Consider the following 49,416-nt stretch of genomic DNA (forward strand, 5'->3'; position numbering starts at 1 on the left):
CACGCGGGGACTACTTGGTTACTATGTAGACTATGACCCATCTCCAAGGATCACCCCCGCCCACGCGGGGACTACTTGGTTACTATGTAGACTATGACCCATCTCCAAGGATCACCCCCGCCCACGCGGGGACTACTTTAATTCCGTCAAAGACTGATGTCGCAGTTGAGGATCACCCCCGCCCACGCGGGGACTACCAAATTCAGGTCTTTTTTCCCCTACCCCAATTAGGATCACCCCCGCCCACGCGGGGACTACCTATACTAAGCGTCCATCTTCCATTTCCTAAGAGGATCACCCCCGCCCACGCGGGGACTACTGTGGAATGGAATTAAAACGACATTACAAACTAGGATCACCCCCGCCCACGCGGGGACTACACTTTAACACTAATGTCATCGCCATCTGGGTCAGGATCACCCCCGCCCACGCGGGGACTACATTTTACTAGGGCTGCTATTGGAAATGGAAAGAGGATCACCCCCGCCCACGCGGGGACTACGTCTCCATGGCAACCTATACTTACAGGAACTTAGGATCACCCCCGCCCACGCGGGGACTACTTAGGCTTGTCAGTAAGTTCTATCAGTGTTGCAGGATCACCCCCGCCCACGCGGGGACTACTTTGGCACTTGTCTAACCTTTTTATTTTCAGGAGGATCACCCCCGCCCACGCGGGGACTACCTGCAGCAGGTGCCCAAGGTGGAATTGAGACTGGGATCACCCCCGCCCACGCGGGGACTACTAGGTCATCAGCAAGGATTTTTGCTTGTCTTTGGGATCACCCCCGCCCACGCGGGGACTACAGAAATGAAGGAAAGGTTTAGCAAGGCTGGAGAGGATCACCCCCGCCCACGCGGGGACTACTGCTTTTATGGGCTTAAAAAAAGCTTATGGGATGGATCACCCCCGCCCACGCGGGGACTACTAGTTGACCTTGTCCCCTAGGGCTTGGAGTTCAGGATCACCCCCGCCCACGCGGGGACTACTAGTTGACCTTGTCCCCTAGGGCTTGGAGTTCAGGATCACCCCCGCCCACGCGGGGACTACATTTAGCTGGTATTGGGAGAACTAATCAGACTGGGATCACCCCCGCCCACGCGGGGACTACAGAGTATATAGTCATCTGTTTTAAATTTAATAAGGATCACCCCCGCCCACGCGGGGACTACCAGGTGCAGAAGTGTTTTTAGGAACGCAAAATAGGATCACCCCCGCCCACGCGGGGACTACTTTGTAGTTTAAGAGAGGAAAGTGAATTTATGAGGATCACCCCCGCCCACGCGGGGACTACAAGAGCTTATCCAGATGATGGTCAAAAAGGCGAGGATCACCCCCGCCCACGCGGGGACTACTCATTAAGTTAAATGGTGCTACTATTAGAACTAGGATCACCCCCGCCCACGCGGGGACTACTTGCTCCAGATAAAGCTGTCTACGGGAAAAATAGGATCACCCCCGCCCACGCGGGGACTACACTTAAAAGATCCCATAATTTTGCCTTTTTTATTTTAAAGTGTCTATTAATTTTTTCACTTTTAAAATTAATTTTTCTTCCAATCTTGAGTCTTCCAATGCTCTATGAGGTACTTCTTCCTCAATTCCATAGGTTTTCAAAACTGTGTTAAGTTTATAATTTTTAAGAAATAAGTTTTCTTTTTTTACATATTGCATGATGTCATAAACTTTATTTTTTATTTTTGGCAAATTTTCTCTATCCAAGGCTTCGTTTAAAAATTGTATGTCGAAGTTTACGTTATATCCCACAAGGTTATTATCGCCAATAAATTCAGAAAATTCTTTTAAGGCTTTTCCTAAAGGTACTCCTTCTATTTCTAGCATTTCATCATCTATAGTAGTGAGCCTTACTATTTCTTCTGGCAATTTTTCTTGAATTTTTATCAATCTGTGAAATTCTTCTCTGTTTTTTCCTACTTTCACTGCACCTATTTCAATAATTTTATTATTATTTATGTCTAGCCCGTCTGTTTCTATGTCTATTACTACATATTCTTTTGCTCTTTCTTTCTCTACTTCTTTTTTTAATTTGCTATGCTCTATATTTTTTATTTTTTTAAATTGAGCTGCTTTTGAAAATCCTTCTTTTAAGGTATTTTCTCTTTCTTTTTCATCTTTTTTTACAAGAACCAGTGGAATACCCTCCGAATCTATTACTTCTCTAATTCCATTTATGGTTTCAAAGTTATAGCCAATTTCATTCCTGTGGTAATAAGATATTGTCGCCTCACCATCTTTTAAGTTATCTTTTACTCTCTCCCAAAGTTTTTCTCTTACTTTGGTGTTGAGATTTCCAACATATACTCCAGTAGCAACTTCTTGCAGCCATTTGCTCAAATCTCCTCTAAGGGAATTGGGAACTTTTGATAGTGTTATTACTGTGAAAGGCATTAGTTATCACCTTCTGTGTAATTCACTCCATATTTTACTAATTTTCCCTTGTCATCCCAAAGACTTATGGTGTCTAAATTTACTAAATCATCTGGATTTATTTCCATTAAATACTGCAAATCTTCCACAATTTTTTTCATTAACTTTCCATCCACACACTTGTCTCGAAGCATTTGTCTAGCCATTCTTCCTATGTCGTCGTCTTCTGATGCTTCTTCTGCTATTTTAAAGGAAAGGGGTATTGTGTATTGTGCCTTGTATAGGTCTGCTACATCATAGACAAAGGATTTATCGTGACCTGTGTGGACAAAACCAAGTCCTGGCGACATTCCTAAGGCAACTATTACACTGTGACAAACTCCATATAGTGCTACATTGGCAGCTGATAGCGCCTTGTTCACTATTGTGCCCTCTTCATAATTGTCTGGATCGTAATCTCTTTTTGTCCATTCAACTCCGTGCAGTTTGGCTTCTTTTCTGTATAAGTTTCTTATTCTAGCTCCTTCTCTTCCTCGAAGCTGCTGCATGGTGAGTTTCATGACATCTTCATCTGGAAATCGCATTTGATACATTTTTCTTGCCACTAATAATCTAGTATTCCTGTTTGAAAATAATACTGCTTGTTTTTCAAGGAATTTTGTCGAATGTGCCAAGGGTCTTCCGTTAGCGTAAAGTCTTACTCCTCTTTCTCCAGCCCAAATTATAGACGTGCCTGTGTCAGCTAATAATTCAACTGCTCTATGGCTTATTTCTGTTCCTGGTCCTAGCATCAATATCCCAATTATGGCAGCTGGTATTTTTATTATTCCCCTGCTGTCAACAACTGTCAGTGCTCCGTCTTGTCTATTTATCTTTGCGTGCTCAAGATATATGAAGCTAACTCTATCTTCGATTCGAGGTAATTCTGTAAGTTCGGGCTTTTTCCCACCAGCAATTTCATTCATTTTACATCACCGGTATAACAGTCATCATTCCAAATCCATAAGCTTTTTCTCTTCCTATGCCCTCTTTAAGTGTCTTTATAAATTTTTCTCTGTCTTTTATTTTAAGCTTACCTTCATAGACAACTTTATTTAGTTTTACATGTTTCATGCCTCTTTTCTTGAGAAGAGGATGTGCTCTTTCAACTATTTGAAAATCTTCGTCTTTTAATTCAAATCCATTTTTTAAGGATCTGTCTAATAAAAATTTTCTTTGGTCTTCGATGTTGTAGCAGGGATATATTTTTCCTCTGCCTTTAGTGTTTTCATCCATTTTTGATATTACAGGGTTTAAGGCTACTCTAAATCTAAGTGTCTGACCTTCTTTTAGTTTTTCTAAAAATATTTCATAATCCTTTGTCTTTGCAGTATTAACTACTCCATATTTTTCCAAGGTTTTTAAATCTGGCTTTACTTCTGAGACTATTAAAAGAAAAGTTCTATCGCCTATTCTATCAATTCTCCATAGTTTCCTGCTGCGCTCATTTTCATTAATTTCCTCTGGAAAACTCATCTCAACCCAATTGTGGTAAGCTCCAAGATGAGTGAGGTCTCTAATTTTTCTTCTGTTGTTAAGGTCGATTTCAACTTGTGATATATACATATTAACCTCCTATTGCTCCAAAGGCATCGTGCTCAGTTTCGCCCACATTTCTATCTACTTCGATGTATAAGAATGATTCGCCCCTATAGTCAAACTTTCTCTCCTTTTGTGAAAAAGAGATTGCCTTGTCCTTTCTAAGTTTTTCCCTGGAACTTTTTATAAATTTTGAATCGCCACAAATTTTTAGTCTATTGCTCTTAGTCAATCTATTAAATTTACTTGCTTGCCAATCTGTCTTTTTTAACAGTTCAATTGCTTCTTCTTCATAAATTCCCATGATAAAATCATAAGTAACTGGGCAAGATCTTTTTCCTAAGAATGTTTGGAAGTAAGGCTTTTTTAAGCTTTCATAAATCTCTTTTATAAAATTATCGTCATTGTGACTTAAAGCTACTAAAAATATAGCATCGGAAAGGTAATATCTATTTGTTACATAATTTCTATCAAGAGTGCCATTAGATTTTAATTTTTGCGCAATATGATAGTCTCTTAATAGAACTCCTGCTTGGTCGATTCTCACTCCAAAGTCTAATTCATTTAATTTTTTTAATTTTTCTTCTTCATCTCGCCTGTATCCAAGAGACGCTGCAAGGATACCTAAAACTCCACTCTTTGATGGATAGTCGTCAGTATGCCTAGTTTCAAAATTTGAGCCCGTGCCCCAAGCTTGCAAAGGTCCCTGAAATTTTAATAAAATGCTTTTCAATTTACTCACCCAATTCGTCAGGTATTATTTCTCCAAGTTTTTCTTCTAAATCTTTTAATAGAGCTTTAAAATTATCTTCAACTTTTATTCCATCAATGCTATTAAATTCATTTAGTGATAGGCAAAAAGTTGCAAGAGGTTCTTCAACAAATTTTTCTGATTTTTTGTATTCTTTCAAAAGTTTTTCTACTGATTCTTCAACAAAGCCTTCATTTTTGTAAGCTTTTACTGGGTTTTCAAAGGCACTTACAAGGTTTACTGGTCTATCCTCTCTCAAAGTAACCATAATAAATGAAGGTATAGTTGTGTTTGCAAAGGTGTTTACTTTTCCTGTAGGAAGTGATTTTGCAAAAGCTTCTACAAAAAGTTTTAAGGCGTTAATTGTCTCTTCCTTATCGGATAGTTGTCTCACAAATTCGTGAACAGCAACATTGGTGTATCTATATAGGGTTGAGGAATTGTATTCAATTGTGCCCAACATTCCTGCTCCTGCATTTGTTTCTTCTTGCAAGTCATCAACGGCTGTGAAAAAATCAAATTCTGTTTCTACTGAGTGAGTTGATATTGCGTGAGCAACTTGACAAGATGCATCCTCATTAAGCGATGGATCGTCTGCAACCATTCGTCCAAAAAGTGCCAAGTCAACAGCTGGATCATCTTTTAACATTTCCTTTAATAAGTTTTTATCCTTAACTCCATCTACTGCAGCTCTTGCTAATTTTTCTGCTTGAGAATTTCCCAAGAAAAACAAGGCTGTAGTTTTAAAGTTTTTAGTTTTTACTCCAGCATCTTTTAAGATTTCATCAGCCATCTTTAGTGCTTCTTCATCATTTTTGCTTGAATCAATTTTCTTTATTTTTGATGCGATGTAATCAGGAATTTTATAACTTCTCACTCCAACATTGCCATCTTCAGAATTTTCCAAAAAATAACTTCTTATTGCTCTCTTCCAACTTTGAGAACTAACTCTAGCTCTCCTAACTCCACCATATTGAGCAGTCTTAGGGCTACCAGTGTCATCTCTATTTATATTTGATGGTGGCAAAGTTTGTATTGCATTAACATCCATAAATAAATTCTTAGTTTTCATTTCCTTCTACTCCTTCTTCTTTTTCATTTTTTACAAAATAGTATCTGCTTGCCCATGAGAATTTTACTTCTTCTCCATATCCAGTTAAAAATTTATATAAATCTCCTGAAAGTTTTGTATAATTAACTTTCGCATCAGTCTTTGACTTTAAAAGTTTTATCATTTGTCTCATGTGATGTGACAATTCTTCAAAGGTTGATGAAGTAATCATAGTGTTAAATCTTCTGTCTGCTGCTAAAGAATCTTCTCCCTTTCTGAGAAAACTTAGTGAATAACCAAAATTTTTCCACTTTTCTGCATCTTTACTTAATAAAACACTTTCTGATTCAGCTTGTTGATGTAGTGCATAAAGCTGGATTGTTGTCACTATTGCTTTTTCTTCTTGAGATAATTTTCCATCAGAACTTAAAAAATCTTCTGGTAAATATCTAAAAAGCAAAGGCAAAAGATCAATAGATTCAGTTAGTGGTCTATTAATAGAATTTCTAATATTAGCTAAATTTGCCCTGCCATTACTAGGGTTAATTTCAGATTCAAGCTCATTTAATATATTTCTTGTGACCGATTCAACTCTAAAGGTCTTGCTCTTTTCTTTAACCATTTTATCCTCCTATCCTATAGTTTTATTTAAAATATTTATAAATTTATTGTAACAAGTTGCAATATTCATAACCTTTCCATCTTTTTCGACGCCCCTATAATCTCTTGAACTTGCCTCAAAAATAATAGTTTTTGCTTCATTTTTTACAAGAGATTTTAATTCATCTTTCCACTCTCTAGTCTTTTTATTTTTGTCATCATTTTTCTCTATGCTTGCAAGCCATTCCTTAAAAGGATCATTGAGTTTGTAATAAAGTTCCTCAATTTTTTGATTTTTAAAAGTTTTACTCTTGTCATTTCTAACTGTCATTAGGTCAGAAATAAAATATCCAAAAATTCCAGATACAACTTTTTTGGTAAGCTCAACCTCATCATTTATTCTAGGCACCCAACCATTTTTATAGGTATCACTAAGTACCATTTCCTTTATCGCCATGTCGTCATAAATTTCATCTACGGGTACCCAAGAAGTTGCATTGCCATCATCTTTCATACTTATGGATTTTATGACAATTTCATATTCGCCAATGGTTTCCTTTAAATTATTGTTAAACTTAATTATTCCAGGTACTTTTGTCTTTGATTCACTTGTTTCATCTAGGTTTGAAATTAATCCAAAGGACCTCCAAAGCGATTCACCAAAAGTATGTTTTCTTGGTTTGAATTTATCTTTATCTGGTCCACTGGCATCAATTTTCCAAAGTGTCATTGCTTCTAAAAATGCATCCAGATGATTTATCTCTGGTATCTTAACGATGTCAAAATAAAAAGCTTCATTAAAATCTTTTTTAGGATCAACATAGATTGCTCTTGACCAATTTGTGTATAGTTCTGACAAATTATCTGGGTTTTTATTAGATAAGTAGTTTCTAATAATTTCTGAGCTATCATATTCCCAACAGGGTCTTTCTATTTTTCCAATAAAGTTTTCATCTGGATTTGGCAAAATTAAATTCAAAAGAAGTGTGTCAAATAAATTTTTGCCAGATAAATAAATTCCACCAATGTCAAATAGCCAGCCCTTTGAATTTGGAACATCATATTTATCTTTACCAAAAATTACTTTATCAGAAAGTCCAGAGTAGCCTTGGAAGGTCAAAAGCCATCTTAGCGCTTCATCTTCTTTTAATATCTCCTTGTTTGAATTTGCATCAGACTTAGGAGAAAAGAGTGCAACCTTATTTCCACTTTCAGAAATCATTCTATTTATGTTTTTCCCACTAATTGAACTTGGATTTTTCTTGTTAATATTTTTCTCGCCAATATCTTCCTTCCTCACTTGGTAAAAAGGATACTTATCATCTAAAAAATAAAAGTGATCCTTCCACACATTTAAGTAATCTGAAACTATTTTTGGAAATTTTTTACTTTCCCATAAATTTTCCCAAGTTTCTTTTAAACTATCTGTGTATTCATCAATATAATCTTCATCTACATCATGAACTTGCCTAAATTTCTCATCAAGTTCAATTCCTATGTGAGGGTTTCCCTGGTAGTCAAAGCGAGAGAATACAGTTTGCAAAACAGCTAATAAAAGTCTAGTTATTGCAAAATCTTGAGTCTTAGTATCTGTTGCAAGGTCTGTATATTTTTCTGCATTCTCAAAAATTTCAATAAGTGAAACTTTTTTACTCTCCGAGTTCTTCGCCTCAATAACTGGAATCCAACTTTCTTCCAATAAATTATATCGTCCCAAATTTTCACACCCTTTCATAAAATAAACCAAATTTTTTATCGTAAATTAATTTATAACCATTTAATATAAAGCTATTATCTTCATCAAAAATAATTCCAAGAGATCCCTTGAGCCAAGTTTTACTTTGCCAGCTTGCAAGATTCTTTTTGTTATATGCTTCAAGCTCTTTTATTGTATTTTCAAAAGCCTTGGGAAACTTACTTAGGACTAGAGGTAGTCTTAATGTTTCTCTGGCAATAATTTTTGCAGTTTCTGGATTATCAATATCCATAGAAAGATCCACGCCATCCCTAAAAGTTCCATAGCCCTTAGAAACTTTTTTCATAGCTATAACTTCTATTGTGTCGTCAATGTCTCTTACCCTGGCATATCCAATTTCTTCTGTGTCAAGTGGTACTGGAGTCTCCAAAAGACCGATAAGAGTTTTTTTACCAGTGCTATCCGGTTTCCCAAGTTTATAAGTCTTTGCCCGCTCTTCCTTATTGTTAATATTAACTTTTCTTTTAAGAGCTCTATCCTCCATTATTTTTAACAAATCATCTGCTAAGTCAACTTCTCCGCCTTCATAAACTTTATCAACTAAGATAGAAATATCTTCTGGAATTTTTATAACTTCAGGCAAAAAGTAATCACTCATCATTAAAATATATTCGTCATAAATAGCCTTGGTCTTTTCCTCATATTCAAAAGTTTCACTTGTGCCAAGGACATAAAGTATTGGGACTTTGTAAAATTGGCTCCTATCTATATCGTGTCTTTGCAGTCTTCCAACTCTTTGTATAAGTAAATCTATTGGGCAGAGGTCGCTTATCATTACATCAAAATCTAAATCAAGACTTTGTTCAATAACTTGAGTTCCTATTATAATTTTTCTCTTTGGTCTCTTTGCATTTTTTGAAACTAAGCTGAGTAATAAATTTTCTCTTTCAACCCTATGCCTTGCAATGTAATTGGAGTGCAAGAGTTCAACAGAATCACTTCCAAATAATCTTTCACACTCTCTTGCAAGTTCCTGCGCATCCTTTACAGTATTTAAAATTACTCCAATTACGCCTTCCTTTTCATAAAGCTGTTTCAATAAATTTAATAAATTTTCCTTGTCTTCTCTTATGACTTTTATCTCTTTATTTGCTATTTTTCTAAAATTATTTTGAAATTTTATCTCGTCCCCATCAGTATATGTAATCAATGGATATGCTGTAGATAAAACTTCTTTAGGTTTTTTCACTTCCTTCCACTTGAGACCGCCACCTCTCATATAGTTTTCCACAAGTTCAAGTCTCCTTTTTTTAGGAAGAGTTGCCGATAAAATTATTACAGGAACTTTATAGGCGCCCATCCACCTAAGAGCTTCCTTTAAATACTGCATCATGTAGGTATCATAGGCATGGACCTCATCTATAACTACAACTTTTTTCGTAAAACCGAGATGCCTAAGTGCCAAGTGTTTTTGTTTTAGTGCAAGAAGTAAAAACTGGTCCACAGTACCAATAATAAAATCGTCTAAAGCAGTTTGCTTCCTTCCAGAAAACCACTCATTAATAATTACGCTGCCTTCTTCATTTTCGGGATCCACATTTTTTGCAAGACTGGTATAATTATCGTTTAATGATGCCTTGCTGTGGGCAAGCCTAATACTTGCATTTGACTCAAGGTCTCTTGACAAACTTTCAAGCCAATCTTCCACTCTTGTAAACATTCCATTTGAAGTAGCTTGAGTTGGCAGTCCAAAGAAAAGCCCACTCCTATTGGTTTTGTAAATTAATTCTTCTACAGCAACAAGAGATGCCTCTGTCTTTCCAATGCCCATTGGCGCTTCCAAAATTATAAGTCCTGGCTCCTTGGCACCCGAAATTGCATCTACAAATTTTTCTTGAATTTCATTAGGCGAGTCAAAGCCAAACCTATTTTTAAAGATTTCTCTTGTTTCAGAAAAATTATTAATAATTATTGGGTCGTTTTTATACCACTTGCTCCAGCCTTCTATAAAACGCTGGTAACTATCCTCTGGCTCAAAACTATCTATATCAAAAAGCGGAAAATAATGTTCATTACTGCTGATCCAGTCTGCCATAATTAGAAGACCAGAAAGAAGAAAGGCTCCTTCTTGAGAAATTTTTGGAATATCTTCTATACTTTTAAACTCAGCTTCATCCATGGCATATTTAAAATTTTTTCTCTGCTCTTCGTCCCATTTTTTATGTACTTCATTTTCCTCATCTTCGTATTGGAAATAATTTGAAGCATAAGAAGATTTTTGAATGTCAATTATTCTCTTGCTGTCAATTGGCTTGCCATGGTGAGCACCAACTATGGATGCCACATCATCGCCCACTCCATACCAAGAAAGGAGACACTCTGAACCGAGAGCGTGATGACTTTTATTAGCTGATGCTCTGTCAAAAATTTTTAAGTCATAAAATCCATTTGATTCCAATCTCTCTATTAAATAATCATCTAAATCCCTTGAATTATTGTAGCCTGGCATAGTTTGAAAGGCTGGGGAGCACTTATGTAAATCATGCGTCAAAGCCAAAAAAATAGAGAGGTTTTTTGCAATTTCCTCTCCACTAAGATCTACTGAATTAAAGCTCAAGGAATTTATGATGAAATTTTTTTGACCAAGGCTTAAATAATGCTCCCAAAGACAACAAATTACATTTTTTGTATCTTCGAGATGCTGTTTGAGAGGCAGCCATTTAAAAAGTCCACCCTTTTCTTCTTTCTTCGCCCAAAAAAATTTATTTATCATAATATTCTCCTGATAATTTTAAAATTTTTCTCTTGCTAATATAAAAAATATATTCTCTTTAATAAAATTTTACCACTTTAACATCTTATTTCAATTGAAATAAGAAATATATTTTAATTTTTATATTAAAATTTAAAATAAAAAAACTCCCTACTTTTTAAGTAAGGAGATCATCTTCTAAATAATATTAAAATTCGCAAATTATTATTTTGCCAAGGCCTTCTATGTTAATCTTTTCTTTTTCAAGATATACTGCTGAGAATTTTTCAAATTCTTTTCCCTCTACTTTTAAGTCAGCGTCGTAATTAAAAATCACTGCGCGAGATTTTGCAAAGTATTCAAAGTTATTGATGTTAAGGGCGTACATCATTGCGTCAAGTCCCTTTTTGTAAATCAAATTGAAGTCTCTAACATCGCCAGATGATTTTGTCTCGTCATCGCCATTAAAAAATAAAACTTCATAGGGAGCCAAGACAAATTTTTCGCCAGCTGTTTCTATATTCATGACATTATTTATTGGGGCGATGTATCTGTTAAATCCCTTGTAAGGTGTGTAGTTTGAAACTTTTTCATTGCAAGTTGCAGTGGAAATTCTAAAATCAAAGTTTTTTTCGCCAACACTTGCGCCTTCTGGATAAATAAAGACTTCTGTTGTTACTCCTGCTGACCATTTTGAATCTTTAAAGTCATCTTTTTTTATAAATTTCATTTAATCACCTAATAAATCCTTTAATTTTCCAGTGACTTTGTAGTCAACTTTTTTAAGTTCTTCTATATTTTTGACACCTGAAAGCATCATTAGCATCTTAGTCTTTTCGATTAGTCCTTCAATGTATTTTAATGTGTATTCATAACCGCCGTGAACAATGTAAGATAAGATTTCGCCGCTAATTGCTGTCATTGATGCTCCTGCTGCTAGGCTCTTAACTATGTCCATGGAATTTTTTACGCCCCCAGCAGAAATTATATAGAGGTCTTTTAGCTTTAGTCTATCTGCTTCAATTAAGGATAGGGCAGTTGGTATTCCCCAAGAAAATAAATCTGATATATCTGAATTTGGATCTCTAAGATTTTCTATTTCAAAAAAGTTTGTGCCACCGTAGCCTGATATGTCAACATATCTAACGCCAATGTCGTATAGTTTTTTTACTGTTTTTGGTGACATGCCAAAGCCAACTTCTTTTACTATAACTGGCACTTCAGATTTTTTTACTATTTCTTCTACATTTTTAAGTATGCCACAGAAGTTTCTCTCGCCTTCAACTTGCACAAGTTCTTGAGCAGGATTTAGGTGGATTTGAATTGCATCGGCAGACAAAAATTCTACAGCTTTTTTCGCATCTTCAACTGTAGAAAATCCATTTAAGTTTGAAATTACAATGCCATCTTTAATTATTTCCCTTACAATTTCAAAGGATTTTCTTGAATCTTCATCTTCAAGAGCAATTGCCTGTGAGCCAACAGCCATAGGCAAATCAAATTCCTTTGCCACATTGGCAAGATCTCTATTTATTTCCTCTGAAAGATCGCTGCCACCAGTCATGGCATTAATCATAAGTGGGAAGTTTACTTTTTTATTTAAAAAATTTACGCTTGTATCAATTTCGTCGTAATCTATTTCTGGAATAGAGTCATTATACAAAAAGATATCAGAAAAAAGTGTATCGCCAACATAAGTTGTGCGAAGAAAATTTTCTATATGCTCTGTCTTTCTATATTTCCTCATTGCATCCTCCTTTAACAAGTAAATCATATCATTTTATAAATTTTTTTACAATAAGGCTTCTTTAAAAATACTTGCTCCAATTTTATCGCCGTCATGCCTGATGAAGCCATCCTTTATGTCGATAAATTCGCCCTCTGTAAGCTTTACTTTTTTCTCCTTAAAATAAGCTCTGTCTTCATGACTTACAAAAATTGGAAGGGACTCATCCTTATTGTAATAATTTTCATAAACCTCATGGCTTGCCCTAAAATCGTTGGCAATGACTTCGTCTATAAATTCATAATCTGTGTGTTTTAAAATTGCATCAAAGTGGTCCCGAAGGGAATAATTTTTTGTCTCCCCCTTTTGGGTCATGGCATTGGCAATGTAGATGACATGTGCCCTTGTGTCTCTTAGGGCTTCATTTATTCCTGCTATTAAAAAATTTGGAATAATAGAAGTGTAAAGGGAGCCTGGACCAATTATAACTATGTCGGCATCTAAGATTGCCTTTAATGCATCATCATTTGCCCTTGGATAATGAGGAATCATGCTCATTTTTTCAATTCTTGTATTTAACCTATAACACATTTTGGGAATGTAGGACTCGCCAACCACCTTGTCCTTGGAGGCAAATTCTGCAACGAGATGGGTTTCGTCTAAGGTTACTGGTATGATTTTTCCTGTGACATTAAAGACGCTGCTCATTTCTATTAAAGCCCTGTCAAAAGACCCAAAAATATCTGTTAAGGCAGCGATTAAAATATTCCCCACATTTTGATTTTTTAAGGTCCCTGAATTAAATCTGTAGTTCAAAAGTTCCTTTAGGGTTTCATCAGTATTGGATAGGGCAATTAAACATCTCCTCACATCACCTGGTGGGAGAATATTTAATTCCTTTCTGAGGATGCCGCTGCCGCCACCGTCATCGGACATGGAGACCACAGCAGAAATGTCCTTTGTGTAATTTTTTAGCCCACGCAAAATAGTGGAGATTCCCGTACCTCCACCAAGGACTGCTATCTTTTTTTCCATAAATTTTTCTCCATATCTCTGTGAGTGACATAAGTTGACTTGTATTCTTCTTTTAGAAGTCTGCCAATCTCTTCGGCAATAGTCACTGACCTGTGAAAACCACCAGTGCAACCAATGCCAATAGTCAAAACTCTCTTTTGCTCTGCCATATAATTGGGAATCAAAAATTCAAGTAAATCAATGGTTTTGTCAATAAAGGTCTTTGTCACATCCCACTTCATCACATAATTTTTGACTTCTTCAGTCTTTCCATTTAAATCTTTGAGCTCCTTGATATAAAAAGGGTTTGGCAAAAATCTAACATCAAAGACTAGGTCGGCATCCATTAAAATTCCGCTCTTGTAACCAAAACTTGTCACTTCAATGGCAAAATTGTCCTTCTCATCATAGGAGACAAAGGCCATAAGTTGGGTCCTCAAATTTTTTGTGGAAAGTCCACTTGTGTCAATGACAAAATCAGCATTGTCCTTTACCTTAGATAGGGTCTCTTCCTCAAACTTGTAGCCCTCAACTATGGAAGAATTCATTGGGTGAGGGCGTCTTAGCTCCTTATACCTTGCCACAATAGTTTCCATGTCGGCGTAGAGAAATAAAAGTCTTGTCTTTACATTCATTCCCTTTAAATCTTCATAGCTAGAGAAAAAGGAATTGAAAAACTCGCCACTTCTTAAGTCTACAACTACGGCAACCTTGTCAAAATTTTTGCTCTTGGCATCAAGTGCCATCTCACAAAATTTTGGAAGAAGAGCTGGCGCAAGATTATCCATGGCATAATAGCCCAAGTCTTCAAAAACATCTAGGGCATAGGACTTGCCTGATCCACTCATTCCAGTAATAATTATAAGTTCCATAAAATCACCAAATTAATCTCCAATAATTTTAACTTCTCTCTCCAAATTTACGCCAAACTTGTCATGGACAACCTTTTGCACAATCTCAATAGTTTCAAGGACGTCACTTGCAGTTGCCTTATTTTTATTTACAACAAAGCCGCAGTGTTTCTCGCTAATGCCTGCCCCCTTGTGAGTAAAGCCCCTAAGACCTGAGTCGTCAATTAATTTGCCGGCAAAATATCCAGTGGGCCTCTTAAAGGTAGAGCCAGCAGAAGGCATATCGAGAGGTTGCTTTTCAGCTCGTCTTCGGTCAAATTCCTCGTACTTTTCCCTTATTTCATCCTTATTTCCTTGACTTAAAGAAAAAGTCGCGCCAAGGACAATTAAATCCCTCTCTTGCACAAGAGAATGTCTGTAAGAAAAATTCATATCTTGGCAGGGCACTTCTATCACTTCATAATTTTCGTCTAAAAGTCTCACGCTCTTAATGACATTTTTCATCTCTCCATCATAGGCACCAGCATTCATGACAACACCGCCGCCAAGAGAACCTGGTATGCCGTGGGCAAACTCAAGTCCAGTAAGAGAATTTTCCATGGCAAACTCGCTGATCTTCTTTAGGCTGGCACCTGCTCCTCCATAAATTTCTGTGTCAGAGATTTTTTTCACTTCATTTAATTTATTTTTAAGCTTAATAATAATTCCATCAAAGCCCCTATCCCTCACAATAATATTTGTGCAATTGCCAAGGATATAAAAATTGTAATTATTTTCTTTAATTTCTTTTAAAATTTCAATGAGAGACTCCTCGTCCTTAGGTTTTATGAGAAGCTTAGCCGGTCCACCTACGCAAAAAGAAGTGTGGTTTGTCATGGGCTCGTCATAAAAAAAATCTCCCAAATTTTCATTTATATTAAATTTCATATAACACCTCGAAATATTATTACCATAATTATATCATTAAAGAGAATAAATATTAACTTCTCTATTATTTAAAAAAATATAATAAAAAAACTCCATTCTCTTAGTAAAAGAATAGAGTTTAATGTACTTTTAAATTTAATTTTCCTTAAAATTCACTTGTCTTAAAAACTTTTCATTGCTTTCTAAAAGTTTATTGTAATAGTCATCATAGGCTGGGCTCATTTTTCTAATTAGTGGTAAGGCCACTTCGTAATAGTTATTTTTTATCATATAATTTTTTATCTTGTCCTTAATCGTTTTTAGTGGGCTATTTTTATACTCATGGCTTTCTAAAAATTTTTCATAGGCTTTTATATTATTTTCATTTTCCCTTAGCCAGTCTTCAAAATTATAAGCCGCCTTGATTTTTTCACTGTTTATTTTTTCCAAGTCTTCATTTTTAAAATCACTAGTCAAATTTTCTATATAACTCTTTTCCTCTTCTGTAAAATCAATTTCGGGAAGACTGTCCAAAAAATTTACATATTCATTAAAGGCTTCTTCTTCATCTTCTTTTAATTTTTCTTTTAAAAAGGGTTTATAAGTCATAAAGAAAGCTTGACCAAAATATCCTGGGAAAATTCTTGTAAGTTTCTCGTAAATGCTCTCTTCCTTTTCCAAAGTATTTAATTCATCAGTGATTTCCTTTAAATCATCGCCCCTAACTATTCTTTCAAGCAAATTCTTTTTATTTTTTTCTAGTTCAATTTTATAGTCTCGGTCTCTTAAAATTTTTCCAATTTTCTTGTTATTAGAATCTAAAATATTTTTAATTTCACTTATACTTAGTCCAAGTCTTCTATAAAGGGAAATTTTTATAAGTCTATTAAGGTCTTCTTCTGAATAATTTCTGTAATTATTTTCCTCAAAGGCAGGCGATATCAGTTTCTTCTCTTCATAATATAAAATTGCCTTCCGCCTAAGTCCAGTAATTTTTTCCACTTCGCTTCTCTTCATAATTCACCTCCACTGATAGTCTAAGCCTGTCCCTTGGGTTCAAGTCAATATAAGTTTATAAAAAAAAGATACCCCAAAGGGTATCTCAATTTCATAGTTCTTATCTTCTGCCAAGTTCTGCGTCGTAGATATAAAGTCCAGCCCAGCTTTCGTTGATTCTTTCAAGTCTTTCTATAATTCCTCTGAAGTTATCTTCTTCTTCAACTTGTTCGTCAACATACCATTGTAGAAGTGAAGTTACTCTGTGGTCTTTTTCTTCTACTGAAAGTTCATAAAGATCGTTAATTCTTCTTGTAACTTCTTGTTCATGTTCATAAGCTGTCTTGAAAGTTTCTGTGAATGTTCCAAATTCAACTTCTGGTTTTTCAATTGCTTCAAGTTCTGGTCTAACATCTATTTCAAATAAAAATTGTCTTAATTTTTCTGCGTGTACAAATTCTTCTTCGGCTTGTTTGTTAAAGAAGTGAGCGAATCCGTCCATTCCCTTATCTTTTACATAGTTTGCCATTGAATAATAAATATATCCTGAAGATACTTCAAAATTGTATTGTTCGTTTAATCCCTTTATTAATTTACTTTCCATAATAAAAAACCTCCTGTGATTTTATTTATAAATTTACTAAGCTATGAGCTTTGTTTCTCATAATTCTATGTTACCCGTAAAATTATTTTTAAAACAATTAATTTGAAATCCCTAAATTATCTATTGAGATTTCTATATTATCCATGAACTTAAACTCAATTTTATTTATTTCTTCTAAATTTAAGTCCTTATTTTTATTTTTGAAATCTTCCAGTGGAATTAAAACTGTCTGTGGCACAAACCTGTCTACAAAATCATCAGTTAGATAGTCAGTCTTGTAGATAAAAGCCTTTGTCATGGGACTTAAAATTTTATACTTGGATGCATTTAATGAGGCTACATTGCCCCAAGTGTCTTGAATTTCTATTCTTACTGCATCTCTTTTATCCTCATAAGTTAAATTTTCCATGTCAAATTGTAAAAACTTTCCACCTGGAATTTTTTCAGTCAACCTAATTCCATAGCTTGAATCTTTTTTTGCCTTCATAAAAACTGCTGTTGTATTTGAGTCGCTTTCGCCATAGTCGTGGCTGTCTTCATAAATTTCATTTAAGCCATTAAAATTTATTATTCCGCCCTCTACTGATGTTGTTGTCAAATCATAATCTTCTTCAAAATCTGCAATTTTATAAAAGCTTGTGTCCATATATCTAGAGTAGTAATTAGTCTTTGGAAGATCTTCATAATTACTTGGTCCCTCCCTAAAAATTTCTCTGTTGTAAGTTTTTCCAAAGGCATTTTCCAAAAAGTTTAAGCTGTAAATTGATAAAATTTCCCTTTGGTCATCTCCATCAAGTAGCTCTTTTCTATTTAGGAAAAATCCCTCTGCTGGGTCTAAGTCAAAGTCGCCCCAAAGTGAATTGAAGTTGCCATGATTTCCATAGGCAAAATAAAGAGCTGCCTTAAAATTGTCCCTACCTCCAGAAAAAATTACATTGTCATAGAGGAGCATGCCCTCGAAGCCATCAACATCGGCGTCGTTACTGCCGCCAATTGTGAGGTAATCTACATCTCTTAAAATTATGCTCTTGTCTGAAGGCTCATATTGGTCGTAAGTCGGTGCAACAGTTATTATTCCCTTGATGTTAAACTTGTATTGGTGAGAAATATTTCCATCGTCGGGATGAAGGTTTAGCTGGTTAAAATTATAGGCAATAGCTGCTGCTTCACCACCACGAGAGTGACCAAAAAGAGCTATGTTTTCTGGGTCGAATTTGTTATAAAGTTCGCTATCTTTAACCTTATTTCTTGATAAAATATTTTTTATATTTTCAAGTAAGAGGACTGCCCTGGCGTCATTTTCATTTGAAAGGCCAAACTTGAAAAATCCATTTAACATATTTTCATCAACTGATACCATGGCAATACCCCTCTTTGCAAGGTAATTGCCTAGGTAGTCGTAGCCCAAATAATTTTTTGTTGTAAACCTGTGGTTGCCATGGAGGACAAATAAAACTGGAGCCCTATCTAAATCCTTTGGTGCATAAACCCTTCCCTTGACCTCTGTCTCCCTTAGGGTCTTTCCGAAAAATTTGTCCCTAACTTTTTTTGTCCTGCCCCTATATCTTACAAAGTCTGATAGATCCACTGGCTTTCCCCTATAGTCAATTACTTCTACTTCATACTTTTCTGGCTTTGAGGCAATTTTATTTTTTTCCACGCCTAAATCATAAATTTCTCCACTGTCAAAGCCTGGGAAGACCATAAAATAAATTGAAGCCCCAAGGATAATTGTGGTCGGAAGTAAAAATATCAGTGCCTTTTTCTTTTTATTTTTTGCAAAGGAAATTAAGGACTTTGCAAAGGCAACTATGACAATAAAAGCTGCCCCTATAAAAATTATTTCAAAATAATCTATGTCCACATAATAAAGACACTCGTCGTAAAAATATTTTATTCCATAGATGAGTAGGGCGTAGATGGCTAAATTTTTTGTCCTAATTCTCTTTAAGAGAAGAAAAACAAATTTAAGCAAAAAAATTGCAAGAGTATAAAAAACAAAAAATAGAAGGGCAAAAATTATAAAGGCTAAAATTTTTGGCACCTTAAAATCTTCTATGTAATAATAAAAAAATGTGGCAGAAAATAAAGACATTATCGCCACAATTACATAGGCAAAGCCACTTGCCCTTCCAAAATGTTTCTTGAAAAAACTATTTATTTTGTTTGATATTTTTATTAAAAAATTATTTATTTTCATAATAAGGGGATAAGCCCAAACTTATCCCTAATCCCTCTCTAATTCTACAAGTTCACTTTCGTCGTACTCTTCAACATTAAGTGACTTTGATTCATTTATAAAAGTTTTGTTAAACTCGCGAGTTCTCTTTATTTCATCAAGTTCAAGATAGACAATTTCCTTTTCGTCATCCACTTCATACATTACCTTTACAAGCTCTTGTATTGTGTAAGTGGAGACAACTGTTGCCTTGCCCCTATCTGTCCTTACAATTTCGCCTTCTCTTGGCATTTTCTTGTTGATGCATTCGTAGCCATCTTGTTCATATTTTAAACAGCACATAAGTCTGCCACAGATGCCAGAAATTTTTGTAGGATTTAAGCTAAGGTTTTGGTCCTTTGCCATTTTTATTGACACAGGAGAAAATTCACTTAAAAATGTGGAGCAACAAGTTGGTCTGCCGCAACAGCCTAGTCCTCCAACAAACTTTGCTTGGTCGCGAACTCCAATTTGTCTAAGCTCAATTCTTGTCTTAAAAATTGAGGCAAGATCTCTTACCAATTCTCTAAAGTCAACTCTTCCATCAGCTGTGAAGTAAAATAATAATTTTGAGCGGTCGAAAGTGTATTCACATGAAATTAATTTCATGTCCAGACCATGCTCTTCAACCTTTTGCTCACAAATTATAATTGCTTCCTTGGCTTTATTTCTATTTTCCACATTGATATTTTTATCTTCTTGGTTGGCAAGACGAATAACAGGCTTTAATTCACCCTTAATACTTTCTTCATCTATTTCCTTTAAAAGTTCCACTGCGCCAAACTCAAGTCCACGCACAGTTTCCACTATTACATAATCTCCAATTTTTATATCTATATCAACGGGATCAAAATAATAGATTTTGCCAGTTCTCTTGAACCTAATTCCAGCTATTTCTATCATCTAACTCCCCCTAATTCCATTAAAAGTGTTTCTACATTTAAATCAAAATTTATATTTTTTTCACTGCGGACAAGGGCATTTATAATTGCATCATAGGATTTTATAGCCCTATCCACACTTATATTTTCTAATTTTAACAAGTCAATTTTATCTGTATTTACAATTTTTTCTTCTCTGCCAGTTTTCAAATAAATTAAATCCAAATACCAAGTCAGCATAAAATTTAGAATCTCTGCAAAGTCTTCTCGATTGTCCTTAAAAAAAGTAAATTCATCAAAAATAAATTCAGTATTTCTAATAATTTTATCAAGAACCTTTATTAGGTCCTCTCTCTTTGACAAAAGTTCTGGGTCTTCAGAATATTTAAGGGCAAGGCTGACATTTCCATTGGAAAGGCGAGAAAAAAGCCTTGCATTTTTTTCTGTAATATTTTTCTTCTTCAAAAAATCTTCTATTCTATCTCCAGTGACATCAGAAAATTTTAAAACCCTGCACCTGGAAATAATTGTTGGAAGAATTTTTTTCATAGTACTTGAAATTAAAATTAAAATCAAGTAGTCCATGGGCTCTTCCAAGGTTTTCAAAAGTGCATTTTGCCCCTCCACTGTAACCTTGTCGAAGTCGTCAATAATTACAATTTTGTGGCTGCCAGAGTAGGGCTTGGAAAAAGAATTTTCAATAATTTCTTCTATCTCTTCTTTTTTTATGTTGCCCTCATTTTTAACAATATAAAGATCGGCGTCTTCATAGTCATCTATGCCACTAAAAAATCTAAGGGCCTCGCTGTCATCTTTTAAAATAGCCCTGGCAAAGTTTTTTGCGTGAGAAAATTTGCCAATGCCCCTTGACCCACAAAAAAGATAGGCGTGGCTGTAGGACTTGTTGACTAAATCCCCTTCCAAGCTATTTATAATTTCTCTATTTTCTAAAAACATTAAATTCTCTTAGACTCTTCTAGGTCAACGACAAAAATTGTGGCTCCAGAAACCTTAAAGTCTCCCTTTTCTATGTGAATATCTTCAGGCTCAGTTAGTTCTTTAAATATTCCATAAATTTTATCAAGCTCACTTTCTTCACAGCCCAACAAAAGTGTAGTGTTGCCAGATTTGAAAAAACCACCTGTAGAAGAAAGTCTTGTAACATATATATCTTCGTCTAAAAATCTATCTATTATTGCATCTGTGTACTTTTCTTGCACTATTGCTATCATCATTTTCGTATTCATAATATCACCTAAAACTTTTTAAAATCAAATACATCTATGACAAAAATTGTCGCTCCGCCAACTTTTACAGTGATTGGCACAGGAATCATGGCTTGACCAGGAATATTTATGGGCTGAATAGTTCTCTTAACTTCTCTAGTCCTTGAGTTTTCTTCCAAAATTTCCATAAACCTGTCCTTTTCTTCATCTTCAATACCTGAAAGAAGTGTGACATTTCCAGATTTCAAAAATCCGCCAGTGGAACTTATTTTTGTAACTTTAAAATCGTTTTTGTTGAGGATTTTTACTAAATTATCGCTATCCTCGTCTTGAACTATTGCGATTATAAGTTTCACACAATCATCCTTTCTTTGAGAACTTTCATGCAGTCGCAAAAAACTTCTTCAATGCTTTTATTTACATCTATAAAATAATAATTGTCTTCTTGACCTAAATTGTTGTAGTAGTCGCGAACTTTTTTATGAAATTCGTCAGGCTCTCTTTCAAGTCTGTCGTAAGAAGACTGGTCCTTCCTGTGTAGGGTAACTCCGCTGCTCCTAAAGATAAATACCACATCGGGTTTTAGCTTTCCCGTAGCAAAATTATTTATGGAAAGAATGTCTTCTAGGTCTTGTCCCCTGGCATAGCCTTGGTAGGCAAGAGATGAAAGGACATACCTTTCGCAGAGAACTATGGCCCCCTCCTCTAGGGCAGGAATTATTTTTTCGTAAGTGTGTTGAGCCCTGGATGCAGAATATAAAAGGGCTTCTGTCCTCATGTCCATTTCCCTTAAATCTTTATCAAGAATAAGATCTCTAATTTTTTCAGAAATTCTTGTACCGCCAGGCTCTCTAGTCTTTATAGTTTTTTTATTATTCTTTAAAAGTTCTTCATAAACTAAATTGCAAATTGTTGATTTTCCAGACCCATCAGGTCCTTCAAATGTAATAAATGCACTCATTTAACTACCTCAATTTTATCTTCACAAAGTCCAATTACTTCTATTCCTTCACTTAAAAATCTGTCAATATTTTCTATCATTTTATCATCAATAATTTCGCCAAAGGTCACAAGAGGTACTCCTGGTGGATAGGCTCCAATGATTTCCTTGGAAATCCTGCCATAGCCATCTTTATAAGAAATATATTCTCCCTGACATGAGTTGGCTTCTCTAGGAGTCATTGCCATCTTTGGAATTTCAAATTTAAAGGGCAAAATTTTCTTATAATCACAATTATCATAGGATAAAATTGCGTCCCTTAACTTTTCTATTTCTTCTTTAGTATTTATTGGTGAAATTATGGCAAGAGCGTAGTAGAGGTCTCCCATCTCAAGCCTTATATTTTTATTTTTTAAAAAATCTTCCACAATTTCTTCGCCACTCATGCCCCCAATTCTAAATAAAAATTTCATGGGGTCATTGGCTACTATAGACTCGTGACTTAAATCTATCTTATAATTTATGGCTCTCTTTAAATTTCCAAGGTCTCTAGTCCTCTTTTCAAGCTCGTATCTTCCCACTTCCTCCATATATTTTAAGCCAGCCTCAATGGAAAGCATGAATAAGTAGGAGGGCGATGTGGAATTATAAATATTTACATATTTTAAAAGTTCTTGGTGAGAAAATCTATCTGTCCCCCTGTGAATTAGAGCAGTCTGTGTCAGTGATGGAATCATCTTGTGAGTTGAATTTATAACTAAGTCCGCACCTGCATCTAGGGCTGAATATTTTTTTAAGTCTGAAAAATAAAGGTGGGCGCCATGAGCTTCATCAACTATAACTGCTATCTCCCTGTGGTGAAGAATTTTTACAAGTTCTTTTAGCATTAAAATTCCACCAAAATAATTTGGGCTAACTAAGACGCAGGCTGCAATATTATTTTTTTCTATTTTATCAAGAAGTTCTTCTTCATCAATTCCAAAATACATGGCGCGATCTTCGTCATAAATTGTATTTAAGTAAATCGGCTCTAAATCATTTAAGAGAAGGGCATTGTAAATGGACTTATGGGCATTTCTCTGAATTAAAATTTTATCCTTTGGTCTTGTCGCCATGGCTATGGCAATGTGAAGGGCACCAGTTGATCCATTTGTCGTAATAAAGGACTCCTTTGAGCCAAATAATTTTTTTATCTCTCTGTGCAGGTCCTCTATTGCTCCCCTTGGCTTTAAAAGATTATCTGTATCTAAAATTTCCGTCAAATCATTTTTTATGTCCAAGTCAAAAAAGTCCTTGCCCTTGTGACCTGGCATGCCAAAAGAAATTAAATTTTTTACTTTGTCCACTTCATTTTTTAAGGGGGTCTTCATCTTTTCTCCTCAACTTCCTTTAATTATACTATAATTTAAAGGCATTTAAAAGTTAGCCCTTTTTATAAAAATCTCCCTTTATAGAAACTTCGCCACTGGAAAGAGTGAGCCTTTCGTTGCCAGTGTCTACAATTAAATTGCCCTTGTCGTTAATGTCCACTCCCTTGGCAGAATATTTTTTGCCATTTAATACAAAGGAAAGGTCCCTTCCAATTACTAGGGAGTGTTTTTTGTAGTAGTCAATTATTTCCTTATCACTTTTTACATAATTATTTTCGTAAAAGGCATTTAAGACGCAGGATAAAATTTCATTTCTTATGACATCAGTACCAATGTAACCTGCAATGTCCTTTAAGTCTTTGAAGCTGTCGTCCTTTGGCTTGTTAACATTAATTCCAATGCCCACTATGACAGACTTTACGCTTCTGGACTCAAAGTCTGCATCAAGTTCAGATAAAATACCGCAAATTTTTTTGCCCTTTAAAAACAAATCATTTACCCATTTTATCTCTGCTTGCTTGCCTGTTGACTCCCTTATCCCCTCTGCAACGGCTACGGCAGCCTTAACTGTAGTTAAGTCAAAGTAAGAAAAATCGTAGGAGTCCTTGGGATGTAGGATTATGCTAAAGTAAACTCCGCTGCCCTTAGGTGATGTGAAGCTCTTGCCAGTTCTGCCTCGTCCACCCTTTTGCATGTCAGCTACAATTACAGTAAAATCTTTGACATCACTAGAATAAAGTCTCCTCTTTGCTTCCGTGTTTGTAGAGTCAATTTCGTCATAAATAACTATATCAATGTCCTTTAATTCATCTCGAAGACCCTTTCTTATGCCTTCGTCAGATAATTTGTCGTCGCTTTCTACAAGTTTGTAGCCCAGCTTTGTCTGCGATTCAATTTGAAATCCACTTTCCTTTAAGGAATTAATAGCCTTCCAAATTGCAGTTCTTGAAATATTTAATCTTTCTGCCAGCTCTTGACCAGAAATATAATTTGCCCTATTTCTTTCTAATTCTCTTAATACAATATCCTTTGTTTTCAATATATCACCTTATTCTTGACATTTTTGTAAATCTACTGTAAAATAATTTTCTAGGCTATGGAGAGATGTCCGAGAGGCTGAAGGAGCCCGCCTGGAAAGCGAGTATACATGAAAATGTATCGGGGGTTCGAATCCCCCTCTCTCCGCCATCGCCATGCTAAGTGGGAAATTAGCGATGTCCTGTACCTGCGATTCGCTACAGCAGGGCTGAATTCCCATTCGAGGACTTTAATTTTGCAGTCTGCCCCTTATAAGTGGTGTTGATGATTGGGTCCTGCGCAACAGAAACTTATGAACCGTGTCAGGTCTTGATCGAAGCAGCACTAAGTAAGATCTTTTGTGTGCCGCAAGGGTCGCCTGGTTTGAGCTAACTGTAAGGGTAACGTGTGAGGTTAACTTTCGAAAATGGGTGCATGGCTACATATTAGTCCCATTTATTTGGGACTTTTTTTATTGCCCTTTTTTAAAAAATTGGAGACATTTAAAAGTTCTCCTTCCTTTAAAACCTTCTTTTCCCTCAAATATTTTTCTGCCCTGGAATAAAATCCCCTCTTTGAGCCAGTCACATAAAAATAATCTCTTATGTAATTTTCCTTTTTGTAGTCATAATCTTCTAAAATGGCATCAGTATTCGAAAAGATTTCAATATTACTAGACTTATCGGCAAAATATTTTTTGAAAAAATCTTTTTTTAGATGAAGACCACTAGAAGCCAAAAAGATTAAATCGTACTTCCTAAAATCTTCGTCAGAAAAGTATTCATCAGAGATCATTCTTACTATTTCATCAGCAAGACCATCGTTACAAGCATTAATAAGTAGGGGCAGGCTCAAGTACGATACAGGAGAATCTGTGAAGCCTCCTAAAGTTTTTTCAGCTGAAGTAAGCTCTGTCCCTAGGCACAAAATTCTCTTATCCTTTAAATGTTTCTTAAGGGCTTTTTCTCCAAAGTCTGCCCTCTCATCATCCTTAAAATAATTTATGGCATCAAAGTCCATGACATAAATCTTTTTATCTTTTTTAAAAAATTTTTCCAAAAATTCTATTCTTGCGTTTACAGCTTCTCTCTTGTAAAGTCCATAGTATTCAAACCTTTCATCAACATAATAATTTAAATAATCTCTATGGGCTTCATAAAGTCCAACTATGCCAGGACCTGTGTCAAAAACTGCCAAAGCCTTCACCTACTCTCACTTTATATGTATACTTATAAATTTCTTTAAAATAATCATAAGCCTCTTCCAAGGATTTTTCATCTGCAAAGATGCCAAAAATCGTGGCACCACTTCCACTCATAAGAGGAGCCGAATTAAAGACCCTTAATTTATTTTTTATATCCAATAAATCTGGATGCAAAGAAAAAACTACATCTTCCATTTTATTTCTAAGATAAAAATTTAATTTTTCTATGTCTAGCTCATAAATGCCTTCTAAAATTTTAGAAAAATCAATTCTCTCCTTATCAATTTTTATTTTTTGGTAGACTTCCTTAGTTGAGACGCCGTAGCCGGGGTTTATGATTAAAACATGATCAAGCTCTATTGGGTCTACTGCCTCTAAAATATCTCCTATACCCTTTGCAATTTTACTTCCGCCAGTCATCATATATGTAAAATCTGCTCCGAGACCCCCTGCCATCTCAATTAGTTCAGCTCTTGGAATATTTATCTTGTAAAGGTCATTTAAGGCGTAAAGGCAAGCTGCTCCATTGGAAGTTCCCCCAGCAAGACCAGCGGCAATGGGAATTTTCTTTTTAATTTCAACCTTAAAGGGAAGGTCATAACCCACCCTGTTTTTTAAAAGTTCATAGGCCTTATAAATTAAATTGCTTTTTAAGTCAAAGGAAAATTCTGGTATTATTTCTAGTCTCTCGCTTTTAGAAAAAACCATCTCGTCACATAAATCTGTCATGACCATTAAGGTTTTTATGTCGTGATATCCATTTTTTCTCTTGCCTGTGACATCGAGAGATAAGTTTAACTTGGCATGAGCATTTTTCTTAATCATAATACACCTCATGTTAATTATAATTCATAATTTATTATTTTGCATCATTGTAAACCCCAGATTTTATATTGATAATAATTTTAATAAAATTTAAATTTGAGCAAAAAAATAAGCTGCCTAAGCAGCTGTTATTTTATGAAATCATCTTTGCATCTTTATAACTTACATCTTCATCTAAAACTGTAACTTTTACAGTAGAAGTAAGTACATCAGAGTAAGTGTATGATGCAGTTACAAGTTCTTCTCCGTTAAAAACTTCAAGTACAAAAAGACTTGGATAAATTGCCTTTAAAACTCCCTTGCGAGTGACAATTTTTTTTCTGCCTTTATTGGCCTTTACAATAACTTTTTTCCCTATATGATTCTCAAGCTCTTTCTTGATTAATTGCATTTGATTCATTCCATATCAATTCCTTCCAAAGACTTTTAATACTCGTTAATTATACTATAAAAATGGATTCCTGTCAAATAAATCTATAATTTTACTCCATAAATTTTTCTTTGTCAATAAATTTTATGCTTAATTTTTAAAATATTTTTAATTATTTTTAATTTTTCTCACAATTATTTTTATAATAATTTTTTTTGGTCTGATTTTTTATTTTTTTCCCTTAAAAAGCTCTAAGAACTTGCATTTTGTGAAATAAGGGTGGATTTTTCAAGACAACTATTGTATAATTATGTATTGTTATTAAGTGGATTGGAGGTATTGATGCAAAAAAAGAAAAAAGTCATTCTCGGAATGAGTGGCGGCGTAGATTCATCTGTGTCTGCAATTCTCTTAAAGGAGGCCGGCTACGATGTCACAGCTGTTTTTATGAGAAACTGGGCTGAAGATGACGGAGCTTGCACTGCAAGAGAAGATTACATCGATGTGGTCTCTGTCTGTTCACAACTTGACATAAAATATTTTACTGTCAATTTCGAAAAGGAATATAGGGATAGAGTTTTTTCTTACTTCTTAAGTGAATACAAAAAAGGCAGAACTCCCAATCCAGATGTGATGTGCAATACTGAAATTAAATTCAAGGCCTTCCTTGACTATGCAATGGATTTTGATGCTGATTATATTGCAATGGGTCATTATGCCAGGACAAAAAATGTCAATGGAAAAACCTATCTTTTAAAAGGCGCCGATCTTAATAAAGACCAGTCTTATTTTTTGTCCAGAGTTAAATCAGAGGCACTTGCAAAAACTCTCTTCCCAGTTGGCGATTTGACCAAGGATGAAGTGAGAGCCATCGCCAAAAAATACAAGCTCTCTACTGCTTCAAAAAAGGATTCTACAGGAATCTGTTTTATTGGCGAAAGAGATTTTAATGAATTTTTAGACCAATTTCTCTTTACTAAGCCTGGAAAAATTGTGGACGAAAAGGGCAAGGTAATTGGAGAGCATTCAGGTCTTATGCACTACACCATAGGTCAAAGGCGAGGAATAGGCATTGGCGGAGTTGGCAGTGGCGAGCCCTTCTTCGTATATGATAAGGATTTGAAAAACAATCTTTTGCTTGTGGCTCAAGGAATTAATAATCCCATCCTTTATAGGGATGAGTTTGAAGTTGAAGATATTTTTTGGATTACAGAAAATCCTTCTCTTCCCCTAGATTTATCTGTTAAAATAAGATATAGGGCAAAGGATGAAGATGCAAGGCTAGAAAATAATAAGGGTAAATATGTTGTTAAACTGAAAAAACCACTTAAGGGTGTAACGCCTGGTCAAGTTTGTGTTTTTTATCAAGGCGATGTATGTCTTGGTTCAGGTATTATAAAATAAATTTTGGAGGTATATATGAAATTACTTTTAAACAAAAGAGAAGCTAAGGGTAAAAACAAGGTTGATAAACTTAGAGCTAAGGGTGAAGTTCCTGGAGTTCTTTACTCAAAGGGACAAGAATCAAAATTACTTTATGGTCTAGAAAAAGATTTATTAAAGGCTTTTTCTGACGAAGGATATTCAAACATTTTTGAAATCGAAGTTGATGGAGAAACTATTTCCGTACTTTTCAAAGAAGTTCAAATGCACCACATCAAAAATGCAATGGTTCACTTTGACTTATATGAAGTTGATATGAACTCTGAACTTACTGTTGAAGTGCCAGTAGTTCTTGAAGGTAGAGATGAAGTTAAGGTTCAACCATCTTCATTAATCCAAGTATTAAACGAAGTAAGTGTAACTTGTCTTCCAAAATATCTTCCATCTGAAGCTGTTGTAAATGTTGTTGAAATGCAAATTGGCGATGTAGTAACTGTTGCTGACCTAGATATCTTCAGCTACGAAAACATCAAGATTGACATGGATGCTGAAGAAACTGTTGCAACTCTTGTTGAACCAACAGAAGAAAAAGAACCAGAAGAAGGAGCAGAAGAAGTTTCTGCAGAAGTTCCTACTGTTTCTGAAACTGAAGAAAAAGAAGAAACTGAAGAATAATTTATATTTAAAAAATTTACATTTTAAAAGGGCTCCAAGAGCCCTTATTTTTTTGAAAATTTTTATTTTTTCATGCTTATATTTTGTTTCTTAAAATTTTCTTATCCAATAAATTTTAAAGAAATTTTAAAACCCCTCTTGGGTCTTCTACTATATTTTCTGTATATTTTTCAAGCATCTCTCTCGATCCTGTGCCACATAAGACGCCAAGCTTTAGGGTGTCCTTGCCAAAAATCATGTCAACCTTGGAGTCGCCAACAATAATAATTTCTTGGTCCCTTAGAGAATATTTTTTCTTAAAAATTTCTAGGCTCTCTGTGCTTGGTTTCTTTTCATATAAATCTGCAGCTGCATAAAAATCTATGAAGCTGTCTAAGTTCAAGTATTCCATAGAGTATTTTGCCTGCCTATAATTATCTGAAGTGAAAAGTCCTATAATTATGCCCCTATTTTTAAGGTCAGTAAATAAACTTTTGAGGTCGCAAGTTTCTTTTATTTCGCTATTATTTTCCTTTAAAAATTCTAGGAGGAAGTCGTCTATATCTTTATAGATTTCCTCTTGACTCTCATCCATAAATTCAGAAAAAATAAGTGCCAAGTCCTCCACAGTCTCTGATGACAATATGGAATTTTCCTTCACTTCATTATTTTCCTTTACGCCAATTTTTTTAAATAGCTTTTTCTTGGCATCATGGTTTAAATTTTTTTTACTTAAATATTTTACAATTGAGTCCACCCAAATATCTGAAAATTTCAGTAGGGTTCCGTCTTTGTCAAATAAAATTGCCTTAATCATAGTAAGTCTTGAAGTTCCTTCCAAGTTTTTATTTTTTTCTGGCTCTTGTCCAAATTGTAGAAGTGCGGATTGGTAAAGCCGTAGAGCTCTCCATCTTCACACCTCACATTTGCCCTGAGATAGTGATAATTTCCGTCAAAATTTAATTTTACCTGCAAACTATTTTCGCAAGTCTTATAAACTTCGCCATCTACTATTAATTCTATATGAAGTTTTTTGCCGTGAAAAGTATTTTCTTCTAAGTTCATGGAAAATTCACTGTCCCCAATTTTTTTAAGGTCAAGTAAATTTTCGCGAGAGACAGAAATTTTCCCTGCCAGCATAGCTTTTTTTATTTCATCCTTGGAAAGATTTTTTGCAAAAACAAAGGTCTTTGGATCTCCAAGTAAAGATGGATAGTCTGCCTTTTCGTATTTTTCATAGGGGTAGAGGTGAGAGTCGCTGCCGCCAAGTCCATAGACCACATAACCATTTTGAAGGAGGATGTCCCATGCCCTTAGAGCCTTTTCCATGGCATCAAGGGAAGTCATGTAAGTTGGGTCATTTATTATTTCCATAAATTTTAAGTCCTCTAAATCATAATCGCCAACTAAAAATTCATAGGTCTCCATAAAAGGATGGTTGATGGAATAAACTTCTCCCCTTAATTCTCTTAAAACTTCTAAAAGCCAGTCTTCTGTATTAAGTCCCTTGACTGAATGTTTTTCAAAAACTGATCCATTGGTAAAAAATAAATTTACATGGCCAAACTTTGATGTGATTTCTGTGCCCTCAATAATCAATAAGTCTGTGTCAGGGAATTTCGTCTGATTAAAATTGTGGTCCGTTGGAGAAAAAAAGTCTAGTCCCCTCTTCTTTGCAACTTCAATATTTTCTTCTGGCGATAATTTTCCATCAGAGTAAAAGGTGTGAGTGTGAAAGTCTCCAGCGTACCAGCTTTCTTCCCTGCACTTGACCTCATCTTTTTCTATGTCCACTTCTCCCTTTGAGTCTATAGGACTTTTTGCCTCTTCAATTTTTAATAGGACATCTCCACTTTTGTAGAGAAAATAAGCTATCCTATAGTCGCCATCTTCTAAATTTTTAAAGCCATTAGATGACTTTTCCATATCCACTGCCATAAATCTTTCTGCATCTCTATTTGCAGTGATGCTGCCCACAATTTTATCTTCCCTATAGACAAAGAGACTTATAAAAAAACTTTCTCCACTTATGGAAAATCTTAGGGAGTCTTCACCTAAATCCTTTAAATTTATTTTTAAATTAATTTCATTAAAGCCATCTTTTAAATTTTCTATAATATTTTTCATATTTCTCCTTAAAAAAAGCTCTGGGCATAACCCAAAGCTTGCTTTTAAAAATTTTTCTTACTTGTTTATTTCGTCAAGGGCTGCTTGGGCAGTCTTAGCTGCCTCGTCAAGGGCAGTCTTTGCATCTATATTTTGAAGTTCAACCTTATCTGCTGCAATGGAAAGTGCATCTGTAATTTTTCCATCAGTTGGGTCGATAAAGGCAGGAGATGCGTGCATTGCTTGTTCATAAGGAACTCCTGCATAAGGATTTTCTTCTATAAATTTTTTATATTCAGCAACATCTGCTGCAGATTTTCTTACTGGAATGTAACCAATTTTTTCTGACCACTTAGCAGAAACTTCTGGGCTTGTGAAGTAGGCTATCCATTCATAGGCAGCCTTTTGTTGTTCTTCACTTGCTGCTGCAGGAACAAGTAGAGAGTGAGCATTTGCCACTGGCTTTCCTGGGTTGCCATTTAGTCCTGGTTGTGGAAGAGAAGAAATTTTTGTAAAGTCAAGGTCTCCCTTGTCTCCTGATGAACCAGTGTAGGACATTGCGTCGCCATTCATTACATTGTCTATAGTTCTGTACCAATATTCCCAGCCTTGTCCACCAGATTCGATTTTTGTAGTTTTGTTGTCAAAAATTTGTTGTCTGACAAAGTTCCAGGAATCAACCCATTCCTTGCTGTTGATTAAAACTTTTTTGCCATCATCAGATAAAATTTTGCCGCCATTAGATAGGGCAATATCCATTAAGTTTTCGTGGTTATACATTACAAGGTGTCCCCACTTTGCTATGCCCTTGTCTTGAATTTCCTTTGAATATTTAAAAGTATTTTCCCAAGTGCTGTAAACTTCCTTTGGATCAAGACCTGCCTTTTCAAGTAAGTCCTTTCTGTAATAAATTACTTGAGTTGTGCCATAAGCTGGGAAGCCATAAACCTTGTCGTCTATAATGGCTGGCTTCATAAATACATCAAGGTAATCATCAATTGGAGTTCTGTCATCCATGTACTTTGTCAAATCTGCAAGCATGCCATCCTTAACTCTAAGTTCAATGTTTGAGCCAATGTAAACTGCTGGTGGTTCTTTGGCTGCAATAGCTGCTTGAACTTTTTGGAAAGTTTCATTGTAGTCAGCTTGTTGAACGCCAACAACCTTTACCTTGTCTTGTGATTCGTTAAATTCCTTAATAATTTCTTCCATAGTTTCGCCAGCAACTGAACCAAGTCCATACCAAAATTGAATTTCAGTTTTTCCCTTGGAGTCTGCTGTCTTTTCTTCTGTCTTCATTGCATCTTTTGCAGAACTAGAACAGCCTGTCAAAAGCATAAGTCCGCATAGCATAAGTAATGCTGTTTTGAATAGTTTTTTCATTTTTTCTCCTTTAAATTTTTTATGTTAATTAATATTAACCCTTAATACCGCTATCAGAAATTCCCTTTATAAACCACTTTTGTAAAACAATAAATAGAATTAAAAGGGGAAGAACTGATATAGTGTTGCCCGCCATTAAAAGGGGCAAGTTTTCTCCAAAATTTCCCTGTGAGGTAAAAAATTTATTTAAACCCACGCTTATTAAATACTTTGATTTTGAATTTGTAATAAGTGAAGGCCACATATAGTTGTTGTACATGGTCACAAATTGGATCAGTGCATTTGTAAGTATTGTAGATTTTGAAATTGGAAGGACAACCTTTAAAAGTATGTCCAAGTCACTTGCACCGTCCATTTCCGCTGCCTCTATTAACTCCTTTGGCACTGTCTTAAAGGTATTGTAGAGCATATAAATTGTAAAAACTGCCACTGCATTGGAAACAATAATCCCTGTTAGGGTGTCGATTAAGTTTAATTTTGCAATTATTACATAGCTTGGCACATAGGTTGTGGCAGCTGGCAGCATGTAAGTTAAAAGGATTCCCTTAAACATAAGTCCCTTCAGTTTAAAGGAAAATCTGTACATACCATAGGCGAGCAAGACTCCAGTTACAATTTGAAGAAGAACTATTACAATTGATGTGACAATTGAATTTATGATGTATAAATCAAAGGGGGCTAAATTTAAGGCTCCCATAAAATTTCTAAAATCTAAAAAATCTGGCATAAAGCTAAGAGGCTTACGCATAATAGATTCTGTAGTCTTAAAAGAATTTGACATCATCCACATTAGTGGAAAAAATGTGATTATGGATAAAATTATGAGGACAAGGTGCCTTCCTATTTTTTTCATCATGACTGAACCTTCTTTCTCATAAAAATCATAAGAAGTGATAATATTGCCGTTATTATTACTATAATAAGTGACACTGCACTTGCCTTGCCCATGTTAAACTCTTCAAAGGCCATTTGGTAAAACAAGTAGAGTAGTGTCCTTGTTGAGCCTGCAGGCCCCCCTCTTGTGAGAACTGAAAACTGGTCATAGGCTTGAATGGATGTTATTAAATTCATAATTAGTAGGAAGTAAGTTGTCCCCTTTGTCATGGGAAAGTAAATATATTTTATTTTTTCAAAAATATTTATGCCTTCAAGCTCTCCCACTTCAAATAAACTTTTTGGGATCTTGCTCATGGCATCGGTGTAAAATAACATTGCCCAGCCAGAATTTTTCCAAATAGTTACCATTATTACCGCTAGCATGGCTGTGTTTTCCTTGGACAACCAATCAGGTCCATTTATGCCAAAGATGGCAAGACACCTATTTATGAGGCCGACATCGCCTCTAAGCATCCAAGACCAGACAATTGACATGGCAACCATGGGAGTGACCCAGGGCGAAAACAAAAAGCCCTGATAAATTAACTTTCCCCTAAAGTTTCCCTGCAAGAAGAGGGCAAATACAAAGCCAAAAAATAGGACAGGCACTACTGTGCCAAGACCAAAGACAAGAGTGTTCTTTAAAGCCTGGCAAAAAAATTCATCTTGCAAGATGTACTTGTAATTTTCCACTCCAACTAAATCGAAGTTGGGGCTTACATAATTCCAGTTGGTAAAGGAAATGAGAAGTGATGCAAGCATTGGCAGAAACCAAAAAATTATAAGTGGAGCCAAGGGAAGGAAAAAATAAATAAAAAATTCTTTAGGTCCAAGCCTTCTCTCATAGGATTTTCTTGCCCTAGTCTTCATAGCTTTCACCTATAAAAATCCTATCTCCAGAATCCCTGTCAAAGAAATAAGTTTTTTCTCTTGGGATTTTTACAAAGAGTTCACCCTTGTCCCTTGGATTTTTTTCAAGATCACACTTTAAAATTATTTTATTTCCAAATAATTTGCCAGAGATATTGTAGTCAGACCCCAAAAGTTCTATTAAATTGACGCTAAAGGGCAAACCTTCACTATTTGAAAGCTCCAGAGCTTCAGGTCTTATGCCAAGAGTAAGAGGTCTATCTTCCAAACTTATTCCACTTAAAATTTTATTGCCTTTATCATCATAGAAGGCGCCGGATTTCACTTCTCCATTGATAAAATTCATTGCAGGAGAACCTAAAAATCCTGCCACAAAGGCATTAATTGGATTGGTGTAAAGTTCCCTTGGACTGCCAATTTGTTGAATGATTCCATCATTTAAGCAGACAATCCTCGTTGCCATGGTCATTGCCTCAGTTTGGTCGTGAGTTACATAGATAACTGTGGAGCCCAACTTGTTTTTTAAATTTACAATTTCCTCTCTCATTTCAACTCTTAATTTTGCATCTAAGTTTGACAGAGGTTCATCCATTAAGAAAATGTCAGATTCCTTAACTATGGCTCTTCCCAAAGCAACTCTTTGCCTTTGACCGCCAGAGAGATCCTTGGGCTTTCTATTTAAATAATTTGTAAGACTTAAAATTTCAGCAGTGCTTCTAACCTTTTCGTCAATTATTTTCTTGTCCAGTTTTCTAATCTTCAATCCAAATCCTATGTTGTCGTAGACAGACAAATGAGGATAAAGTGCATAGGATTGAAAGACCATGGCAATGTTTCTGTCCTTTGGAGCAAGGTCGTTAGATAATTTGCCGTCGATGTAAAGTTCTCCACTAGTAATGTCTTCAAGACCTGCAATCATTCTAAGGCTTGTTGACTTGCCGCAGCCAGAAGGACCAACAAAGACGATAAATTCATTCTCCTTTATGTCAATGGAAAAATCCTTTACAGAATAATCCTCATTCTCCTCATACTTTTTACAAATATTTTTTAAGCTAATTTTGGACAATTGCCCTCCTCCTTTCACCTCAACTATTCTACTTATTAATTAAATAGAAAAAATATATAAAAGGTAAAGAATTTGTAAAGTGGAAAAATTTTATTCTTATTTTTTACGGAAAATAAAATTCATTAAAATTTTAAAAATAAAAAAACTCAATAGCTTTATAAAAATTTTTATAAAAAAAACCCCGATATAAATCAGGGATCATCAAAGTAATTTATTTATTTTCAAACCATTCTTTCATAGTTCTCATAACTTTTCTAAGTTCATCTTCCTTTATGACATAGGGAACCATGCTGTAAATATATTTTAGAAATGGTCTTGCAAAAACTCCTCTTTCGTAGGCAAATTCTTGGAAACCTTCTATGTCTTTTCCATCTTTTAATTCAATACATACACATCCACCCATGACACGCACTTCTTCTATCTTTGGATGAGAAAATTTTTCCATCTCTTCTTTTTCAATTTCTTCAATTCTCTTAATTTTGTCCATGAAATTTTCTTTTTCAAAAATTTCTATTGCCCGAAGAGAAACTGCACAGGCAAGCGGATTTCCCATAAAAGTTGGACCATGCATTAGGGCGTGAGTAGGCTCATCATCATAAAAGGCGTCAAAAACTTTTTTATTGGCAACAGTTGCTGCGTGACCAATATAGCCACCAGTTAATGCCTTGCCAAGGCAAATTATATCCGGCAAAACTAAATCTGCAACAAATCTATTACCCGTTCTTCCAAATCCAGTTGCAACTTCATCAAAAATCAAAAGCACCTTATATTCATCGCAAAGTTCTCTTGCCCTCTCAAGAAAAGAAATGTCATACATTCTCATGCCGCCTGCACCTTGAAGAAGTGGTTCAACTATAAAAGAATTTAATTTGTCGCCATATTCTTTAAAGGCTTTTTCTAGGGCAGGAATTTCTGTTGGAATGTGAACAACATACTTGCTCTTGCCATAAGCTTCAAGGACAAAGTGATAATCTTCGTCATCTCCAACTTCCATAGTCTTAAAAGTGTCGCCATGATAAGCATGATTAAGAGCAAGAACCATCTTTCTATCTTCTTCACCCTTATTCATGTAAAATTGAAGTGCCATCTTTAGGGCAACTTCTACTGCAACTGAACCTGAATCAGAGAAGAAGGGATAGTCTAAGTCTCCTGGCAAAAATTCCTTTAATTTATTTGAAAGTTTTTCCACTGGCTCGTGAGTCAAACCACCAAGCATTACATGAGAAAATTTATTCACTTGATTTATAATTGCTTCATTTAACTTTTCATTTTTATAGCCATAAATATTGCTCCACCAAGAAGATACAGAGTCAATCATCTTATTATCTTCTGTGTAGAGATATACTCCTTTGGCATCAATTACCTTGTAGGGTGGCTTCATGGTTTTCATTTGTTCATAAGGATACCAAATCATAATAACTCCTATTCATAAATTTCTTTTAAAACTTCTACATCAATATCAAGGTCTTTATCGCCCTTTTTGACACAAGCAAGGACTTTAAGACCACTCATGATTCCACACATCTTAATGTTATCTTCTTGCATAACATCGCCAGGAATGTAATTGTTAAAAATTATTCCCTTGACCTTGATGCCCTTTTCCTTCATATAAAAAGCAGTTAAGACTACACTGTTTATTGTTCCAAGACCTGCATCAGCTACAATTATTGATGAAAGACCACATTTTTTTATAAAGTCTTCTAAGAAAATTTTTTCTTCATCATATCTTAGAGGACACAAAATTCCACCAGATCCTTCTAAAGTTATGAAGTCACATTTTTCCTTTAATTCATCAAATTTTTCTATTACAAAATCTAAATCAATAGGACCGCCTTCTATTCTTGCTGCCAAGTGTGGAGAATAGGCATTTTCATAAACATAGTGGCACATTTCATCAAGTGGCTCATCTATATTTGCAAAATCTTTTACAAATTTTGCATCTCCTGGAATTAATTTTCCATTTTTATCTCTTACATTTCCACTCATGGCAGCCTTGTAGTAATAAGATTTAGCTCCGGCTTCAGCTAATTTTTTTACTAATAGACCTGCAACATAGGTCTTTCCAATTTCAGTTCCTGTTCCTGTTACAAAAATATTTTTACTCATTTTTTTCTCCTTAGTTATAGCTCTTATTTACAATTGGGATTAATCTCTTGCCGAGAAAAGCTCCCACAAAACACAAAAATATATCTCCTGGCACTGCAAGTAGGAAGCAGTAAATTATAATGGCCTTTACTCCAATTGGAGATGCCAAATAAAAATTGCTGATAAAGTAATAGTAAACCATGCCAAATATGTAGACTATAGCTAGTCCCACGAAGTTTGCTGTAAGAAGTCTTTTCATGTCTGGTCTTTTTTCTTTATTTGCAATTTTTCCTGTAGCGTAGGCACCCACTGCAAAGCCAAGTATGTATCCAAAAGTAGGCTTAAAGATATATCCAAATCCTCCACCCTCTGTGAAAACTGGAAGTCCTATTAGACCCAAAATTATGTAAACAAGAACACAAATTGTACCAAGCTCTGGACCTAAAAGTAAACCTGCAAGCATTGTAAATAAAAGTTGCAAGGTAAAGGGTAAAACCGGTATTGGAATTCTTATAAAAGTACCCACAATAATCAATGCCACAAATAGAGAACATAATACTAATTCTCTCGCTTTTAAATTTTTCAAATCTTCCTCCAAATTTTAAAAATTGTAAACAATTACTTTAAATAAAGTTAACACTCGCAATAATTTTTGTCAACTTTTTTATTTTCTTAGTTAACTTTTCTGTTAAAAAAAAGTTCACTAAGAATCTAGTGAACCCTAATTTTTTAATTTGATTAAATTTTAATTTACAGAAGTTCTATTTTTGTGCATGTAGTAGACTGCAAAGAATAAGGCTATTGTTTCTAAAAGCATTGGGATTAGTACTCCTATTCCCATCCCCCTCATAAATACATCTCCATTGTTTTGAAGGAGTTCAATATTTGTAAACAAGTCAAATTTATCTAAGATGAAGATAATAGCTCCTTCTATTAGACCTAGTACTATATATACAAGGACTGGTCCACCTAATCCAAATCTTCTAAGTTGCTTGCCACCACCAAGAGTCACTGCAAAGATTATGCTAATGATGTTGTTAAATAAAAATAGCAAGCACCAAGCAATAAGCACTAATATGTTTCTTATTCCAACTTCATTAATTTCCTCACTTATGTCTGCCCAAGTTGCATCTATTACTCCTCCATCAACAGAAGGTACAGCCATAAATAGGAAAACAATTAATCCTACATAAAGTGAATAGATTATAAACATTATAAGATAATATAAAAATCTAGAAAAAGTTTTTGCTGATGGACTTATTGGTGTTGATTCATAAAATAGGGCGCTATCACCAAAAAACATATTGTAATCGCCAACAATTACTGTTATTGCTGCTGCCATGTAGCCAAATATTAGCGCCATCATGCCTAGGACAATTGCACTATCACCAATTGAATTATTAACATTTGAAAATAATAATCCAAAAATAATTAGGACCACTGGCAAAACTGGAATAAACCAATTACTTCTAAAATGATTTTTTATTTGATGTCCAAGTAATTTTCCCATTAAAATACCTCCGTAAAGTAGTCTTCTATGCTCATGTTTTCTTCACTTCTTATCTCATCAACAGTTTTATTCATCATAATCTTTCCATCTGACAGGAATAAAACTCTGTCTAAAAGTGGCTCAATTTGATTTATAAGATGAGTTGAAACTATGATGAGATTGTCCTCTTCAAAATTATTTAAAATAGTTTCAATTATTGCCTTTCTAGCAGAAGGATCCACGCCAGAAATTGGCTCGTCAAGTAAAAATATTTCAGCTTTTCTTGAAAGGCTTAAAGCAATTTGCATTTTTTCTCTCATGCCCTTACTCATTTCCTTTACCTTTGCCTTTTGTGGTAAGTTAAATTCATTAAATATTTTATAAAATTTGTCCTCATCGAAGTCTTTAAAAAATAGTTTGTAAGTCTTAACAACTTCTTTAACAGAAAGTTTTTCACTCATAGAAAACTTATCAGGTTGATAAGATAAAATTTCTGCTGTTTTGTAAGTAATATTTTCTCCATCTATTAGGACATTTCCCTTGTAAGTCATTTCTAAACCTGCAAGGATTCTTAAAAGTGTTGACTTTCCTGCTCCGTTGGGTCCAACTAGTCCAACGATTTGTCCCTTTTCAAGTTCTAAATTTAAGTCATCAAGAACTTTATTTTTGTATCCCATAGATAAATTTTTTATTTCTAATTTGCTCATACTTCCCTCCAATATTCATCTAAAAGTTTAAGTGATTTTTCCTTTGTGAGCTTAAGTTCATCTGCTACACTGATTAAATCGTCGCAGGACCTATAAAAAGCTCCTTTAGCAATCTCATCGATTAAATCTGTATCATCAGTGATAAATCTTCCACTAGTCCTATTTGATTTGGCAAGGCCTTCTCTCTCCAGCTCTTGTAGTGCCCTTTGCACAGTGTTGGGATTTACCCCATAGATAGTGGCAAGATTCCTAACAGTGTCCATCTTCTCTCCACTTTTCCACTGGCCACTAGAAATTTTTAGCTTGAAATCTTCAAGAAGCTGTAGATAAATGGGTCTGTTATTATCAAATTCCATAGAAACCTCCTTCTTATGTAGCTATAATTTTATTTTAAAATAAATTCTGTATTGTTGTATCAACTCCTTAATACAACAATTATTATATACAACTTTCAAAAAAATGCAAGAGAAAATAAAAATTTTTGAAAAATTTTTACGACAAAAAAATTAAAGATGGCAAAGAAAAAATCCTAAAGCCTTAATAGCTCTAGGATCTTATTCTTCTTTATTTATTTTCTTTAACTTCTTTATTTTTTCTATTCTTTTTATTTTTTACTTTTTTAAGTCTAAAGAAGTCTTCTCTTTCTTTTTCTGCCAATATATCTTCAATTTCCCTAATAATGTGCTTGTACTTGGGAATTTGAATTTTATCTAAGGCATTTGCTCTTTTGGCAGTCTTTTTTATTTCGTTGGCAAGTCTAAAGACAGATGTCTCAATCTCTGCAAGTTCATAAATGACTGGAAGGATTTCAGAAATATTTATCTTTGCCCTGTCAAAGGCTGCATTAGACTTATGAAGTGAATAGTCTGCCTTCACTTCTGCCTTGTTGTATTTAATTTTAGGCAGTTCAAGCCCCATTACTGAACGAGAAATTATTTCGTATTCTTTTTCATTAGGAGCTGCCTCTCCCATTTCCTTTAAGGAAAGGGCGCCCATAGAAATTGTGGCTTCAACCAGTTCTCCATAGGATGCTGCAAATTTTTCTTCTATCTCAGCTTGAAGCTTCTTGGCATTTTTATTTAAGTCCATCATTTCCTTAATGAGGACTGTCCTCTTCTTGTCAAGGAGGTCATAACCCTTTTCTGCAAGTAGGAGGGCATTTTTTGATGCTATTAAATTTGCCTTAGTAGGTGTGACCTTAATTGCCATTCTTATCACCTAAATATTTTTCTTTTAACTTAGGATCAATTCTATCAATCATTTCAGGAGGAAGTATCTTTAATAATTCCCAACCTAAATTTAGGGTGTCTTCTATATCTCTATTTTCATTTTGGTCTTGAGTCAAAAATCTCTTTTCAAATTCTTCGCCAAACTTTAAAACTAATTTTTCATCATCAGAAATATCATCTTCGCCAATAATTTGTGCAAGGGCTCTAGTTTCTTGTACCTTTGAATAGGATGCAAAAAGTTGAGAGGATAGGTCTGGGTGATCTTCTCTTGTGTAGCCTTCTCCAATGCCGTCCTTCATAAGTCTTGAAAGAGATGGAAGTACATCTATTGGTGGATAAACTCCCTTGGAGAATAAATCACGACTTACTACAATTTGACCTTCTGTAATATAACCAGTTAAGTCAGGGATTGGGTGAGTGATGTCGTCATTAGGCATAGTTAAAATTGGAATAAGAGTTACAGAACCAGAGCTGTCCTTAATCATACCTGCCCTTTCATAAAGAGCTGCTAGGTCTGAATAAAGGTGTCCTGGATAGCCCTTTCTTGATGGTACTTCTTCTCTTGATGATGAAACTTCTCTTAGGGCTTCAGCATAGGAAGTGATGTCTGTCATTATTACAAGAACTTGCATATTTTTTTCAAAGGCTAAATACTCTGCAGCTGTTAGGGCACACTTTGGTGCAATAAGTCTTTCCATAATTGGGTCGTCGGCATAGTTTATATACATTACTACCTTGTCAATTACGCCAGAGTTTTTAAAGCTTTCTCTAAAGAAGTCAGCTTCGTCATGCTTTACACCTATGGCAGCAAAGACTATGGCAAAGTTATTTTCTCCGCCTTCGTCGGCAATTTTTGCCTGCCTTACAATTTGTGCAGCAACTTCATTGTGGGGAAGACCTGAACCTGAAAAGATTGGAAGTTTTTGTCCTCTAATTAATGTCATAAGTCCATCAATGGAAGATATACCTGTTTGAATAAAGTTTCTTGGGTATTCTCTTGCTGATGGGTTAATTGGTCTACCGTTGATGTTATAAACATCCTTGGAGTAGATGGCACCGCCCTTGTCTATAGGCTTAGCTGTTCCGTTAAATACTCTTCCCAAAATTTCTCCTGAAAGGGGAATTTCAAAGGGATGGGCAGAAAATTCTACCTTAGTATTTTTTGTGGAAACGCCTAAGTTATTGCCAAAGACTTGGACAATTGCCTTGTCGTCATCAATTTTTATAACCTGACCAATTTCTGATCTCTTGCCGTCCTTTGATATAATCTTTACAACTTCACCGTAACTAACTCTGTGAAGATTTGAAAGTTCTAGTAGCGATCCTTCAATTCTATCAAGTGTTAAATATTCTTTTTTCATTCTACATCACCATAAGTTGCGCTAAGCTCTCCATAAAAATCGTTGATTTCATTGTTTAAGCTTACAAATTTCTTTAAGTTTTCGTTTTCTATATCGTATTTCATGTTAATTACTTTTCCGTAAAGACCATCGTTCTTTATTACTGAAATTGGAATTTTAAGCTTTAAGGCTTCCTTTCCCTTTTCATAAAGATTGTCTATTGTCTTTAACATTTCAAATTGCTTTTCAAGAGGCACAAAGGTGTCAATTGGGTTAAAGGCATTTTGTTGCAAAAATCCAACTTTTACAACACGACAAATTTCAAGGACAAGTCTTTCTTCATCTGGAAGGACATCTTCCCCAACTAACATTACAATTTCATTTAACTTGGCTTCCTTGTGAAGTAAGTCTAAATATTTTATTCTGAGATCAGGAAGGTCTCCGTCAAGTCTCATGTCATAGTAATTTTTAAGAAGTGGAATATAGCCTGAGTAGGAGTTCATCCAGTTAATGGCAGGATAGTGTCTTGAGTAGGCAAGTTCCTTATCTAGTGCCAAGAATACATTTACGAATCTCTTTGTATTTTCAGTTACTGGTTCAGAGAAGTCGCCACCAGCTGGTGAAACTGCACCAATAAGAGTTACAGAACCTTCAGAGCCAGATAGAGTTTTTACATAGCCAGCTCTTTCATAGAAGCCTGCAATTCTTGATGGAAGATAAGCAGGATAGCCTTCTTCTGCTGGCATTTCTTCAAGACGACCAGAAATTTCACGAAGAGCCTCTGCCCAACGAGAAGTTGAGTCGCCCATTAGAGCAACATGGTAGCCCATATCCCTAAAGTATTCTGCCATAGTTACACCAGTGTAAATTGATGCTTCACGAGCGGCAACGGGCATATTAGATGTGTTGGCTATAAGAATAGTCCTATCCATAAGGGCCTTTCCTGTGTTAGGGTCAATTAGCTTTGGAAAGTCTTCCAAAACTTCTGTCATTTCGTTTCCTCTTTCACCGCAGCCAATGTAGATGATGATGTCGGCATCACAATACTTTGCTATTTGGTGTTGAGTCATAGTCTTACCAGTACCAAATCCACCAGGAATTGCTGTAGTACCGCCCTTGGCAATTGGGAAAAATACATCGAAGACTCTTTGTCCAGTTACAAGAAGTTTGTCAATGGGAAGTCTTTCCTTAACTGGTCTAGGAATTCTTACTGGCCAGTTTTGGTACATCTTCACTTCATTTATCTTGCCATATTCGTCCCTTACCTTTAATAAAACTGTTTCAATATTGTATTTTCCGTTGTCAAGAATTTCTACAACTTCGCCACTAACTTCTGGCGGAATCATGACTTTGTGAGTGATAATGTCAGTTTCAGGAACTTCTGCAAAAATTTGTCCACCATGAACCTTGTCGTGAAGGGCAACCTTAAAAGTTACATCCCAAAGTTTTTCTTCGTCTAGGGAAATAAGTCCAAGGCCTTCAGGCATAAAGGACCCGTGATTCTTTTTTATAACTTCAAGAGGTCTTTCGATACCATCAAAGATACCCCTAATCATGCCAGGTCCAAGCTTAACAGAAAGAGGAGCGCCAGTTGAGATTATGTCTTCATCGCGTCTTAAGCCTTCAGTTTCTTCATAAACTTGCACTGTGCCAAGGTCTCCGTCAATTGAAATAACTTCTCCAATTAATTTTTTTTCGCCAACAAGAACCATTTCTCTGATTTTATAGTCAGCCATATTTTTTCCAATTACAACGGGTCCGTCAACTGATTTAATTGTTGCCTTTTCCAATGACTTCACCTCTTTCTTTTAATTTTTCGTGTAACATAGAACCAATTTCATATCTCATGTCTTCAAGTTTATTTTTTAAAGACAAGTTGATATTGTAGGTCCTATCCATATCAGAGATTATAAAACCGCCAATATGATATTCAAAAAGTTCGTCAACTATTAAGTCAACACCCTTTTCCTTGGCAATTTCTTTAAATTTTTCAATGAGTTTTTCATTTTCATTGTTTTTAACATAAAGATAAATGCTTTTTTCATCTATTTCATCTAAAATATTCTTAAAATTTTCAGTTTCTAAATTTACATATTCATCTGTCTTGGTAAATTCCAAAAGTTTTTGTGAAAGAGTTTCTAAAAGTTCATTTAATAACTTTTCATCTTCTTCCAAGAAGAGAACTCTCTTTTGTTCTTCAACAGAGGCAATAAGTTCATAGCCCCTTCTCTTGGCAAGAGTAACCCTCCTATTGACGAAGGCTTCTTCATCCTTTTTAAGAGATTCAATTTTTTCAGCCAAAATCTTATCAGCCTTTTCCCTTTCCTCTCTTATCCTCTTTTCACATTCTTCCTTTTGCTTTAGAAAAACAATTTTGTTGAATATGGCAATTTTGTTTTCAAGTAAAATCATTTAATCACCTACAGCTTTCACACCGACAGATTCTCTGACATATTTCAAAATAAAATCATCTTCCATCGCGCCGTCAAGATCTGGAATAGTTACAACTAGAGGAAGATCTCCTGTAAGTTTAAATTCTAAAACTTCATCCTTAATTTCTTTAAAAGAAGAGTAAGTTAGTATTATTATTCCAATATCTTCAGTCTTTGTAAAAGTCCTAAAATTTTTTAATAGTTCAGCTCTGTCATTACATTTAACAGACCTTACACCTGCAAGGCGAAGGCCGTTAATTATATCGTCATTTGATGTTAAAAGAATTGATCTCATTATAGTCTTCCAAGAATCATAATTGAAATGATAAGACCATAAATAGCAATACCTTCTGCAAGTCCTAGGTAGATCATTGATTTACCAAGAATGTTAGGATCTTCTGATACAGCGCCAATAGCTGCAGAACCTACATTAGAAACGGCAACACCTGCACCAAGAGATGCAAGACCAGTTGAAAGACCAGCTGCTAAAAAGCCAAGACCATTACCAGATGCTGGAGCAGCTGCTGCAGCTGATGCCATTTGTGGTACAAGGGAAATTAATCCAAATACAAAAACTGGTGCAAAAACAAATAGGTTAAGTTTCAAAACAGCACGAGCAAATTTTCTGTTCTTGTCTGTGCCCTTGTATATGAAATAAAAACCTGTAACTACCATTGAAAATACTGTTAAAACTGCGAAAATAATAATTTTTTCCATCTTTAAACTCCTCATTAATAAATTTTATCGGCTTCAAAAAGTACGCCGTCACCACTATAATACTTGCTAAACATTTCGTAATATTCAAGTCTAAGAGATTGAATAAATACGATTAAACCTTCTAGTCCCAAAATTAAAATATTGCCAAAAATTAAAACTGCAATATTTCCTCCACTTGAACCAACCATTTCTCCCAGAGTCTTAAATGCCAAGAACAAACCAACGTGGTTTATTGCAAAGGCGCCAACTCTTATAAAGGAAATTATTGAAGACATAGTTGATAAAAGAGCTTCAAGTAGACCAAAGGAGGACTCAATATAATAATCTGAGGCAGATCCTTCTGTCTCCTTCTTAAATAAAACTTTAAGAATAGGTCTTTTTAGTAACATGATCAATAAACTTGCCACTAAGACTCCTAGGGAAATATTCATAGGAAGAGGAGCACTTGCTCCCATAACTGACATGCCAATATTAATCATTGCTACAAAAATTACAACTCCCAAAAAACCTTCCTTGGAGAAAAAGGCTTCATCTGGTCTGCCACTTTTTAGTCTATTGTAAATGCCAATGCCATAGGCTAGGGCAAGTAAAATAATGCCAAAGTAAATTGCAATTACAAGAGTATCATTTATATTTTCAAAGGGTCTGAACCAAATTGCGGGAATAATTTCTTCGCTTCCAAAAACTGAACCGTACATCAAGCCAAAAAACATGGAAGATGCGCCCATTCTAAGAAGAAGACCACCAAAATCCTTGTTCTTCTTTCCCAACATTAGTCCGGCAATTGCAAATACAGCCCCTTGACCCAAGTCGCCAAACATTGCTCCAAAAAGAATCATGTAGGTTATGCCAAAAATTACAGTTGGGTCAAATTCTCCATAATTAGGCGTTCCATACATATTTATTAGTAGCTCAAAGGGCTTAAAAAAATTTGCGTTTTTTAACTTTGTCGGTGTCTTCATGTTTTCGCTTTTGGGATCAAAATATTCAATATCAATATTCTTGTATCTAGCGAGCTTTTCTTCTAACTTCTTTTTGTCAGATTCACCAAGCCAACCAGAAAGATAAAAATATTTATTTGACCTAAGCATAAACTTCTTAGCTTTTTCAATTTCTTCATAGGAAAGCATGTGAGCAAGAGTAGTCTTTAGCTCTTCATGTCTGCTTTCCAAAAGATTCTTTTTGTATTCTTCTATTTCAAAAATTTTTCTCTTTACATTTTCCTCTTCTTCTTCAAGATTTTTGTAGATTAAACTAGCCGTTCCCTCTACATTTTCTCCAAGAAGTTCAACTTCAGTAAAGTTCAAACTATTTAGGACCCTGTCAACATCCTTTTCAGTTTCCTTAGGATAAATAACAAGGAAAAGTTCCCTGTTGTCAACTGTGCCAGTGTGATAAATCATGGCGAGAATATTGCCATAATTTTTCTTAAGTCTATATCTGGCATCCTTGTCTAAGAAACCAAATCTAGTGTTGAAGTACTTTAAGTCTGCTATGTCCCTCAAATCAATGTCAACATTCTTAAAGAGTTCATAGTTTTCCTTTAAGGTGTCAAGAATTTTTAAATTTTCCTTAGTTTGTTCATATTCATTGATCTTTTCACTGATGTTTTTTACAAAAGCATCAATATCTTCATGGACATTAACCCTTTCGAAATAGGAATCTTCAATCTTGTCGATTCCCAAGAAGTCCATAATTTCAGCTGCTTGCTTGGCAGAGGACTTATGTGCCTCATCTTCTTCAATAGGTGAAATATAATTTAGTTCAAGATTTCTCTCTAAATTTTCTTCATTGTCCAAACTAAATGTGAACTTGTTTTCTGCCATATTTGCTTCAGCAGACATAAACTGCATACATTTTAAATTCAAAATGTCAAGAATGACAGAATCCATATCATCTATCTTGCCAATGATATTAGTGACCTTCATTTTTTCAACGGCCAATTTCTTCACTTCCCTCTCTATCAATAATCATATATTTTAACTTTTCTTCTTTGCTTAAGCCAAATCTTGTGCCTTCCAAGATTCTCTCAATATTTGCTATTTCAAAATCCAAAAGAACTAAAAAACTCATAAATTTGCCAATGCCATCAGTCCTTCTAAAGTTCTTCTTGGCAATGCCATACATGGTCTTCTTGGCAGTTCTACCAGTTCTTATAACTCTGCCTGCCTCGAAAAGAACAGCGTATTTAGAATTTTTTATCTCCTCTTCAAATTCGCCCTCATCTAAGTAGGAAAGCTGAAGAAGTTTTTCAGAATTATAATTTCCACCAAAAATAGTAAAATTAAAAATTTCTTCTGGAGCAATATTGTAATACTTCTTGGCTCTGTAAATCCAAATAATATTTAGTAAATCAATATTTACACCAAAAATATTTTTAAACTCATCAACATCTTCCTTGGATAGGGACTTTATAGACTCAGTTAAATTTCTGTAATAAAACTTGTCCAAGTTCATCTCAATGGAAAAAAGAGCATCTTCATCCTTGGAGGACTTGTAATTTTTTAGGTAGTCATAGTAGTGAGTGTCCCTTAAATTATCTATAAAGGATTCAAAAGTCTCATCATTAAATTTAATATTCTTGCCCGAAATGACAAGCTTATCCACTTTTGGCTCCCTATTCATTCTAAGAGCTCTCAAAATTTTAGTGATTTTTTCAACATTTATTCTCTCTAAATAAGCCTTCAAAAAATCAGCATACTTCAGTGGTAAAAAACCACGAAGCTTTATAATTTGACTTCTTCTATAATTTTCCAAGAACTCTTCAATTTCATAAATATCTGAAAAAGAATCAATAGTTGGAAATTTCTTTTCCTTTAGATATGAGAGGCAGTCTCTGACATTGTCCCTGTCGGCAATTTGTTCAAAATCCTCATAAACCAAGAAATCAGAATACATTTTTGAAATCTTAGCGTTTAAAGCCTTTAGACCCTCAAACATTTGATTTCCTTCCAATCACCATGTCAAAGGCATCCTTTATGAATTTGTCAGAATTGTTATTGTAAAATTCTTCGATTTCCTTTAAATTTCTCTCGTTGTCTTTTCTCAAATTGTCAGCTTTCTTTTCAAAGTCTGCTAAAATTTCATCGCTCTTTTCTTTTCCAAGGGCCTTTGACTTTTCAATTGATTCATTTTCAATGTCAGTCAACTTTTCTCTCAGGTCTTTTTTTATGCCTTCAATTTCTTTTTCAGTATTATCGACAAGTTCTCTAGTCTTTTTATCTATTGCTAAAATACTATCTATACTTTCTTTCAAAAATATCACCACTCTTTTCTTTTCCTTGTGCATTTCCCATTATATTACTTTGAAATTCTAATTCAAGGGAATTTTTTCAGATTTAAAAATTTCACAAAAGCTTCACATTTCATATTCTGGAAAGGATTTCTGCTTTGTGGGAGAAGTTTTTATTAGTTTTTAATAATAATCAAATTTTTTATTTTAAATTATTTTTAAGCTTCTCATTTTTACGCCATTTCTCCTAATATAAAATTGAATTTTAAAAATTCAAAATTTTTATTTGCAAAACTCCAATTCTTGTTCTAGAGGCTGCTCGTTAATAATAAGTGAAAAGCTAGTAAATTTTTTTCTTATTCTCATAAGTATTAGATTTAAAAAAGTTCGTAACAAGGAGCGACTTGGGGTTAAGTTCTTTGTAAGTGATATGTCTAATACTTTCAAGTCTGTTAAGAATAGGTTCTTTAAGAATTCTATTCATATAGTTGATAGGTATCATTTCATTAGACAAGTTTCATGGGCTTTAGAGAATGTTAGAAAGAGGATTCAAAAAGATATTTCTTCTAAGCTTAGAAAATATTTTAAGAGAAGTAGGATCCTACTTACAAAACCTGCTTCTAAGCTAAGCTCTGACCAAGCTGAAGATGTTTCTCTAATGCTTAGTTTTAGTGAAGATATAAAATTAGCATATAGGTTAAATGAACTGTTTTACTGTGTGCCCTGTGGATACCAATATGTTCTTACTAAACCCAATAAAGTTATAGCCACTAAATCTTTAAGAGAATGGATAAAAAGAGCTGAGGAATCTAATTTAAAAGAATTTAAAGCTTGTACCACTGCTTTTAATAACTGGCTTGATGAAATATGTAACTCTTTTGA

Annotated in this window: 50 protein-coding genes, 1 tRNA gene, 1 other RNA gene and 1 CRISPR repeat array; of the genes, 5 read left to right on the plus strand and 47 right to left on the minus strand. The window is 34.8% G+C overall.

Going from position 1 to position 49,416, the window contains the following annotated elements; translation table 11 throughout:
• The first annotated feature begins 46 nt into the window (after positions 1 to 46).
• Positions 47 to 1,478: a CRISPR direct-repeat array (repeat unit 29 nt; unit sequence AGGATCACCCCCGCCCACGCGGGGACTAC).
• Positions 1,479 to 1,507: 29 nt separating this feature from the next.
• From cas2e to WMO19_RS04995, 23 genes are all read right to left on the minus strand, one after another.
• Entirely contained in the window at positions 1,508 to 2,410 is a 903-nt protein-coding gene (gene cas2e / locus WMO19_RS04885) for a type I-E CRISPR-associated endoribonuclease Cas2e (RefSeq protein WP_349170472.1), read from the minus strand.
• A complete protein-coding gene (gene cas1e, locus WMO19_RS04890) occupies positions 2,410 to 3,354 on the minus strand; it encodes a type I-E CRISPR-associated endonuclease Cas1e (protein ID WP_349170473.1) in 945 nt (314 codons plus the stop codon). The genes cas2e and cas1e overlap by 1 nt, the downstream gene beginning before the upstream one ends.
• A gap of 1 nt (position 3,355) precedes the next feature.
• Complete coding sequence (cas6e, locus tag WMO19_RS04895) at positions 3,356 to 3,994, minus strand: type I-E CRISPR-associated protein Cas6/Cse3/CasE (RefSeq protein ID WP_349170474.1); 639 nt, start codon at positions 3,992 to 3,994, stop codon at positions 3,356 to 3,358.
• Position 3,995: 1 nt separating this feature from the next.
• Entirely contained in the window at positions 3,996 to 4,709 is a 714-nt protein-coding gene (gene cas5e, locus WMO19_RS04900) for a type I-E CRISPR-associated protein Cas5/CasD (RefSeq protein WP_349170476.1), read from the minus strand.
• The gene (cas7e, locus tag WMO19_RS04905) at positions 4,702 to 5,790 is read right to left on the minus strand and encodes a type I-E CRISPR-associated protein Cas7/Cse4/CasC (RefSeq protein ID WP_349170478.1); all 1,089 of its coding nucleotides are present in this window, start codon (positions 5,788 to 5,790) and stop codon (positions 4,702 to 4,704) included. Before cas7e ends, cas5e begins: the two co-directional genes overlap by 8 nt.
• The gene (gene casB, locus WMO19_RS04910) at positions 5,780 to 6,391 is read right to left on the minus strand and encodes a type I-E CRISPR-associated protein Cse2/CasB (RefSeq protein ID WP_349170480.1); all 612 of its coding nucleotides are present in this window, start codon (positions 6,389 to 6,391) and stop codon (positions 5,780 to 5,782) included. Before casB ends, cas7e begins: the two co-directional genes overlap by 11 nt.
• 9 nt (positions 6,392 to 6,400) lie before the next feature.
• Positions 6,401 to 8,104, minus strand: a complete 1,704-nt coding sequence (locus WMO19_RS04915) for a type I-E CRISPR-associated protein Cse1/CasA (RefSeq protein WP_349170482.1) — start codon at positions 8,102 to 8,104, stop codon at positions 6,401 to 6,403.
• Entirely contained in the window at positions 8,091 to 10,838 is a 2,748-nt protein-coding gene (gene cas3 / locus WMO19_RS04920; RefSeq protein ID WP_349170484.1) for a CRISPR-associated helicase Cas3', read from the minus strand. Before cas3 ends, WMO19_RS04915 begins: the two co-directional genes overlap by 14 nt.
• A gap of 187 nt (positions 10,839 to 11,025) precedes the next feature.
• Positions 11,026 to 11,547, minus strand: coding sequence for a HutD family protein (locus WMO19_RS04925; RefSeq protein WP_288166661.1), 522 nt, complete (start codon positions 11,545 to 11,547; stop codon positions 11,026 to 11,028).
• Positions 11,548 to 12,564 (minus strand): type 2 isopentenyl-diphosphate Delta-isomerase, encoded by a 1,017-nt coding sequence (gene fni / locus WMO19_RS04930; protein ID WP_019124836.1) that lies wholly within the window; start codon positions 12,562 to 12,564, stop codon positions 11,548 to 11,550.
• A gap of 45 nt (positions 12,565 to 12,609) precedes the next feature.
• The gene (locus WMO19_RS04935) at positions 12,610 to 13,578 is read right to left on the minus strand and encodes a gluconeogenesis factor YvcK family protein (RefSeq protein ID WP_349170486.1); all 969 of its coding nucleotides are present in this window, start codon (positions 13,576 to 13,578) and stop codon (positions 12,610 to 12,612) included.
• Positions 13,563 to 14,429, minus strand: coding sequence for an RNase adapter RapZ (rapZ, locus tag WMO19_RS04940; RefSeq protein ID WP_349170488.1), 867 nt, complete (start codon positions 14,427 to 14,429; stop codon positions 13,563 to 13,565). The genes WMO19_RS04935 and rapZ overlap by 16 nt, the downstream gene beginning before the upstream one ends.
• A 12-nt stretch (positions 14,430 to 14,441) precedes the next feature.
• The gene (gene murB, locus WMO19_RS04945) at positions 14,442 to 15,335 is read right to left on the minus strand and encodes a UDP-N-acetylmuramate dehydrogenase (RefSeq protein ID WP_332086730.1); all 894 of its coding nucleotides are present in this window, start codon (positions 15,333 to 15,335) and stop codon (positions 14,442 to 14,444) included.
• 135 nt (positions 15,336 to 15,470) lie between these two features.
• Complete coding sequence (locus WMO19_RS04950; RefSeq protein ID WP_349170491.1) at positions 15,471 to 16,331, minus strand: MerR family transcriptional regulator; 861 nt, start codon at positions 16,329 to 16,331, stop codon at positions 15,471 to 15,473.
• A gap of 100 nt (positions 16,332 to 16,431) precedes the next feature.
• Positions 16,432 to 16,914 (minus strand): ferritin, encoded by a 483-nt coding sequence (locus WMO19_RS04955; RefSeq protein ID WP_349170492.1) that lies wholly within the window; start codon positions 16,912 to 16,914, stop codon positions 16,432 to 16,434.
• Between the two features lie 97 nt (positions 16,915 to 17,011).
• Positions 17,012 to 19,114, minus strand: coding sequence for an alpha/beta hydrolase family protein (locus WMO19_RS04960; protein WP_349170493.1), 2,103 nt, complete (start codon positions 19,112 to 19,114; stop codon positions 17,012 to 17,014).
• A 27-nt stretch (positions 19,115 to 19,141) separates the two neighbouring features.
• Positions 19,142 to 20,035 carry a PSP1 domain-containing protein gene (locus tag WMO19_RS04965; protein WP_019124843.1) on the minus strand — a complete coding sequence of 298 codons (894 nt, stop codon included), beginning with the start codon at positions 20,033 to 20,035 and terminating at the stop codon, positions 19,142 to 19,144.
• On the minus strand, positions 20,032 to 20,970 hold the full coding sequence (locus WMO19_RS04970; RefSeq protein WP_349170495.1) for an ATP-binding protein: 939 nt from the start codon (positions 20,968 to 20,970) through the stop codon (positions 20,032 to 20,034). Before WMO19_RS04970 ends, WMO19_RS04965 begins: the two co-directional genes overlap by 4 nt.
• Positions 20,970 to 21,260, minus strand: a complete 291-nt coding sequence (locus tag WMO19_RS04975) for a cyclic-di-AMP receptor (RefSeq protein ID WP_311565831.1) — start codon at positions 21,258 to 21,260, stop codon at positions 20,970 to 20,972. The genes WMO19_RS04970 and WMO19_RS04975 overlap by 1 nt, the downstream gene beginning before the upstream one ends.
• 8 nt (positions 21,261 to 21,268) lie before the next feature.
• Positions 21,269 to 21,595 carry a cyclic-di-AMP receptor gene (locus tag WMO19_RS04980; RefSeq protein ID WP_288166671.1) on the minus strand — a complete coding sequence of 109 codons (327 nt, stop codon included), beginning with the start codon at positions 21,593 to 21,595 and terminating at the stop codon, positions 21,269 to 21,271.
• Positions 21,592 to 22,200, minus strand: a complete 609-nt coding sequence (gene tmk / locus WMO19_RS04985) for a dTMP kinase (RefSeq protein ID WP_349170497.1) — start codon at positions 22,198 to 22,200, stop codon at positions 21,592 to 21,594. The genes WMO19_RS04980 and tmk overlap by 4 nt, the downstream gene beginning before the upstream one ends.
• Positions 22,197 to 23,549, minus strand: a complete 1,353-nt coding sequence (locus tag WMO19_RS04990) for an aminotransferase class I/II-fold pyridoxal phosphate-dependent enzyme (protein WP_349170499.1) — start codon at positions 23,547 to 23,549, stop codon at positions 22,197 to 22,199. Before WMO19_RS04990 ends, tmk begins: the two co-directional genes overlap by 4 nt.
• A 52-nt stretch (positions 23,550 to 23,601) precedes the next feature.
• Positions 23,602 to 24,588: a biotin--[acetyl-CoA-carboxylase] ligase gene (locus tag WMO19_RS04995; protein WP_349170500.1), complete on the minus strand. Its 987-nt coding sequence runs from the start codon at positions 24,586 to 24,588 to the stop codon at positions 23,602 to 23,604.
• Between the two features lie 59 nt (positions 24,589 to 24,647).
• On the opposite strand from WMO19_RS04995, the gene WMO19_RS05000 reads away from it, so the two are divergent.
• A tRNA-Ser gene (locus WMO19_RS05000) sits at positions 24,648 to 24,737 on the plus strand.
• Between the two features lie 3 nt (positions 24,738 to 24,740).
• Positions 24,741 to 25,005, plus strand: an RNA gene (gene ffs, locus WMO19_RS05005) — signal recognition particle sRNA large type.
• Positions 25,006 to 25,022: 17 nt separating this feature from the next.
• Here the strand turns inward: ffs and WMO19_RS05010 are convergent.
• The 3 genes from WMO19_RS05010 to WMO19_RS05020 all read right to left on the minus strand — a co-directional run bounded on the left by WMO19_RS05010 (position 25,023) and on the right by WMO19_RS05020 (position 26,995).
• Positions 25,023 to 25,763 (minus strand): hypothetical protein, encoded by a 741-nt coding sequence (locus WMO19_RS05010; protein ID WP_349170502.1) that lies wholly within the window; start codon positions 25,761 to 25,763, stop codon positions 25,023 to 25,025.
• On the minus strand, positions 25,750 to 26,595 hold the full coding sequence (gene ispE, locus WMO19_RS05015; protein WP_349170503.1) for a 4-(cytidine 5'-diphospho)-2-C-methyl-D-erythritol kinase: 846 nt from the start codon (positions 26,593 to 26,595) through the stop codon (positions 25,750 to 25,752). The genes WMO19_RS05010 and ispE overlap by 14 nt, the downstream gene beginning before the upstream one ends.
• Positions 26,596 to 26,728: 133 nt before the next feature.
• Positions 26,729 to 26,995 carry a Veg family protein gene (locus WMO19_RS05020; protein WP_019124852.1) on the minus strand — a complete coding sequence of 89 codons (267 nt, stop codon included), beginning with the start codon at positions 26,993 to 26,995 and terminating at the stop codon, positions 26,729 to 26,731.
• 312 nt (positions 26,996 to 27,307) lie between these two features.
• Between WMO19_RS05020 and mnmA the strand changes: the two genes are divergently transcribed.
• On the plus strand, positions 27,308 to 28,369 hold the full coding sequence (gene mnmA / locus WMO19_RS05025) for a tRNA 2-thiouridine(34) synthase MnmA (RefSeq protein ID WP_316719675.1): 1,062 nt from the start codon (positions 27,308 to 27,310) through the stop codon (positions 28,367 to 28,369).
• 15 nt (positions 28,370 to 28,384) lie between these two features.
• The gene (locus WMO19_RS05030) at positions 28,385 to 29,023 is read left to right on the plus strand and encodes a 50S ribosomal protein L25 (RefSeq protein WP_349170505.1); all 639 of its coding nucleotides are present in this window, start codon (positions 28,385 to 28,387) and stop codon (positions 29,021 to 29,023) included.
• Between the two features lie 115 nt (positions 29,024 to 29,138).
• Here the strand turns inward: WMO19_RS05030 and WMO19_RS05035 are convergent, their stop codons facing one another.
• The 21 genes from WMO19_RS05035 to WMO19_RS05135 form a co-directional block, all read right to left on the minus strand.
• Positions 29,139 to 29,843 carry an HAD family hydrolase gene (locus WMO19_RS05035; RefSeq protein ID WP_349170507.1) on the minus strand — a complete coding sequence of 235 codons (705 nt, stop codon included), beginning with the start codon at positions 29,841 to 29,843 and terminating at the stop codon, positions 29,139 to 29,141.
• Complete coding sequence (locus tag WMO19_RS05040; RefSeq protein WP_349170509.1) at positions 29,816 to 31,129, minus strand: CehA/McbA family metallohydrolase; 1,314 nt, start codon at positions 31,127 to 31,129, stop codon at positions 29,816 to 29,818. Before WMO19_RS05040 ends, WMO19_RS05035 begins: the two co-directional genes overlap by 28 nt.
• Before the next feature lie 57 nt (positions 31,130 to 31,186).
• Positions 31,187 to 32,491 carry an ABC transporter substrate-binding protein gene (locus WMO19_RS05045; RefSeq protein ID WP_349170511.1) on the minus strand — a complete coding sequence of 435 codons (1,305 nt, stop codon included), beginning with the start codon at positions 32,489 to 32,491 and terminating at the stop codon, positions 31,187 to 31,189.
• A gap of 34 nt (positions 32,492 to 32,525) precedes the next feature.
• Positions 32,526 to 33,347, minus strand: a complete 822-nt coding sequence (locus WMO19_RS05050; RefSeq protein ID WP_349170513.1) for a carbohydrate ABC transporter permease — start codon at positions 33,345 to 33,347, stop codon at positions 32,526 to 32,528.
• Positions 33,344 to 34,237 carry a carbohydrate ABC transporter permease gene (locus WMO19_RS05055; protein ID WP_349170515.1) on the minus strand — a complete coding sequence of 298 codons (894 nt, stop codon included), beginning with the start codon at positions 34,235 to 34,237 and terminating at the stop codon, positions 33,344 to 33,346. The genes WMO19_RS05050 and WMO19_RS05055 overlap by 4 nt, the downstream gene beginning before the upstream one ends.
• A complete protein-coding gene (locus WMO19_RS05060; protein WP_332086746.1) occupies positions 34,227 to 35,303 on the minus strand; it encodes an ABC transporter ATP-binding protein in 1,077 nt (358 codons plus the stop codon). The genes WMO19_RS05055 and WMO19_RS05060 overlap by 11 nt, the downstream gene beginning before the upstream one ends.
• Before the next feature lie 211 nt (positions 35,304 to 35,514).
• On the minus strand, positions 35,515 to 36,717 hold the full coding sequence (gene bioA, locus WMO19_RS05065) for an adenosylmethionine--8-amino-7-oxononanoate transaminase (protein ID WP_349170517.1): 1,203 nt from the start codon (positions 36,715 to 36,717) through the stop codon (positions 35,515 to 35,517).
• Between the two features lie 8 nt (positions 36,718 to 36,725).
• Positions 36,726 to 37,409: a dethiobiotin synthase gene (gene bioD, locus WMO19_RS05070; protein ID WP_349170519.1), complete on the minus strand. Its 684-nt coding sequence runs from the start codon at positions 37,407 to 37,409 to the stop codon at positions 36,726 to 36,728.
• 10 nt (positions 37,410 to 37,419) lie between these two features.
• Positions 37,420 to 37,974 (minus strand): biotin transporter BioY, encoded by a 555-nt coding sequence (locus WMO19_RS05075; protein WP_349170521.1) that lies wholly within the window; start codon positions 37,972 to 37,974, stop codon positions 37,420 to 37,422.
• A 159-nt stretch (positions 37,975 to 38,133) separates the two neighbouring features.
• Positions 38,134 to 38,898: a hypothetical protein gene (locus WMO19_RS05080; protein WP_349170523.1), complete on the minus strand. Its 765-nt coding sequence runs from the start codon at positions 38,896 to 38,898 to the stop codon at positions 38,134 to 38,136.
• Complete coding sequence (locus WMO19_RS05085; protein WP_349170525.1) at positions 38,898 to 39,584, minus strand: ABC transporter ATP-binding protein; 687 nt, start codon at positions 39,582 to 39,584, stop codon at positions 38,898 to 38,900. The genes WMO19_RS05080 and WMO19_RS05085 overlap by 1 nt, the downstream gene beginning before the upstream one ends.
• Positions 39,581 to 39,940, minus strand: coding sequence for a GntR family transcriptional regulator (locus WMO19_RS05090; protein ID WP_349170527.1), 360 nt, complete (start codon positions 39,938 to 39,940; stop codon positions 39,581 to 39,583). Before WMO19_RS05090 ends, WMO19_RS05085 begins: the two co-directional genes overlap by 4 nt.
• Before the next feature lie 208 nt (positions 39,941 to 40,148).
• Positions 40,149 to 40,793, minus strand: a complete 645-nt coding sequence (locus WMO19_RS05095) for a V-type ATP synthase subunit D (RefSeq protein WP_349170529.1) — start codon at positions 40,791 to 40,793, stop codon at positions 40,149 to 40,151.
• Positions 40,783 to 42,174, minus strand: coding sequence for a V-type ATP synthase subunit B (locus WMO19_RS05100; protein ID WP_349170530.1), 1,392 nt, complete (start codon positions 42,172 to 42,174; stop codon positions 40,783 to 40,785). Before WMO19_RS05100 ends, WMO19_RS05095 begins: the two co-directional genes overlap by 11 nt.
• Entirely contained in the window at positions 42,171 to 43,943 is a 1,773-nt protein-coding gene (locus tag WMO19_RS05105) for a V-type ATP synthase subunit A (protein ID WP_349170532.1), read from the minus strand. The genes WMO19_RS05100 and WMO19_RS05105 overlap by 4 nt, the downstream gene beginning before the upstream one ends.
• Positions 43,924 to 44,565: a V-type sodium ATP synthase subunit E gene (locus WMO19_RS05110; RefSeq protein WP_019124867.1), complete on the minus strand. Its 642-nt coding sequence runs from the start codon at positions 44,563 to 44,565 to the stop codon at positions 43,924 to 43,926. The genes WMO19_RS05105 and WMO19_RS05110 overlap by 20 nt, the downstream gene beginning before the upstream one ends.
• A complete protein-coding gene (locus WMO19_RS05115) occupies positions 44,566 to 44,880 on the minus strand; it encodes a V-type ATP synthase subunit F (RefSeq protein ID WP_349170534.1) in 315 nt (104 codons plus the stop codon).
• Positions 44,880 to 45,302, minus strand: a complete 423-nt coding sequence (locus WMO19_RS05120) for an ATP synthase subunit C (RefSeq protein ID WP_019124869.1) — start codon at positions 45,300 to 45,302, stop codon at positions 44,880 to 44,882. The genes WMO19_RS05115 and WMO19_RS05120 overlap by 1 nt, the downstream gene beginning before the upstream one ends.
• Before the next feature lie 14 nt (positions 45,303 to 45,316).
• The gene (locus tag WMO19_RS05125; protein ID WP_349170536.1) at positions 45,317 to 47,254 is read right to left on the minus strand and encodes a V-type ATP synthase subunit I; all 1,938 of its coding nucleotides are present in this window, start codon (positions 47,252 to 47,254) and stop codon (positions 45,317 to 45,319) included.
• A complete protein-coding gene (locus WMO19_RS05130) occupies positions 47,235 to 48,242 on the minus strand; it encodes a V-type ATPase subunit (RefSeq protein WP_349170538.1) in 1,008 nt (335 codons plus the stop codon). The genes WMO19_RS05125 and WMO19_RS05130 overlap by 20 nt, the downstream gene beginning before the upstream one ends.
• Positions 48,235 to 48,558 carry a hypothetical protein gene (locus WMO19_RS05135; RefSeq protein ID WP_332086534.1) on the minus strand — a complete coding sequence of 108 codons (324 nt, stop codon included), beginning with the start codon at positions 48,556 to 48,558 and terminating at the stop codon, positions 48,235 to 48,237. The genes WMO19_RS05130 and WMO19_RS05135 overlap by 8 nt, the downstream gene beginning before the upstream one ends.
• A gap of 406 nt (positions 48,559 to 48,964) precedes the next feature.
• Here WMO19_RS05135 and WMO19_RS05140 point away from each other — a divergent pair.
• On the plus strand, positions 48,965 to 49,416 hold a 452-nt coding region (locus WMO19_RS05140), incomplete at its 3' end, for a transposase (protein WP_349170540.1).

Origin of the sequence: Peptoniphilus hominis (ex Hitch et al. 2025), assembly GCF_040096015.1 — a bacterium.
Classification (GTDB): domain Bacteria; phylum Bacillota; class Clostridia; order Tissierellales; family Peptoniphilaceae; genus Peptoniphilus_A; species Peptoniphilus_A hominis.

Excerpts from the sequence above, each read along its gene's own strand:
- cas2e (WP_349170472.1), bottom strand. The coding sequence starts at position 2,410 with ATGCCTTTCACAGTAATAACACTATCAAAAGTTCCCAATTCCCTTAGA.
- cas1e (WP_349170473.1), bottom strand. The coding sequence starts at position 3,354 with ATGAATGAAATTGCTGGTGGGAAAAAGCCCGAACTTACAGAATTACCT.
- cas6e (WP_349170474.1), bottom strand. The coding sequence starts at position 3,994 with ATGTATATATCACAAGTTGAAATCGACCTTAACAACAGAAGAAAAATT.
- cas7e (WP_349170478.1), bottom strand. The coding sequence starts at position 5,790 with ATGAAAACTAAGAATTTATTTATGGATGTTAATGCAATACAAACTTTG.
- casB (WP_349170480.1), bottom strand. The coding sequence starts at position 6,391 with ATGGTTAAAGAAAAGAGCAAGACCTTTAGAGTTGAATCGGTCACAAGA.
- WMO19_RS04915 (WP_349170482.1), bottom strand. The coding sequence starts at position 8,104 with ATGAAAGGGTGTGAAAATTTGGGACGATATAATTTATTGGAAGAAAGT.
- cas3 (WP_349170484.1), bottom strand. The coding sequence starts at position 10,838 with ATGATAAATAAATTTTTTTGGGCGAAGAAAGAAGAAAAGGGTGGACTT.
- WMO19_RS04925 (WP_288166661.1), bottom strand. The coding sequence starts at position 11,547 with ATGAAATTTATAAAAAAAGATGACTTTAAAGATTCAAAATGGTCAGCA.
- fni (WP_019124836.1), bottom strand. The coding sequence starts at position 12,564 with ATGAGGAAATATAGAAAGACAGAGCATATAGAAAATTTTCTTCGCACA.
- WMO19_RS04935 (WP_349170486.1), bottom strand. The coding sequence starts at position 13,578 with ATGGAAAAAAAGATAGCAGTCCTTGGTGGAGGTACGGGAATCTCCACT.
- rapZ (WP_349170488.1), bottom strand. The coding sequence starts at position 14,429 with ATGGAACTTATAATTATTACTGGAATGAGTGGATCAGGCAAGTCCTAT.
- murB (WP_332086730.1), bottom strand. The coding sequence starts at position 15,335 with ATGAAATTTAATATAAATGAAAATTTGGGAGATTTTTTTTATGACGAG.
- WMO19_RS04950 (WP_349170491.1), bottom strand. The coding sequence starts at position 16,331 with ATGAAGAGAAGCGAAGTGGAAAAAATTACTGGACTTAGGCGGAAGGCA.
- WMO19_RS04955 (WP_349170492.1), bottom strand. The coding sequence starts at position 16,914 with ATGGAAAGTAAATTAATAAAGGGATTAAACGAACAATACAATTTTGAA.
- WMO19_RS04960 (WP_349170493.1), bottom strand. The coding sequence starts at position 19,114 with ATGAAAATAAATAATTTTTTAATAAAAATATCAAACAAAATAAATAGT.
- WMO19_RS04965 (WP_019124843.1), bottom strand. The coding sequence starts at position 20,035 with ATGATAGAAATAGCTGGAATTAGGTTCAAGAGAACTGGCAAAATCTAT.
- WMO19_RS04970 (WP_349170495.1), bottom strand. The coding sequence starts at position 20,970 with ATGTTTTTAGAAAATAGAGAAATTATAAATAGCTTGGAAGGGGATTTA.
- WMO19_RS04975 (WP_311565831.1), bottom strand. The coding sequence starts at position 21,260 with ATGAATACGAAAATGATGATAGCAATAGTGCAAGAAAAGTACACAGAT.
- tmk (WP_349170497.1), bottom strand. The coding sequence starts at position 22,200 with ATGAGTGCATTTATTACATTTGAAGGACCTGATGGGTCTGGAAAATCA.
- WMO19_RS04990 (WP_349170499.1), bottom strand. The coding sequence starts at position 23,549 with ATGAAGACCCCCTTAAAAAATGAAGTGGACAAAGTAAAAAATTTAATT.
- ispE (WP_349170503.1), bottom strand. The coding sequence starts at position 26,595 with ATGATTAAGAAAAATGCTCATGCCAAGTTAAACTTATCTCTCGATGTC.
- WMO19_RS05020 (WP_019124852.1), bottom strand. The coding sequence starts at position 26,995 with ATGAATCAAATGCAATTAATCAAGAAAGAGCTTGAGAATCATATAGGG.
- mnmA (WP_316719675.1), top strand. The coding sequence starts at position 27,308 with ATGCAAAAAAAGAAAAAAGTCATTCTCGGAATGAGTGGCGGCGTAGAT.
- WMO19_RS05030 (WP_349170505.1), top strand. The coding sequence starts at position 28,385 with ATGAAATTACTTTTAAACAAAAGAGAAGCTAAGGGTAAAAACAAGGTT.
- WMO19_RS05040 (WP_349170509.1), bottom strand. The coding sequence starts at position 31,129 with ATGAAAAATATTATAGAAAATTTAAAAGATGGCTTTAATGAAATTAAT.
- WMO19_RS05045 (WP_349170511.1), bottom strand. The coding sequence starts at position 32,491 with ATGAAAAAACTATTCAAAACAGCATTACTTATGCTATGCGGACTTATG.
- WMO19_RS05050 (WP_349170513.1), bottom strand. The coding sequence starts at position 33,347 with ATGATGAAAAAAATAGGAAGGCACCTTGTCCTCATAATTTTATCCATA.
- WMO19_RS05055 (WP_349170515.1), bottom strand. The coding sequence starts at position 34,237 with ATGAAGACTAGGGCAAGAAAATCCTATGAGAGAAGGCTTGGACCTAAA.
- bioA (WP_349170517.1), bottom strand. The coding sequence starts at position 36,717 with ATGATTTGGTATCCTTATGAACAAATGAAAACCATGAAGCCACCCTAC.
- bioD (WP_349170519.1), bottom strand. The coding sequence starts at position 37,409 with ATGAGTAAAAATATTTTTGTAACAGGAACAGGAACTGAAATTGGAAAG.
- WMO19_RS05080 (WP_349170523.1), bottom strand. The coding sequence starts at position 38,898 with ATGGGAAAATTACTTGGACATCAAATAAAAAATCATTTTAGAAGTAAT.
- WMO19_RS05085 (WP_349170525.1), bottom strand. The coding sequence starts at position 39,584 with ATGAGCAAATTAGAAATAAAAAATTTATCTATGGGATACAAAAATAAA.
- WMO19_RS05090 (WP_349170527.1), bottom strand. The coding sequence starts at position 39,940 with ATGGAATTTGATAATAACAGACCCATTTATCTACAGCTTCTTGAAGAT.
- WMO19_RS05095 (WP_349170529.1), bottom strand. The coding sequence starts at position 40,793 with ATGGCAATTAAGGTCACACCTACTAAGGCAAATTTAATAGCATCAAAA.
- WMO19_RS05100 (WP_349170530.1), bottom strand. The coding sequence starts at position 42,174 with ATGAAAAAAGAATATTTAACACTTGATAGAATTGAAGGATCGCTACTA.
- WMO19_RS05110 (WP_019124867.1), bottom strand. The coding sequence starts at position 44,565 with ATGATTTTACTTGAAAACAAAATTGCCATATTCAACAAAATTGTTTTT.
- WMO19_RS05115 (WP_349170534.1), bottom strand. The coding sequence starts at position 44,880 with ATGAGATCAATTCTTTTAACATCAAATGACGATATAATTAACGGCCTT.
- WMO19_RS05120 (WP_019124869.1), bottom strand. The coding sequence starts at position 45,302 with ATGGAAAAAATTATTATTTTCGCAGTTTTAACAGTATTTTCAATGGTA.
- WMO19_RS05130 (WP_349170538.1), bottom strand. The coding sequence starts at position 48,242 with ATGTTTGAGGGTCTAAAGGCTTTAAACGCTAAGATTTCAAAAATGTAT.